This is a genomic window from Aggregicoccus sp. 17bor-14 (genome assembly GCF_009659535.1).
Taxonomy (GTDB): domain Bacteria; phylum Myxococcota; class Myxococcia; order Myxococcales; family Myxococcaceae; genus Aggregicoccus.
Map to the genome: position 1 here is coordinate 1 of NZ_VJZZ01000026.1, position 49,197 is coordinate 49,197.

The following is a 49,197-nucleotide window of genomic DNA, read 5'->3' on the forward strand; positions in this document are numbered from 1 at the left end:
GCCTCGTGTCCCGAGGCGCGGCGCGGCCCGCGGCTGGACGAGAGGCCCGAGGCGCGCGGCTCCTCGCCCTTCTTTCGCCGGGGCGAGGACGAGGAGGGCGCTCCTCGCGAGGAGGAGGAGGAGCCCACCTCCGAGAGAGAGCGGGAGCTGCTGGCCCTGCAGGCCCAGACGGCGGAGACGGAGGGGTTCGATTCCGGGAGGGAGGCACGCGAGCTCCTGGCACTGAGGGCCGGGATGCAGGGGGTGGCACCGGGGCGGTGGGCGGAAATTGCGGAGGGGAGAGAGGGCAGCGGCGACGCGGGGGCGGAGGATGCCGCGGCGCAAGAGGTGGAGGAGGGCGCGGCGTACTTCGAGCAGCTGCTCGGGGAGGACGGGCCGGCATCGCCTCCGCGCCCGCGGGAGGAGACGGACAGCGTCCCGCGCCCGTGGGAGGAGGGCGCTTCGGACGATGTGGACGAGGTCCCTTCGCTCCTCACGGAGATGGCGGAGGCACGCCGGCGTGAAGAGGAGGCCGAGCGGCTTGCAGCGGCGCGCCAGGGTGAAGTGGAGGCGCGGGCCACTCGCCACGCGCGTGCCCTGCATGTGGACACGGACGGCGCGCCCCATCCACGGCAGTGGATGCAGCAGCTGCTCGAGCGCGGCGTGAGGGACGGCGCGCTGCGCGAGGCGCCCCTCGGGGTGCTGGTGTCGGTGGCCTGGGGCGCGCTCGCCCTCTTCGCGCAGCGCGCGCTGCACGAGTCGGTGGATGCGGACGAAGCGGGTGTCGCTGCCGAGGCCGTGTGGGCGGCCATTCGCCGCGAGGTGCCCGCGCCGGCACCGTCCCCTGGCCCGGCACCGGGACGCCCGCAGGATGACTCCTCCGATGCACCGGACGCTCCGCCAGAGGAGGACGCGGCGCCCGGTGGCTCGGGTCGCTCAGGCGGGGCGACTGCGGCCGGCACTCGCGAGGAGCTCCCCGCGCACCCCGGGCCCCTGCTCCGAAAGCGGGCGGATGCGCCTGCGGGGCGGGAGGCGAGTGAGGCGGGCGGGGGAGCCGATGCTCCTGAATCGCGCAGCGCGGTGAACGCTGCCTTCGTCCCGCGGACCTCCGGCTGTCCGCGACCCGACCGCCCCACCACGCGCGCGTTGACCGGCGCAGCACCCCGGTGTGGCAATCCCCGCCATGCGCCCCTGCCCGCCGCTGCCGCTGCTGCCGCTCGCGAGGCGCAGGGGCGAGGTGCGCCCGTGCGGATGGCGGCTGCCGGCGCTCGCGCTCGCCGTCCTCCTGGCGGCCGCGACGGGCTGTCGGCGCGAGCCGCCCTCCGGCGGCGAGGCGGGGGCGCCCGGCCGGGTGCGGCTCGTCTTCAAGCACCAGCCGCTGTGGGGGGACCCCGCGCCCTTCCGTGCCCTGCTGGACTCCTTCCGCCGCGCACACCCCGAGGTGGAGCTGGTCACCGAGGCGCTGCCCAACGCCTCGGACCTCGCGCACCAGTACTTCCTCACCGCGCTGGAGGGGCGCGCGCAGGACTTCGACGTGCTCGTGGCAGACGTGGTCTGGGTGCCCGAGTTCGCGCGCGCCGGGTGGATCGCCGACCTCTCGGACGCCTTCCCACCCGAGCGCCTGCGCGCCGACTTCCTGCCCGGCCCCGCCGAGGCGGTGCTCGTGCAGGGGCGCACCTACGCGGTGCCCTGGTACCTGGACGTGGGGGTGCTCTACTACCGCACCGACCTGGTGCCGCGCGCGCCGCGCACCTACGCGGAGCTGGAGCGCTTCACCCGCGAGGCGCTCGCCCACGGCCCTCCCGGCTTGCAGGGCTACCTGTGGCAGGGCCGCCAGTACGAGGGCCTCAACTGCAACGTGTACGAGGCCCTCTGGGGCCACGGCGGCGAGGCGGTGGCGCCGGACGGCCGCGTCCTGCTCGACACCCCCGAGGCCCTCGCCGCGCTCGGCTACCTGCGCGGCCTCATCACCTCGGGTGTCTCGCCCGGCAGCGTGACGGCCGCGGGCGAGGAGGAGGCGCGCCGCGTCTTCCAGGACGGGCGCGCCGTCTTCATGCGCAACTGGCCCTACGCCTGGGCGGAAGCGCAGGCCCCCGGCAGCCCCATCCGCGGCCGCGTGGGACTCAGCACCCTGCCCACGGAGGACGGGCGCCCCGGCGCCGGTGCGCTCGGAGGCTGGCAGCTCGCGCTCAACGCCCACAGCCCCCCGGAGCGCCGCCGCGCCGCCGAGCAGCTCATCGCGCACCTCACCTCGCTCGAGGCCAACGTGCAGCTCGCCCTGCACTACGGACGCAACCCGCCGCGCCGCGCCGCCTACGACGACGCGCGCCTGCGCGCCCAGGTGCCCTTCATCGCCCAGCTGCGCACCATGGCGGAGGCCGCGCGCCCCCGCCCCGTCACCCCCTACTACGCGCTGCTCTCGGACGTGCTGCAGGGCGAGTTCAGCGCCGCCGTGTCCGGCCTGCGCCCGCCGGAGGAGGCCCTCTCGCGGGCCCAGGCGCGCGTGGACCACCTGATGGGGAGGGACCGGTGAGCGGCCGCCCCAGCGCCTTCGCGCGCGAGCGGCGCCAGGCGCTCGTGCTCGTGGCGCCCGCCGTGGCGGTGCTCGCGCTGGTGGCGCTCTACCCGCTCGCGGCCGCGCTGCTGCTCAGCCTGCAGCGCGTGGTGCTGGTGTTCGGCGAGCGCGAGTTCATCGGGCTGGGCAACTACCGCTTCCTCCTGCACGACGCGCGCTTCTGGAGCGCCCTGGGCAACACCGCCTACTTCACCTTCGTGGCGGTGGGGCTGGAGCTGCTGCTCGCGGTGCCGCTCGCGCTGCTGCTGCACGCGCGCTTTCGCGGCCGCGGGCTCCTGCGCGCCGGCGTCCTCATCCCCTGGGCCATCCCCACCGTGGTGAGCGCGCGGCTGTGGGCCTGGCTCTTCAACGCGGACTACGGCCTGGTCAACGCGCTGCTGCCGGGCCCCCCGCTCAACTGGCTCGGCAGCCCCCGGCTCGCGCTGCACGCGGCCATCCTCGTGGACGTGTGGAAGACCACCCCCTTCGTCGCGCTGCTGCTGCTCGCCGGCCTGCAGGGCATCCCCGAGGAGCTGTACCGGGCGGCGCGCGTGGACGGGGCGGGAGCCTGGCGCACCTTCCGCTCCATCACCCTGCCGCTGCTGCGCCCGGCGCTCGCGCTCGCGCTGCTCTTTCGCGCGCTCGATGCCTTCCGCGTCTTCGACGCCCTCTACGTCCTCACCGAGGGAGGCCCCGCCAACAGCACCGAGACCCTCAGCCTCTACGCGTACAAGACGCTGATGCGCTCGGGGGACTTCGGCTACGGCTCCACGCTCGCGGTGGCCACCTTCCTGTGCGTCGCGGCGCTCGCGCTGGTGCTGGTGCGGCTGGTGGGAAGGGAGCGCACCGCGTGAGGCGCCCGGCGCCAGCAGGCGAGGGCCCGGGGCTCGCGCGCGCGCTCGCGTGCGCGGCCTTCCTCGCCTTCTTCCTCGGCCCCTTCGCCTGGCAGCTGCTCACCAGCCTGCGCCCGGAGGACGAGCTCACCCGCGCAGGGCTCCCCACCCACCTCACGCTCGCGTCCTACGCGAGCGTGCTCGCGGGCGGCGCCTTCCTCAGGGCGGTGGCCAACTCGCTCCTGCTCGCGGCGGCCACCACCGCGTTCTGCCTCGCGGTGGGCGCGAGCGCGGCCTTCGCGCTGGCGAAGCTGCGCTTTCCGGGCAGCGGGCTGCTGCTCGCGCTCGCGCTGGGGGTGTCCATGTTCCCGCCCATCGCCACGGTGAGCCCGCTCTACCTGCTCCTGCGCGCGGTGGGGCTGCGCGACCGGCTGCTGGGCCTCGTGCTGCCCTACGCCACCTTCGCGCTGCCGCTCACGCTGTGGCTGCTCACGTCGTTCTTCCGCGAGCTGCCGGACGCGCTCTACCGCGCGGCGCGGGTGGACGGGTGCACGCCCTTCGGCGCCTTCTGGCGGGTGCTGCTGCCGCTCGCCGCGCCGGGGCTCGCCACCACCGGGCTGCTCGTCTTCATCTTCTGCTGGAACGAGTTCCTCTACGCCCTCACCTTCCTCAGCTCCCCGGAGCGGCGCACGGTGCCGGTGGCCCTGAGCCTCTTCGCCGGCGAGCACGTGGAGCCCTGGGGCGAGGTGGCGGCCGCGAGCCTCGTGGCCACGCTGCCGCTCGCGGTGCTCACCCTCCTCTTCCAAAGGCGCATCGTGTCCGGGCTCACCTCGGGCGCGGTGAAGGAGTAGCGGCACGTGGCGCGCGTGGAGCTCATCGGCGTGGGCAAGGTGTACGAGGGTGCGGGCTCGCGCGGTGGCGCCGCGGCCGTCTCGGACGTGAGCCTGGACGTGGCGCACGGGGAGTTCGTCTGCCTCGTGGGGCCCAGCGGCTGCGGCAAGAGCACCACGCTGAACCTGGTGGCGGGGCTCGAGCGCCCCAGCAGCGGCGAGCTGCGCATCGACGGGGAGCGCGTGAACGAGCAGAGCCCGCGCGAGCGCGACGTGGCGATGGTGTTCCAGAGCTACGCCCTCTACCCGCACCGCACGGTGGAGGGAAACCTCGCCTTCCCGCTCGAGGTGGCGGGGCTGCCGCGCGAGGAGATCCGCCGGCGCGTGGGAGAGGCCGCCGAGCGCCTCGGGCTCACGGCGCTGCTCGCGCGCAGGCCGAAGGAGCTCTCCGGCGGCCAGCGCCAGCGCGTGGCGCTGGGGCGCGCGCTGGTGCGAAGGCCCCGGGTGTTCCTCTTCGACGAGCCCCTGAGCAACCTGGACGCGGCCCTGCGCACCCAGGTGCGCGGCGAGCTCAAGGCCCTGCACCGCAGCCTCGGGGCCACCTTCCTCTACGTGACGCACGACCAGGCGGAGGCGATGACGCTCGCGGACCGGGTGGTGGTGATGAGCGCGGGGCGCGTGCAGCAGGTGGCCCCGCCGCGCGAGCTCTACGCCGCGCCCGCCAACACCTTCGTCGCGGGCTTCTTCGGCAGCCCCCGCATCAACCTGGTGCGCCCCGGGACGCTGGGGCAGGGGCCCGGAGCCTGGACCCTGGGCGTGCGCCCCGAGGCCCTGGAGGTGGGCGCGGGAGCGGCGCCGCCCGGGGGCGCGCTCGCGGCGCGCGTGTACCTGGTGGAGCCGCTGGGCGCGGAGGCCTGGGTGACGGTGGAGCGCACCGAGGGAGGGCACACCGAGCGGCTCACGGCGCGCGCCGCGTCCGACTTCGACGCCCCGCCGGGCGCGCCCGCGTGGGTGCGGCTGCGGCCCGGGGCGCTCCTGCACCGCTTCGACGCCGCGACGGGGGCCCGGGTCGACCGGGCTCCCGACCGGGCTCCCTGACGGCAGGCGGGGCGGCGAGCGGCGCGTGACCTCACCTGCTCGCGGAGCAGGCGGAGGGCGCGCGGCCTGCGCCGGGCAGGTCCATTGCGGCTCCGCCGCCCGCATGCCCACCATTCCCGGGCGGGCCAGACGCGGGGAGGCACACCCATGGCGAGGGCTGCAGGGCCGGCAGCTGCCCGGACAGAGCCGAGTGCGCCCCGGGGGCGGCGCCCCCCTCTCGCCTTGCTGCCGGCACTGCTGGTGCTGCTGCTCGCGGGCGGCGCCGCCTGCACCCAGCCCCCGCCCGCGCCCATGCGGCTGGGCACGGTGATGTGGCCGGGCCACGAGCCGCTCTTCCTCGCGCGCGAGAGCGGGCAGCTGCCGGACGCGCAGGTGCGCCTGGTGGAGTACAGCTCGCTCTCCGAGGTGAACCGCGCCTTTCGCAACGGGGCGCTGGATGCGGCCGGCCTCACCCTGGACATGGCGCTCGCGCTCGCGCAGCAGGGCTTCGAGCCGCGGGTGGTGCTGGTGATGGACATCTCGCAGGGCGCGGACGCGCTGCTCGCGCGCCCGGAGGTGGCGCAGGTGCGCGCGCTGCGCGGCCGGCGCGTGGGGGTGGAGGAGTCCGGGGTGAGCGGGTACGTGCTGGGGCGCGCGCTGGAGCGGGCGGGGCTCGCGGCGTCGGACGTGCAGGTGGTGTGGACGCCCGTGGAGCAGCAGGTGCGCGCCTACCGCGAGGGGGCGCTGGACGCGGTGGTGAGCTTCGAGCCGGTGGTGGGGCAGCTGATGGCGGCCGGCGCGCGCCGCCTCTTCGACAGCAGCGAGCTGCCGGGCGAGGTGCAGGACGTGCTGGTGGTGCGCCGCGCGTACCTGGACGCGCACCCGGCCGAGGTGGCGGCGCTGCTGGATGCCTGGTTCGCCGCGGCGGACACGGTGCAGGCGCGCCCCCAGGCGGCGAGCCTCGAGCTCAGCCCGCGGCTGGGGATGAGCGCGGAGGAGTTCCGCAGGGTGTGCACGCAGCTGCACTTCCCCTCGCGCGAGGAGAACCTCGCGCTGCTCGGCGGCGAGCGCCCGGGCATCGTGCCCATCGCGCGGCGCATGTACGAGGTGCTCCTGCGGCTGGGGCTGGTGCGCGGCGCCTGGCCCGAGGCCCCGCTCGCGGACGCGCGCGCGCTGCAGGGCGGCGCGCCGCGGCAGGTGGCGGCGGCGGGCCCGGGGGCGCCGTGGGGGCGCTGAGCCGAGGGGCCTCGGGCCCGGGGACGCCGGAGCGGGCGCTGGAGGGGGCTCGGGAGGGCCGGGCGCCGGCGCGCTCCGGCCGGCCGTGGCGCGGGCTGCTGCCGCCCCTGCGCTACGCGGTGCCGCTCGCGCTGCTCTTCTTCGGCGGGCTGGTGGGGCTCTACGACTACGTGCGCAGCGCGCGCACGGCCGAGCGCCAGGTGGAGCAGATGGCGCGCGAGGACCTCGGCCACCGGATGGCGGACCTGCAGAGCCACCTCGAGTTCCTGCTGCGCGCGGGCGAGACGGAGCGGGTGCGCGAGGAGGTGGCGCGGCTGGGGGCGGACGTGAACCTGGAGCGCGGCCTGCTGGTGGACGACGCGGGCCGGGTGGTGGCCGCCACGCGGCGCGAGCTGGTGGGGCGCGAGGCGGCGGGGCTCGAGCCGCCGCTGCCCGCCGCGGCGCGGGGGGTGACGGACGGGGTGCGCCAGCGGCTGGGCGGGCAGGTGCAGGAGGTGGAGGGGGGAGGCGCGCTGGTGGGCGCCTTCCCGGTGGTGTGGGGCGGGCGCGCGACGGAGCTGTGGCCGGACCGGGTGGGGCTCCTGGTGATGGAGCTGGACCTCACCCGGCAGCGGGCCGTGGCGCTGCGCTCCGTGCAGATGCGGGTGCTCGAGCGCATGGCGCTGCTCGCGCTGCTCGCCTTCGCGCTCTGGCTCATGTTCCACGTGTCGCTCGGGCGGCGGGTGCAGAGCCTGGTGGGGGCGGCGCGGCGGCTCGCGGCGGGGGAGGGCAGCGCGCGCGCGGACGTGGGCGGCAGCGACGAGCTGGCGCGGGTGGGCGAGGCCTTCGACGAGATGGCGGAGCAGGTGCAGGAGGCGCGCGAGCGGCTGGAGGCGAGCGAGGAGCGCACCCGGCTCTTGCTGGACGCGACGGCGGAGGGGCTGGTGGGGCTGGACCTGGAGGGCCGCTGCACCTTCTGCAACGCGGCGGCGGTGCGGCTGCTGGGCGCCGCGACCGAGGGGCCGGAGGCGCTCATCGGCCAGGACCTGGAGCACTTCCGCCCGCACTTCCGCCCGGACGGGAGCCTCTTGCCGCGCGAGGAGAGCGAGCTGGTGCAGGAGCTGCGCACGCGCCGCCCGGTGCACGTGGAGGGGCAGGCGCTGCGGCGCGCGGACGGCAGCGCGCTGCCGGTGGAGCTGTGGAGCCACCCGGTGCTGCGCGGCGGGGAGCTGGTGGGGCGGGTGGTGAGCTTCGTGGACATCAGCGAGCGCAAGCGGGCGGAGGACGCGCGCGCCTTCCTCCTGGAGGCGAGCGCGCAGCTGGCGGAGCTGACGGACGAGGCGCAGGCGTACGCGCGGGTGGCGCGGCTCGCGGTGCCGCAGCTCGCCGAGTGGTGCGTCGTGGACACGGTGGACGAGGAGGGGCGGCCGGTGCGCCGCGCGGCAGCGCACGCGGACGCGCGGCGCGAGGAGCTGCTGCGGACGCTGGGCGAGCGCTACCCGCCGGGCTGGGACAGCCCCAGCCCCACCGCGCACGTGCTGATGACGGGGCGCCCCCTGCGGGTGAACAGCGCGGAGCTCCTGCAGGCCTACAGCCCGGACGCGGGCCACGCCGAGCTGCTGCGCGGGCTGGGGGCGCGCGTGGCGCTCGCGCTGCCCCTGCAGGTGCGCGGGCAGACGCTGGGGGTGCTGATGCTCGTGCACGGGGGGCCGGGCTTTCGCTACGGGCCGCACGAGGTGGCGCTCGCCGAGGAGCTCGCGCGCCGCGCCGCGGTGGCGCTGGACAACGCGCGGCTCTACCGCCAGGCGCAGGAGGCGGTGCGGCTGCGCGAGGAGTTCCTCAGCGTGGCGAGCCACGAGCTGCACACGCCGCTCACCCCGCTGCAGCTGCAGCTGCAGGTGCTGCAGCGCGCGCTCGCGGCCCGCAGCGCGCCCGAGGCGCTCGCGCCCAAGATGCAGAAGGCGGTGGGGCAGGTGCGGCGGCTGAGCCGGCTGGTGGACGACCTGCTGGACGTCTCGCGCATCGTGGCGGGGAGGCTCCCGCTGCAGCCCGAGGAGGTGGACCTGCGGCAGCTCACGGACGAGGTGGTGGAGCGCTTCGCCGACCAGGCCGCGCAGGCGGGCTCGAGCGTGCGGGTGCGGGAGGAGGACGGCGCTCCGGGGGGGCCGGTCATCGGGCGCTGGGACCGGCTGCGGCTGGAGCAGGTGCTCACCAACCTGCTCACCAACGCGCTGAAGTACGGGGCGGGGCGGCCGGTGGAGATCGAGCTGGGGCGGGGGCCGGAGGGCGGGGCGCTGTGGCGCATCCGCGACCGGGGCATCGGCATTGCGCCCGAGGCGCTCTCGCGCATCTTCGGGCGCTTCGAGCGCGCGGTGAGCGCGCGCGCGTACGGGGGGCTGGGCCTGGGGCTGTACATCTCGCAGCAGATCGTGCGCGCACACGGCGGGCGCATCGAGGTGGAGAGCCGGCCCGGGGAGGGCTCCACCTTCACCGCGTACCTGCCGCTGGAGGGCGCACCCGCGCAGCCGGCCCTGGCGCCGGGGACCTCGGGCGCCTCAGGGGCGGCGCGCGGCGGGGGGGAGGAGGCGGCGGCGCTTCCCGGGGCGCCGGGCTGAGGGGTAGAACCGGGGGCGAGAGAGAGCAGGCGCGGCGGGGCAGGGCGTGTACCCGTCTTCCAACAGGGGTCTCCGCATGGAAGTGAAGGGCGTGGCGTTCCTCGCGCGGCAGGCGATGGCGGAGGCGACGTACGGGGTGGAGGCGTGGCGCCGCTTCCTCGCGGACTTCGCGAAGCAGGAGCCGCTGTTCCAGCAGCCGATCCTCCCGGTGACGCGGCTGCCGGTGCAGCCCTTCCTCGCGCTCAACGACGCGCTGGTGCGCACCTTCCACAGCGGCAACGTGGAGCAGGGCTACTGGCAGTTCGGCGAGACGAGCGGGCACTACGCGCTGCGCCAGGGGCAGCTGCGCGGGATGTTCGAGCCGGGCGAGTTCCGGCGCTTCCTGCAGTTCACCCCCTTCATCTGGAAGGGCTACTTCACCGAGGGCGAGCTGCAGGTGCTGCCCAGCCCCGAGGCGACGGAGCTGCGCATCGTGGGGGTGCCCTTCCACCACGTGTACTTCGAGTACTCGGTGATGGGCTTCGCGAAGGGCGGGCTCGAGGTGCTCGGGGCGCAGGTGGAGGTGCAGCCCCTGCAGGGCTACAGCCGCGGCGACGACGGCGTGGCGTACCGCTTCCGCGCCACCCCTGCGCCCGGGGCAAGAGGGCCGGGGTGACTTCGACCTCGCGCGCCCTTCAGGCGCGGATCGGACTGGCGTCGGCCTTCGCCGTCACGGTGTCGTTGATCTTGCTCGCGCTCTGGAGCTTCGGCCATCCGGACCCCTGCACGGCGCTGCAGCCGCACTGTGATTCCGAGTTCGCCGACGACCCCACGTTCCGCGCCTTGAGCCTGGGGATGTGCGTCGTCGCGGGGCTCGTCAGTGGCGCGGTCTCCTGGGCCGCCAGTGGCTTCGTGCTCGCGGCGCTCCGGATCGCGAGGCGCGGAGCGACAGACGGCCAGCGACGCTGACGCAGACTCAGAGCGTGAACGGGAAGCGGATCTGCGGCCCCTGCACGCGGTGCACGGGGAAGGTCCAGCCGGAGACCGCGCCCTCGATGCAGGTGGCGAGCGGGGTGCCCTGCAGCTCCTCGGTCTCGGTGGAGACGTCGGCGGTGGTGCCACTGGGGAGCACGCTGAAGCGCACCACGAGGCGGCCGGTGAGGTCGGGCTGCAGCTTGCGCTGGGCGTCCACGCAGGCCTTCACCTGGGCGCGGTGGGCGAGCACCGTCTCCATGATGTCCGCCTGGCCGAGCGTCTCGCGCAGCTCGGCGCCGCCGCCAGGGGGCGGGGGTACGTAGGCGGTGGGCACGGCGGCGGGAGCGGGGGCCGCCTCGGCGGCGGCCTTCGCGCTGGCGCCCGAGCGCGCGGCGGCGTCGTCGGCAGGGCCGGTGGACGTGCCCGAGGACGCGCCGGCAGCGGCTCCGGATGCAGTGGCAGCGGTGCGCGGCGGCACCTCGCCGTCGAGCTCGCGCTCGAACTCCTCGTCGGGGCCGGGGGTGGCGGCGGCGGCCTGCGGGGCGGCGCCGTCCGACTCGTCCTCGAAGGTCACCTCGCCGGAGTCGGTGGTGGCGCTGGAGCCCGCAGCGCGCGCTGCGGAGGCGCTGCCCGGGAGGGCGCGAGCACTGGCCGCCTGCGTCTCGCCTGCGGAGGCCGCACCGGCTTGCGCCTGGTGCGTGGAGCCCGCAGCTCCCTGGGCACTGCGCGCGGAGGCCGCGGCGCTGCGCGTGGCGGCGTCGGAGCCCTGCGCCTCGCGAGCCCCGGCTGCGCCCGCCGATGCATCGCGAACCCCTGCCGGGCCGCCCTGTGCGGCGCGAGCGTTGGCCGAGCCACTCTGCGGGTCGCGGGCACCTGCCGGAGCGAGCTTCGCGTCGCGGGAGCCTGCGGAGCCCGCCGGCGCATTGCGCGCGGACGGCGCGGCGCCCGGACCTGCGAGGGGGGCCTGCGGAGCCGACGCGCCCTTCGCGCCACCGGCGCGGGCGCCGCTGCCCTGCGCCTCGGCGCCCGGAGCCGCAGCGGCCTGCGCGCTGCGGGCGGACTGCGCACCCTCACCCTGCTGCGGCGGAGCGCTCGCCACCGCGGCGCCCTGTGCGGTGGGCACGGCGGCGGCCCGCGCGGGCGCCTCCGCGTGCTCGCGGCTGCGCAGCAGGGCGAAGCCGAGCAGGGCGCAGGTGATGACGAGCGCGGTCATCGCGGCGCCGAGCAGCGCGGCGCCCACCACGCCGGTGCCGCGGCGGGCGGCGGGCGCCTCCGGGGCGACGGGCGCGGGGGGCACGTAGGTATGGAGGGCCGCGGCGCGTGCCTCCTGCAGGCGGGCGAGGGCCTCGCTGCGGGCGAGCGCCTCGTCGCGGGCGTGCAGCTCCTCGTCCGCGAGCAGCGAGCGCAGGGCGCTGCTCGCCACCGGCTGGTAGGCGGGCTTCGCGGGGGCCGCGGGCGGCGCGCTGAGGCTGCTGGCCACCTGCGAGAGGCTGAGGCGCGGCACGGGCGGGGCGAGCGCGCCGGCGAGCCGCAGCACGCGCGCGAGCGGCACCCAGCGCGCCATCCCGCCGCTCCAGCACGGGGTGTCGGGGCCCACCTCGCCCGCCTCCCAGCGCTCGCGCAGGGTCTGCAGCGTGAGCGGGCCCTGGGGGCTGCCCGCGGGGGCGACGTACCAGGTGTCCAGCGGATCGAGGGCGTCAGCCTCGAGCGCCTCCTCGTCCCCGTCCAGAGGGCCCACGGGCCCCACGGGCCCTGAAGCCGCCTGGCGGATGGCGCCCGCGTGCAGGCGCTCGGGGCGCTGCGAGCCGCCGCGCGCCGCGTCCCACCCGGGCAGGGTGGCCGCCCACGCGGGCTCCGCGGACTCGAGCGCGCCGAGCGCCGCGTCCACCTCGGCGTCCTCGCCGAGCAGCGGCTCGAAGGCCGGAGCCCCGAGCTCGAGCTCGGGCAGCAGCGCGCCCGCGCTCTGGCGCAGCCGCGCGCCGGCGTCGTCGAGCGACTCGAAGTCCGCGCCCTCCGGCTCGGCGGAGGGCAGCTGCTGCACGCTCTCCTGCAGGAGGCTCGCGTAGGGGCGCGGGGCGCTCTGCAGCCCGGCCTCCACGGCGTCGAGCAGCGCGAGCGCGCCCTCCACGTCCTGCTCCGCCAGCAGCAGCTCGTGCCCAGCGTGCGGTGCGCCCGCGGCGTGGTGTCCGCTGCAGCCCGGGTACTCGCAGCAGGTGCCCTGCACGTCCGTCGTGTCCTCGCCCACGCTCGACCTCCCCCTCGCGACCTACGCCCCCAGCGGGCGCAGCGAGGGGAGAAGCTAGGGACGCGCGGCGTGGAAGAAAGGGGGCACGGGAGGGGAAGCGGAGTGCCCAGGGGTGTGCATCGACTTTCCCACGCACGGCATCCAGCGGCAGTGCGCGCGCTGCAGCCAAGGCGTGCGGCGCGGGCCGCCAGCGCCCGGTGCCGGACACTCGTCGCGCCCCGCGGACGCGGGTGCCCTGCGGTCCTACCCCGGCGCCTCCGGGCGGCCGTGTCCCGCCGGGGTGGACCTTTGCAGCGAGACACCCGCCGCGAGCCCGCTCCGCCCGGCGGGCAGCCGCGCGTCGGAGCCCCCGCCCGCTCCTGCGCGAGGCGCGGAGGGCAGGAGTGCGAGCGGCCGCGCCCGGCGGGTCCATTGCGCGGGTCTGGAGGCGCCTCCACCCTCGGGGGCGATGCCGCCGCTCTCTCCTGCCCAGCCCCTCCCCGAGCGCGAGGAGGAGGCCTCGCGCCTCGTGCGCCGCTGGCTCAAGGGGTACGCGGCGGGCATGGTGGCGCTCACCGCCTTCGACCTGCTGCGCGTCTTCGCGCTGGGCATCTCCACCGCGCAGCCGCTCGCGCTGGACGCGCTCGCGCTCGCGACCGGCGCGGCGGCGCTGCTGCTGCTGCGGCGCGGGGCGCTGAAGGCGGCGGTGGGCGTGTTCGGGGTGGGGCTGATGGTGGTGGTGGCGCTCTCGGCGGCGCTGTTCCCGGACCTGGACCTGGTGGCGCTGCTGCTCGTGCCGCCGGCGCTGGTGGCGGAGCTGCTGCCCTACTACCGGCGCGGCGCGCGCGTGGCCTTCACGCTCAGCGCCTTCGTGCTCCAGGTGTACGTGGCGCTGCAGCTCGTGCGACACGTGCCGCTGGGCGTCGTCCTGCCCGAGGAGCGCATCATCTTCGTGCTGCTGGTGGCGCTGGGCGCGGGGATGCTGCTCGCGGTGCTGCCGCAGTACAGCGAGCGGCTGCGGGTGCGGCTCGAGCGGCTGCACCGCAGCGAGGAGCGCTTCCGCTGCCTCGCGGAGGCGGGCAGCCTGCTGGTGTGGCGCGCGGATGCGCGCGGGCGCATCCGGGTGGAGCCTGCGCGCTGGAGCGCGCTCACGGGGCTCGCGGCGCAGCCGGGGCGGGTGCGCCAGGCCATCCACCCCGAGGACCTGCCCGAGCTGCGCCGCGCGTGGCTGCGCACGGTGAGCACGCGCGGCAGCGTGCCCTTCCGCCAGGAGTTCCGGCTGCGGCTGGCGGACGGCAGCTGGCGCTGGGTGCACAACCGCGCGCAGGCGGTGGGCGAGGCGGGCGGCGGGGTGCGCGAGTGGGTGGGCGTGATGATGGACATCGAGGACCGCAAGGCGGCGGAGGGCCGGCTGCGCTTCCTCGTGGCCGCGAGCGCGCGGCTCGCCGAGGCGAGCGACGGGGAGGACCTCGAAGGGCGCGCGGTGGAGCTCGCGGCGGAGGGGCTCGCGGAGGGGGCCTGCCTCGAGGTGTGGGCGGAGGACGGCGCCGCCCCGCCCCACGTGCGCTGCGCCGGGGCTCACCCGCAGGCGCTCGCGTCGGTGCTGCGCGAGCGCGCGGGCGGCCGCGGCGGGGGCGCTGGGCCACCCGGCGACGCGGGCGAGCCCGGCTACCTCGGGGACCTGCCCTACCTCGCGCTCCCGCTCGCGGTGGGCGGGCGCGGCCTGGGCGTGCTGCACCTGGTGCGGGGGCGGCCCGCGCAGGCCTTCACGCCGGACGCGCTGGAGCTCGCGCGCGAGTTCGCCTACCGCGTGGCGCTCGCGCTGGACGCGGCGCAGCTGCGCGAGCGCCTGGAGGCGAGCGTGCAGCTGCGCGACGAGTTCCTGCAGGTGGCGGCGCACGAGCTGCGCACGCCGCTCACGCCCCTGCGCCTGCACCTGGCGAGCTGGCGGCGCCACCACCCGGAGCTGAACGTGGAGCCCCTGGAGCGGCAGGTGCGCCACCTCAACGACCTGGTGGAGGCGATGCTGGACCTGAGCCGGGTGCGCGGCGGGCAGCTGGTGCCGCACCTGGAGCCGGTGGACCTGGCGGCGCTGGTGCGCGCCACCGCCGCGCGCTTCCTGCAGGCGGAGGTGGGCGGGCGGCGCAGCCCCTCGGAGGTGCGGCTGCAGCTGCCCGAGCGGCTGCAGGCGGTGTCCGACCCCGGGCGGCTCGGGCAGGTGCTGCGCCACCTGCTCTCCAACGCCATCAAGTACGGCGAGGCGCGCCCGGTGCACGTGCGGCTCGCCGCGGAGGGACCGGACGCGGTGCTGCAGGTGCAGGACGAGGGGATGGGCATCCCGCCCGAGCGCCAGGCGCGCATCTTCGAGGCCTTCGAGCGCGCGGTGCCGGTGGAGCACTTCGGCGGGCTGGGGCTGGGGCTGTACCTCGCGCGCGAGACGGTGGGGGCGCTGGGCGGCAGCATCGCGGTGCAGTCGGAGCCGGGCCGCGGCGCGCTCTTCACCGTGCGCCTGCCGCTCGCGGGCCCGCCGGGTGTCGAGGCCGGGACGGGCGCTGCGCCCCCCGCCGAGCAGCCTCCGGCCGGGCAGCCCGAGGTCGTGTAGCCTCGACGGGGCCCGTCTCTCTCCCGTCCCGGAGGCTCCCCCCCATGAAGCGTTTGGCGAAGACCCTGGCGTGCGGCGCTGCGGCGCTCGCGCTGCTGCTGGTGCACGGCTGCGCGTCGCACCCGAAGGCCTCGCAGGCCTCCACCTCGAGCTACTTCGACAACACGGGCCGCGCGGACGTGCTGGGCGGCGGCGCGCGGCTCATCGAGATCCAGACGCCGAAGGGGCCCTTCAAGGTCTGGACGAAGCGCGTGGGCAACAACCCCACGGTGAAGCTGCTGCTGCTGCACGGGGGCCCGGGCGCGACGCACGAGTACTTCGAGGCCTTCGACAGCTTCCTGCCGGCGGCGGGCGTCGAGTACTACTACTACGACCAGCTCGGCTCGCATTACAGCGACCAGCCCGACGACGCGGCGCTCGCGCAGCTCCTGCCGGTGGACCGCTTCGTCGAGGAGGTGGAGCAGGTGCGCCAGGCGCTGGGGCTCACCCACGACAACTTCTTCCTCCTGGGCCACTCGTGGGGCGGCATCCTCGCGCTCGAGTACGCCCTGAAGTACCCGCAGCACCTCAAGGGGCTCATCATCTCCAACATGATGTCCAGCGCGCCCGCCTACGACGCGTACGCGAAGCAGGTGCTGATGCCGCAGATGGACCCGGCGGCGCTGAAGGAGATCCAGGCGCTGGAGGCGAAGAAGGACTACGCGAACCCGCGCTACGAAGAGCTGCTCATCCCGAACTACTACGTGCAGCACATCCTGCGCATGCCGCCCGAGCAGTGGCCCGACCCGGTGAAGCGCGCCTTCGCGCACATCAACACCAAGGTCTACATCCCCATGCAGGGCCCGAGCGAGATGGGCCTGAGCGGGCTGCTGGAGAATTGGGACCGCAGCCAGGACCTGAAGCGGCTCGCCATGCCCACCCTGGTCATCGGCGCCGAGCACGACACCATGGACCCCAAGCACATGGAGTGGATGGCGGGGCAGGTGAAGCGCGGGCGCTACCTGTACTGCCCGGACGGCAGCCACATGGCGATGTACGACGACCAGGACCGCTACGTGAAGGGGCTCATCGCCTTCCTCAAGGACGTCGACGCGGGGCGCCTCTAGCGTGGACGCGGAGAGCAAGGCGCTGGTGCTCGCGAGCGGGGGCGGCCTGCTGCTGCTCGGTGTTCGCGCGCTGTTCCGGCGCCTCTTCGGCCCGCCGCCCCCCGAGGACCCCACGGTGGGCGACGGCCACTTCGGCAACACGCCGGACGAGTGAGGCCCACGCCCCCTAGCGCAGCAGCGCCGCCTCGGCGCCGAGCCGGGACACCGCGCGGTGCAGGATGCCCAGCTGGCGCGGCAGCCGCTCGAGCAGCGCCGCGTACGCGGGCTCCACCCGGTGCCCGCATCGCCCCTCGGGCACGGGCAGCCTCGGCAGCGGGGGCGGCGCCTGGCCGCGGCGCAGCGCCTCGGCGAGCGTCTCCAGCGCGCCGCCCGCCTCCTGCGCGAGCGGCTGCAGCGCGGCGGGCGCCTGGGGTGCGGCGTCCAGCGCGGTGACGGCGGAGGTGAGCCGGCGCGCGTAGGTGAGCAGCGCCATGCCCGGCTCCAGGCGCTTCGGGGAGCCGCGGTACTCGGCGAGCAGCCGCTGGAAGGAGGCCTCCGCGTCCTGCAGCGCGAGCCCGCAGCGCCGCCGCGCCGCGTGCAGCGCGGGGGAGGCGGGCGCGTGCGCCACCTCGCGCAGGTAGGCGCCGTGCGCGCGCAGGGCGCCGGCCGCCGCCTCCGGGAAACGGCGCCGCTCCGGGCTCGGCCAGAGGAACCAGGTGCCCGCGAGCGAGAGCGCGCCGGCGAGCAGCACCCCCACCACCCGCTGCTCGGCCAGCAGCCACTGGCCGTGGCCCAGGGTCGCGAGCAGCAGGTAGTCCGGGGTGAGCAGCACCTGGAAGGCGGCGAAGTTGAGCGGCAGCAGCGCCACCGACACGGTGGTGAGCAGCGCGATGACGGCGATGAGCGCCGTGGGCGAGTGCAGGTGCGTGGCGAGGAGGGCGGCGAGGCTCGCGCCCAGCACGATGCCGCCGAGCCGCTGCAGCGCGCGCTCCTCGGTGCTCGCCGCGTAGGGCTGCAGCACGCCCACCGCGGTGAGCGTGACCCAGTGCGCATCCCGCATCCCCAGCGCGCGCGAGAGCAGCAGCGTCGCGGTGGCCACGAGTCCCGTGCGCAGCGCGTGGCGCAGCACGAGTGACTCGGGGCGCAGGTTGTCGCGCAGCGGCTGCAGCAGCGCGCGGCGCCGGCGCTGGGGCACACCCACCGAGCGCCGCCCGCGCGCGGACACCGGGTCTCCGTGCAGCAGCCCCGCGGTCGTCTCGTGCGCGACCCCCGCGTACTCGCGCAGCCGCGCGAGCGCCTGCGTCACGTGCGGGGCGAGCGCCACCTCGGGCTCGCGGATGGGCGGCGCGCCGTAGCTCGCGGGCTGGGCGCGCCTGAGGGGGCGGGGCGCCTCGCGGGGCATGCCCTCGTTGCGCGCGCGCACCAGCGCGCTCGCCACCCAGCGCGCCATCGCCGCGTAGGCGTCCCCCAGTTGCTGCACGCGCGCGCGCCCCGCGGGCTGCGGCGGTGCGGCCTCCATCGCGCCGGCGAGCGCGAGCAGCGCCGCGAGCATGGGCTCGGCGAGCTCCAGCAGCACGAGGAGGTGGGCGCCGCGCCGCGACTCGCCCGCGCGCCCCAGCCGGGTGGCGGCGAGCGTGGCGCGCGCCGCCTCGAGCAGCGGCCGCAGGTGGCGGTGGCGCAGCTGGGCCTCCGCCCACGCCTCGGGGGCGGCCGCGTCCCGGGTGAGGCGGCCCAGGTCCTCGGCTGCCGCGGCGAGCGCGCGGTACACCGCGGCGACGGCCCGGCGCGCCGGCAGGTAGGGGCGCAGCGGCCAGAGCACCAGCGAGAGCGTCATCGCCCAGGTGCCGCCCAGCAGCAGCGCGAGCCCGCGCGTGGCGGCTGCCTCCAGGCCCGCGGCGGGACTGCCCAGCGACACCACGAAGATCACCGCCACCGCGCCGCCCACGCTGCCCGCCGTCTCGCCGTAGCTGCGCGCGAAGCCGGCGGCCGTCACCCCCAGGAGCAGTGCGGCCGCATCCAGCCACAGGGGCGTGCCCGCGGGCGCCGCGAGCGCTCCGGCCAGCGCACCCACCAGCGTGAGCGTGCCCTGGATCTCGGCGCGCGCGCGGTAGGAGCCGCCCTTGTCCGCGAGCGTGACGAGCAGCCCGCTGAGCGCCGCCCAGCTGGCGCCGGGCACGGCGAACACCTGCGCGAGCGCGAGCGGCAGCACCGTGGCGAGCGCCGCGCGCAGCCCCGCCCACAGCGCGGGCCGCCCCGGCTCCAGGCGCACGAGCGCGCGCAGGTGGCGCAGCAGGCGGTGGGAGGGGGTGCGGTGGAGCATCGGGACGATGTGCACACGTCGCCGCGCGCTCGCCACCCCGTGTCCGGGGGCGCAGCCGGGCAGGGGGGCGTCGGGGCGCCCGGTGGAGGACGCTGCTGCAACCGGGTTGCACCGGAGGCGACCGGCCGTGCGAGGCTGCGCCCATGCGCCGCCTCCTCTCCATCTCCCTCTCGCCGCTGCTGCTCGCCACCGCCTGTGCCACGGCGCACGCCCCGCCGTCTGCTCCCGAGGCAGCGCAGGCGACGGAGCCTGCCTCGCAGGCTGCATCGCAGACGGCGGGTGCTTCCGCCGCGTCCGTGGCTGGCTCGGCGGCGTCGGGAACCGCTGCACCGGCGGGTGGCGCTGCGCCCGCAGGCACCGCCGCGGCGCCCGAGCGCCCCTTCGGCACGCTGCGCGCGCAGGCGGAGCGCCAGCAGGCGTGGCTGCGCGAGCGGCTGGATTCGGCGCTGCCGAAGCTGATGCGCGAGCACGGCGTGGACATGTGGGTGGTGCCGATGCGCGAGTACAACGAGGACCCGGTGTTCCGCGCGCTCGCGGCGCCCACCACGCACGCGGCGCGCCGGCGCACCATCTACGTGTTCTTCGACCGCGGGGAGCAGGGCATCGAGCGGCTCGCGCTGGGCGGCGGCAGCCAGGGCGGCGTCTTCGAGGCGAAGCGCGCGCAGCGCCAGGTGGATGCGGGCGCGGCGAACCGCGCGGCGGAGCTGTGGGGCCCGGAGATGTGGAGCGTGCTGAAGCAGGTGGTGGAGGCGCGCAATCCGCGCGTCATCGCCATCGACGTGTCGCGCACCTTCGCGTTCGCGGACGGCCTGAGCCACGGCGAGTACCTGGGGATGAGCGAGGCGCTGGGCCCGAAGTGGGTGCAGCGCTTCCGGCCCGCGGAGGGGCTCGCGGTGGACCTGCTCGCGTGGCGGGTCCCGGACGAGGAGCGCTTCTTCGCGGAGGAGACGCGGCTCGCGTGGGACATCATCTCCACGGCCTTCAGCAACCAGGTCATCACGCCGGGCGTCACGCGCACGAAGGACGTGCAGTGGTACATGCGCCAGCGGCTCGCGGACCTGGGGCTCGACACCTGGTTCCACCCCAGCGTGGAGGTGCAGCGCAAGGGCGCGGACGCGGAGGCGCTGGGCGACGACCCGGTCATCCAGCGCGGCGACGTGCTGCACTGCGACTTCGGCATCACGGCGCTGGGGCTGAACACGGACACGCAGCACATGGGCTACGTGCTGCGCGAGGGCGAGACGGAGGTGCCCGCGGGGCTGCGGGCCGCGCTGCGCGCGAGCAACCGGCTGCAGGACATCGTGGTGGGGGAGCTGCGGCCCGGGCGCACGGGCAACGAGATCCTGAAGGCCTCGCTCGCGAAGATGCAGGCGGCGGGACTCGACGGCACGGTGTACAGCCACCCGGTGGGGCTGCACGGGCACGCGGCGGGGCCGATGATCGGCCTGTGGGATCACCAGGAGGGCGTGCCGGGCAACGGCGACCACCGCGTCATCCCGCGCCAGTGGTTCAGCATCGAGCTGCAGGCGACGAGCCCTGTGCCCGAGTGGGACGGGCAGCGGGTGAGCAGCGCGCAGGAGGAGGACGTCATCGTGGACGCGGTAGGCCGGGTGCGCTGGGCCTTCCAGCGCCAGGAGCAGTTCCACCTCGTGCGCTGAGTCCCCCCTCTCCCCCAAGGGGCGAAGCTGCGTGAAAGTCCCCTCTCCCCCTGGGAGAGGGACGGGGTGAGGGATTAGCGTGCGGTGCCTCCCCAACCTCTGGAACTCCCGACGCATGCGCCGCGCCCGCCGCTTCCTCACCGTCCTTGTCGTGTCCCTCGTGGTCCTGCTCGCGCTCGGCGCCGTGGTACTGCCGAGGCTTCCCTACCGCGAGAGCCCGCAGGACCAGCGCTTCTACTTCCCGGTGAAGCAGCTGGACCCCATCCCGGTGGCGCACGAGGACGTGTGGCTGCGCACGCCGGACGGCCTCAAGCTCGCGATGCTGCGCCTGCCTCCCGCCGGCGCTCCGAAGGCGACGCTGCTCTGCCTCCACGGCGCGGGCGGCAATGCGAGCCGCTACGTGAAGCTGGCGCGGCCGCTGGTGGACGCGGGCTACCAGGTGTTCATCCTCGACTGGCGCGGCTACGGCTCGAGCGAGGGGACGCCGGGGCACCGGCAGGTGCTGGAGGACTCGCAGCTGGCGCTGGACAGCGTGCTCGCGCGCGCAGACGTGAAGGGGCAGCCGGTGCTGCTGTGGGGGCTCTCGCTCGGCGGGCAGGTGGCGATCGAGCTGGCGCGCCGCAACGAGGGGCGGCTCGCGGGGCTGGTGACGGAAGGTGCGGTGAGCAGCTTCGCGGACGTGGCGGCGGACCACTCGCCCGCGTGGATGCGGCCAATGCTGGCCATGGTGGTGAAGGGGCCCTACGAGGCGAAGGAGGCGATCGCGCAGCTCGCCCACACGCCGAAGCTGCTCATCCAGAGCCACGACGACCGCGACGTGCGCTTCGCGCGCGGGCAGGAGCTGTACGCCCGTGCGCAGGAGCCCAAGAGCTTCTGGGAGATCGACGGCGAGCACCTGTACGGGACGCAGAGGCACGGCGCCGAGTACGTGCGCCGGCTCGACGCGCTGGTGGCCCAGGCGCGCGCGAGCCGCTAGCCCTCGCGCCTCACGCCACCTGCGCGAGCCCGCCGAGCACGAGCCGCTCCCCGTGCACCGGGATGCGCAGCACCCCCTCGAGCCCCTCCGCGCGGAACGCCGTGCGCAGCGCCTCGGCGCCCTCCTGATAGTGCGCCCAGCCCTCCATGTGCACGGGGACCACGGTGTGCGCGCCGAGCGTGCGCACCACCTGCAGGGCCTCCTTGGCATTCAGGGTGAGGCGCAGCGGGCCGGTGGCCTCGAAGTGCGCATCGCCCACGGAGAGCAGCGCGGTGCCCACGCGGAAGCGGCGGGCGAGCTCCTCGATGCCGGGAAAGAAGCGCGTGTCGCCGGAGACGTAGAGCGCGCCGTCCTGCTGGCCCTCCCACTCGAGCACGAAGCCGGTGACCTCGCCGAGGAAGGCCTCGGTGCCCTCGGGACCGTGGCGCGCGGGCACGCCGGTGACGCGCACGCGGGTGCCTCCCGCCTGCAGCTCCACGCTCTGCCACGGCGCGAGCCCCGTCGCGTTGCCGCCGAGCCTCCCGGCGCCCGACGGCGTGGTGAGCACGCGGCCTGCGCGCGGCAGCAGCGCGCGCCCCGCGGCGTCCAGGTTGTCCGCGTGCTCGTCGTGGCTGAGGAGCACGGCGTGCAGCGGCGGCAGGGCCTCGGGAGCGAGCGCGGGCCCGGCGAGCTTCTGCATCTGCACGGGGCCCTGCGCGTACGCGCTGCCCGCGGGGTCGAAGGTGGGGTCGGTGAGGAGGCGCAGCTCGCCCACCTCGAGGAGCGCGGTGGGACCGCCGATGAGGGTGAGGGCGAGGGAGGGGGTGTGCATGAGGCCTCGGGCCGCGGGGCCGGCAGCGCGGGTGCGCAGGAGTGCGCGCGGGCGTGTCGTGCGTGCGGTGCGAGGCAGAGGTAAGAGAGGCGTGCGCAGCCCACAAGAGCGCAACATTTCGTGACCCGGTCACAAAGAGTGGACCCTCTCTCCGAGAACCCGAGGTGCTGACGTGGTGAACGCCAAGCAGCTGCACTGCCCGCTCGAGGCCACGGTGGCGGTCATTGCCGGCAAGTGGAAGCCGCTCATCCTGCACCACCTCTTCTACGAGGGGACGCAGCGCTTCAACGAGCTGCTGCGCAAGACGGGCGCGCCGCGCCAAGCGCTCACGGTGCAGTTGCGCGAGCTGGAGCGCGACGGCATCCTCGCGCGCGAGGTGTTCGCCGAGGTGCCTCCGCGCGTGGAGTACTCGCTCACCGCGCTGGGGCGCTCGCTGGGCCCGGTGCTGCAGGGGATGCTCGCCTGGGGCGAGCGCTACCTGGCGCAGCGCCCCGCGGTGGGCGGCGAGCGCAAGGCGGCGGAGGGCTGAGCGCGCGCCTCGTCCCGCAGGGCAGGGGCGGTGCGCGCGCGGAGCGCCGGCGCTAGTTTCTTCCCATGCCCCACCAGACCTCTCCCCCCTGATCCTCGCGCTGGCGGCTGAGGGCCGCGCTGCTCGCGGTGGCCTTCACCGACGAGCTGGCCACCGGCGTGGTGCCCTCCGGAAGCCCGGAGCTGCTGCACGCCTTCGCGCTGACGCCCGCACGGGCGGCCGGCTGGACGCTCTTTGCCTTCGGCGTGCTGGGGGCGCTGCTCGAGCCGCCGCTGCTCGCGCTCGCGCACGGGCGGCGCGAGCGGGTGCTGCGCGTGGGTGGGCTCGCGCTGATGGCGGGAGCGACGCTGGCGGCCGCCCTCGCGCCCTCGTACGCGCTGCTGCTCGCGGCGCTCGCGCTCTACGGGCCGGCGAGCGGGGTGGGCACGAACCTCTCCGAGGCCGCCCTGGTGGCGCAGGCGCCGCAGCGCGCGGAGCAGGTACTCGCGCGCTGGGCGCTGCTGGGCGCGCTCGGAGACCTGGTCGCACCGGCGGCGCTCGCGGCGAGCGTGGCGCTGGGCTTCGGGTGGCGCGGCGCGCTGGTCGCGGTGGGGCTCCTTGCGGCGCTGCAGGCCGTGGAGGCAGCGCGGGCGCCGGCGGGCGAGGGGGTGGAGGAGGAGGGCGGGGCTTCGCTGCGCGAGGCGGTGCGCGTGGCGCTGCGCACCCCTGCGCTGCTCGGGTGGTCGCTCGCCGCGGTGCTGTGCGCGCTGATGGACGAGGTGATCGTCGCTTTCGGGGCGCTGTTCCTCGCGCAGCGCTTCGGTGGGGATGCCTCGCTGCGGGCCCTGGTGCTGAGCGCGGGCGTCGCGGGAGCGCTGCTCGGGGCGCTGGTGCTCGAGCGGGTGTCGGCGCACGTGCGGCCGCGGACTCTGCTCGGCGTAAGCGGCGTGGGGTGCGGGCTCGCGTACGGAGCGTGGCTGTGGGCGGACACGCTGCCGGGCAGTGCCGTGACGCTCGGTGCGGTGGGGCTGTTCGCGGCGATGCACCACCCGCTGCTGCGGGCGCGCGCGTTCGCGGTGCTCCCCGAGCGACCCAACGTGGTGCTCGCGGTGGGAGCGCTGGTGAGCGCGCTGGAGCTCGCGGTACCGCTCGCAGTGGGCGCAGTGGCGGACGGCGTGGGCGTCTTCGCCGCGATGCTCGTGCTCTTCCTGCAGCCGCTGGGCGTGGTGCTCGCTGCGCTCATGTCGAAGCAGGAGCGCAAGTCAGAGTGAGAGGAGAGGGCGAAGCTGTCCCCTCTCCCCCTGGGAGAAGGTCTCCACTGCGGACCTGTGCCAAGCTGAGCGCCATGGACGCGACCCCACACACTCGAGGCTGGCAGGCCCGCTGGGTGTGGGTCGGCGGGCTCGCGGCGCTCGCGCTGTCCTTCGCGCTCACCCCCTTCCTGAGCGGTGGTTGCGAAGTGAGCTTCCGCGAGGGGGAGAGCGGTGTTCTGCCCTTCAGCTTCCCGTGGAATCCCACGACGCATGAAGGGTGGGTCACCGCGCTGCGCATCGTCGCCGTAGCCGATGTCGTCGTACCCGTCATGGGTTGGCTCGGGGTGACGCTGCTGCTGGGCGCGCTCTGGTCTCGTGTCGTGCAGAGCCGGCGCATCTGCTGGGCCATCGCCCTCGTTCCGTCGGCGGGCGCGGTGCTGCACCTGATCAAGGCGGGCCTGTTCCACCTCTACGCCACGGGCCCGAACGGCCCCTCGGACCGGGTCTACGTCCTGGTGTGGCACTGGCTCCCGAGCGCCGGGGCGTTCCTGATCTCCAGCTCTCTGGTGCTCCTGCTGCTGGGCGCGCTCGTACTGCTCGCTCGGCGGCTCCGCACGCTGCGCCCACGAACCACGGCGTAGGCCGGCACGGGTACGCGGGCCTCAGCCCTCTTCCCTCTCCCTTTCCCTCTCCCAGAGGGAGAGGGAACAGTGAGGAAGAGAGCGCAACTGAGTTGCAATCACGCCGCCCGCTGCTCGTCCTGGATCGCGTAGAACGCTTTGCGCTGGCAGCCGCACTGGGTGCAGAACCACTTGAGGCTCAGCACCACCTGGTCGCCGAGGAACAGGGGCTCGGCCACCGAGGGCGGAGGCCCGCCGAGCGCGCCGCAGCCGCAGCGCAGCTTCGAGAGCGCCGCGGGCAGCGCCTGCACCGAGGCGATCGGCAGCGCGGTGGCGGCGCTGCTGCCCTTCACCTCCTCGAACTTCTGCGCGAACGCCTTGCGCCGGCGCCGCGAGCGCAGGCTGCGCCACAGGTTCACCGGCCCCACGTGCAGGATCCACAGGCCGCCCAGCGTGAACACGAGCACGCCGCCGAGCCACGCGTACGCCTCCCAGCCCAGGTCCTCCTCGGGCACCGCCGCCGCGCCTGCCGCGCCGGCGCCGCGCAGCGTGATGTTGAAGCCGAGGTTGTCGCGCACCTTGCGCACCGCATCCAGGTGCGCGGTGGTCTTCTCCGGGGGCACGGCGTCCGCGGTGCTGCGGTACTGGTAGTCGAGCAGCAGGTTGCTGCCCACCGCGCGCAGGTCGTAGTCCACGCGGAAGGCGGGGCCCTCCACGCTGTCCTTCTCGGCGCGCACGTCGAGCTTCTCGGGGGCCTCCAGGCGGATGGCCATCTTCACCGAGCGCGGGTAGCGCACGGCGAAGGGCATGGTGCGCTTGCTCGAGATCTTCGGTGTCGTGAGCTCCTGGCTGATGGCGTCCGCGTCGAAGTCGTGCTCGCGGGTGCGCCAGAAGTTCTCGATGCTGTAGCGTTCCACCATCGTGAGGACGTTCTTCGCCGGGTCGTCCTTCACCTCGAGCGGCTGGAGCGTGCGGATGTCCGGGTCGGTGCGCGCGTAGTAGTTGAGGAAGGTGCGGCTCATCTCCTCGAGGTCGCCGGTGGACAGGGCGTCGCGCTGGCGGTCCGCGTCCGGGCCGCTGTAGCGGGTGGTGACGGTGAGGGTGGCGGGCTTCGTGCGGTCGCGCGCGACGTAGTGCTCCTCCACCTCCACCGTGGGCGCTTTCACCACGGGGCGGGGAATCTCCTCGAGCGCGCGCGTGCCGGGGCGCACCACGAGCGCGCGGCGCAGGTGGGGCGGCTGCAGCTGCGCGAGCGCGCCGCGCTCGAAGGTGCGGGTCGCGTCCAGCCAGTACACGTGGCCGTCCAGCTCGGCGCGCACGATGGCGTGGTCGAAGGCCGCGTGGGTGGGCAGCAGGTCGTCCACCGCCTGGCGCGCGCGGGTGTTCACCAGCGCGGGGGCCGCCTCGATGCCGAGCCGCCGCAGCAGCGCGACGAGCAGCAGCGCCTTGTCCTTGCAGTCGCCGAAGCGGCGCGCGAGCACCTCGCCAGGCGGGTGCGGCTGGTGCGTGTTGGGGCCCAGCTCGAGGCCCACGTAGCGCACTTCGTCCTGGGCGAAGCGCAGCGCCGCGAGCAGGCGCGCCTCGGGAGTCGCGTTCGCCGCGCGCAGCCGCTCGGCCTCGGCGTCCAGCCCCGCCTCGTCGCCGGGCTTGGGGCTGAAGAGGGGCAGGGCCCACGTGGCCACCGCCTCCCAGTCCGCGTAGTCGCTCAGCTGCAGCTCGGTGAAGGGGGCGTACCAGCTGGGCAGCCCGTCATCCACCTGCAGCGCCTCCAGCTTGCGCTGCTCCCACACGTACTCGTCCTCGGCCCCGGTGCGCGTGACGCGAGGCTCCAGCTTCCCGCCGCCCTGCACCTGGCCGTGCACCTTGGTGAAGAGGGGGCGGGCGTGGGGCCAGAGCAGGCGGTAGCGCCAGTGGGCGACGGGCTCGCCGTAGCGCGCGTCTACGTAGCGGCTGAAGTGCCCGGCGAACACCGGGTTGTTGCCGCTCACGGTGAAGGCGTACTCCACGGTGTCGCCCACGCGGATGTCGCGCAGGAAGAGCAGCGCGCTGAGCGAGCCGTCGTACATCTGCGCCTCCAGCCCGCGCTCCGGCTGGATGACCTTCACCTCCGAGGGGTCGAAGATGCTGCGCCGCTCGCCCGCGCGCACCCGCCACACCCCGTGCAGCGTGAGGTGCTGGTAGCTGGGGTCGAACTCGAAGGAGAGCTGCGAGCCCTCCGCCACGCCGCCCTCGCTGGTGAAGCTGCGCGCGAAGTGCGCGTAGCTCTCCTGGGCTCCGTCCGCGCCCACCCGGGTCTGCAGGTCCACCAGGCTGAAGCGCAGGCCGGCGCTGCCCTTCTGGGGCGCGGCGCTGCCGGGGCTTGCGGCCGGGGCCTCGGGCAGGGGCAGGGGCTGCACCCAGGCGGGCGCGGGGGCCACGGCGAACTGGCGGGCCGGGGCGCGGGCGGCCTGTGCGGGGAGGGCGAGCGCGATCAGGACCAGGGCGGGAAGAGCGCGGAAAATCATGGGAAGACCGCGAAGATCCCCCTTCGGTGCGTGTGGGCGCAAGCAGGGGGGCGAACGCCTGGGGCGGGCGCCGGGTTGACAGGGCGCGCGCTCCCCGTTAGGTGCCGCCATGGCCTTCATCTACGACGAGCCCAGTCGGACGTTCGGCGAGTACCTCCTCATCCCGAACCTGACCACCAAGCAGTGCATCCCCAGCAACGTGGACCTCAGCGTGCCCCTGGTGCGCTACCGGGCCGAGCCCGGCAGCCGCCCGGATCCGCGCAAGAGCGCCCTGCGCCTCAACGTGCCCATCACCAGCGCGCTGATGCAGGCGGTGAGCGGGCCGGAGCTCGCCATCGCGCTCGCCCGCGTGGGCGGCCTCTCCTTCGTGCCCTGCTCGCAGAGCATCGAGTCCGAGGCCGCGATGGTGCGCCAGGTGAAGACGTACAAGGCCGGCTTCGTGGTGAGCGACTCCAATGTGCGCCCGGACGCGAGCCTCGCGGACGTGCTCGCGCTCACCGAGCGCACCGGGCACTCCACCGTTGCCGTCACCGAGGACGGCAGCCCCACGGGCCGCCTGCACGGCATCATCACCAGCCGTGACTACCGCCTGGGGCACACCCCCATGGACACCCGGGTGCGCGACCTGATGACCCCCTTCTCGAGCATCCACGGGGCGCGCGTGGGGGTGAGCCTGCAGGAGGCCAACGCGCTCATCTGGAAGCACAAGCTCAACTGCCTGCCCATCACGGATGACCGCCAGCACCTCGCGTACCTCGTGTTCCGCAAGGACCACGACTCGCACCAGGAGCACCGGCTGGAGATCGTGGACGCGGAGAAGCGCCTGCTGGTGGGCGCGGCCATCAACAGCCGCGACTTCGCCGAGCGCGTGCCCGCGCTCATCGACGCGGGCGCGGACGTGCTCTGCATCGACTCGTCGGACGGCTACAGCGAGTGGCAGCGGGACGTCATCCACTTCGTGAAGCAGAAGTACGGCGAGCGCGCGTACGTGGGCGCCGGCAACGTGGTGGACCGCGAGGGCTTCCTCTACCTGGTGGAGGCCGGCGCGGACTTCGTGAAGGTGGGCATCGGCGGCGGCTCCATCTGCATCACCCGCGAGCAGAAGGGCATCGGGCGCGGGCAGGCGAGCGCGGTCATCGAGGTGGCGCGCGCGCGCGACGAGTACTTCCAGAAGACGGGCATCTACGTGCCCATCTGCTCGGACGGTGGCATCAGCCAGGACCACCACATCACCCTGGCGCTCGCCATGGGCGCGGACTTCGTGATGATGGGCCGCTACTTCGCCCGCTTCGACGAGGCGCCCGGCCGCAAGGTGCGCATCAACAACCAGTTCATGAAGGAGTACTGGGGCGAGGGCAGCAACCGCGCCCGCAACTGGCAGCGCTACGACCACGGCCCGGACGCGAGCGGCGGCGCCGGCAAGAAGAAGAAGGGCCTGGAGTTCGAGGAGGGCGTGGACAGCTACGTGCCCTACGCGGGCAAGCTGGGCGACAACCTCGAGGTGACGCTCTCCAAGGTGCGCAGCACCATGTGCAACTGCGGGGCGATCAACCTGCCGGACTTCTACCGCGTCGCGCGCCTCACGCTCGCCAGCGCGGTGAGCATCCACGAGGGCGGCGCGCACGACGTGGTGGTGCGCGACATGCACAACACGCCGAGCGACACGTAGCCCGTGTCCTCCCTCTCCCCCTGGGAGAGGGTCGGGGTGAGGGAGCCGGACCCCTCACCCCGATACTCCGCGCGCGCTACTTCTTCCCGCGCGAGTACAGGTCGATGACCTCGCTGATGGCGCCCTGGCACACGCTGCAGAAGGGCACGCGGTCGCGGGTGAACATCACGCAGTCGAGCTGAGGCCTGTAGTACCCGCGGCTCTCGTACATCGCCCCCTCGAACGCCCCCACCTTGCCCGAGTACTGCTGGCTCGAGAGGAACTTCTCCTCCCAGCCGCGCTGCTCGAGGAAGAGCGCGTCCATCACCTTCTCGGGCTCGTTCTTCTGGCGAATGGCCCGGCGGCGGGTGAGCACGTCGCCGGCGTGCGCGTCGTACTCGTCCTTCTTCCACGGCGTGGGCACGGGCACGCCCTGCGTCATCAGCGCCTTCCACTTGAGGTTCTTCGGGTCCTTGAGCGCGGTGACGTTCTTCTCCCAGGGCTCGGGGCGCTCGGCGGAGGGCACGAAGGTGGGGTCCGAGGTGTAGTACTCGTCCGCGAGGCCCGCGAAGTGGTGGCCGAACTCGTGGACGAAGACGTAGGGGCTCCAGAGGCTGTCGGCGGCCACGGTGCTGAAGAGGTTGTGGATGCCGCCGCCGCCGTAGGTGTTGCTGTTGGTGAGGATCTCCACGAACTCGTAGGGCGCGTGGGACGCGATGTCGCGGAACGCGTGGTTGTCGAAGGTGAGCACGTAGCGCTCGCTGCCGAAGGCGTCGTAGGTGCTGCCCACGGGGTTGCGCTTGTGCACGCCGGTGGAGGGGCGGCTGATGCCGGGCTCCTTCGCGGCGGGCATCAGGCCCCACACGTTGAAGTCGCTCTTGCGCTCCTTGAAGGGGCTGAAGCTGAAGAGGATCTCCACGAGCCTGCGCGCGTCCTTCTCGAACTTGCCGCGCTGGGCCTCGGTGTAGCCGTCACCCAGGATGAGGAAGTCCACCTTCTGCGCGGGCGGGCCGTTGTAGACGAGCTTGAGCAGCGGGCCGGGAGCGGCCGGGACGCTGGGGTCCACGAACATGTCCTTCGGGTCCACGTCGAACTGCCACAGCTGCTTCCACTCGTTCTGGGGCCCGCGCTTCTTGAGCGTCACCTGCACGGGCGCGTCCGGGAGCGGGAAGCGGAAGGACTCGCCGAAGGTGCGCTTCATCTGCTGCGCCTCGGGGGTGCTCTCCCACTCGCCGTAGATGGAGGCGAAGCCGCGCGAGTAGAGGAGCTTGCCGCCCGCCTTGCTGCGCACCTCGAAGAAGTACTTCCCCAGCCCCGTGTCGTCCACGGTGCGCTCGGGGTGGCCCGGCCAGGGCAGGGGCTCCACCACGAGCCGGTCGAGGCTGAAGTGCTCCTCGGTGGCGTTGCCCGTGTGGAAGTAGTCCACGCGGAAGGTCTTCGGCGCCGAGGCGGGAGCGGCAGGGGACGCAGCGGGAGCAGCGGCGAGCGCTGCGAGCAGCAGGAGGGGCAGGTGCATGGCGGGCGGGGACTCTAGTCCGGCTCACGGCTCACGGCGCACGTCCCTCACCCCGACCCTCTCCCAGAGGGAGAGGGAGGACACATTGGCAGGGTGAAGAGCACGAGCGTGCCCTGGCCCGGGGTGCTCTGCGCCCAGATGCGCCCGCCGTGCCCCTCCACGATGCCGCGGCAGATGAAGAGCCCCAGCCCCGTGCCGCGGGTGGCCGAGCGCCCCGCCTTCCAGAAGCGGTCGAAGATGTGCGGCAGCTCGTCCGGCCCGATGCCCGGCCCCGCGTCCTGCACGCTGAAGCGCACGAAGGGGCCGTCAGGCTCCGCGCGCAGCAGCACCTCGCTGCCGGCGGGCGAGAACTTGAGCGCGTTGCCCACGATGTTGCCCAGCACCTGCAGCACCCGCTCGCGGTCCGCCCGCGCGGGGGCCGCGGGGACGCCGCCGCCCGGGGCTCCGTCCACCTGCAGCGCGATGCCCTTGTCCGCGGCGAGCGGCGCGAGCGCCTCCACGGCCTCGTGCAGGAGCGCCCGCGGGTCCTCGGCGCGCGGGGCGAGCGCGAGCGTGCCGCTCTCGATGGAGGCCAGGTCCAGCAGGTCGCTGATGAGCCGGCTCATCCGGTTCGTCGAGCGCTGGATGGTCTGCGCGTAGCGCGCCGTGCGCCTTCCCGCCTCGTCCGTGCCGGCGTGGCGCAGCAGCTGTCCCGCCGTCATCCCCACCACGCCCAGCGGGTTCTTCAGGTCGTGGCTCACGATGGCCAGCACGTCCTCGCGCGTGCGCACCGCCTCCTGCGCCTCGCGGTAGAGGCGCGCGTTGGCCAGCGCCACCGCGGCGCGGTCCGCCACCCCCTGCACCAGCTCCAGCTCGCGGGGGCCGAAGTGGCGGTTCGGGTCGCGGGTGGCCAGGTTGATGACCCCCAGCGTGCGGCCCTGCGCCACCAGCGGGGCGACCACGGCGGCGCGCGGGGCGAGCGCCTGCAGCGCGGCGCGGTGCTCCGCGTCGGCGGCGCTCGCGTCCAGCCAGTCGGGCGTGATGGGGCTGGCCACCAGCGGCGTGCCGGTCTCCACCACGCGCGCCACCGGGTGGCCGCTGCCCATGCGCGGCGGGTAGGGGCGCGTGCGCTCCATCAGCTCCGCGAGCGCCGGGTCGCGGCTGGCCACCTCCAGCCGGTGCAGCTGTCCGTCCTCCCCCAGCAGGTCCAGCATGCAGAAGTCCGCGAGCCGGCTCACCGCCAGCTGCGCGATGGTCTTGAGCGTGGCCTCGTAGTCGATGGAGTCCGCGAGCGCGCGCCCCACCAGCACGAAGAAGTCCTGCGTGTCCTCGGCGCGCTTGCGCTCGGTGAGGTCCGTGCTGATGCCGCACACCGCGGTGGGCAGCGCGGGCGGACCGGGCAGGGGGAACTTGAGCGAGAGGTACGTGTGCGGCCCGTCCTCCGAGCCCACCAGCTCCTCGCGCTCCAGCGGCGCGTTGCGCGCGAGCACCTCCAGGTCGTTGCCCCGCACGGCGTCCGCCTGCGCGCGCGCGACCAGCTCGTGGTCGGTGTGTCCCAGCGCCTGCTCGCGGGTGAGCCCCAGCCGCTGGAGGAAGTGCGCGTTCACCAGCGTGTAGCGCCCCGCCAGGTCCTTCACGTAGATGGCCGCGGGCGCCCGGTCCAGGATGCCCTCCAGCAGCGTGCTGCTCTCGCGCAGCGCCTCGTCGCTCGCGGCCACGTACGCGGCCACCGCGTCCGTCACCGCGTTGGACACGCACTCGTCCAGGATGCGCAGCTCGCGCACCGCGGGTGCGAGCCCCTCGGCCTCGAGCAGCTCGAAGAGGCAGTCGCGCAGGATGCCGTACTCGCGCACCAGGGCCGTGAGCTCCACGCCGCTCGCGCGCCGGTACGCGCCGTGCGCCTGGGCGTGCGCGTGGCGGGTGTGGCGGGCGGCCGGGGGCAGGGCTCCCTCGCGCAGCGCCGCGAGCAGGTCGTCGAGGAACTCCGGCAGCGCGTCCTCGCGCGCCGCGCCCCCCAGCCCCTGGGCGCCCAGCTCCGCGGCCGAGCGCGCGAGGAAGCGCGCCTCCAGCGTGTCGCGGTGCTGGGCGAGGAAGTCTGCGAGCGGCGCGGCGGGCACGCCCTTGCAGTAGTGCGCGGGGCGCGCCGTGGCGAGCGGACCGCGAGGGCAGGTGTGCGCTGCGCTACGCCTGCCCGGACGCCGGGCGGGCGGCGCGCGCGGCCCGGAGGCGGGCCCGCTCCTCGGCGAGCTCGCGCAGCGCGGCCGGGTCCAGCGGCTTGGAGAGCACGCGCACCGGCACCCGCTCCAGGAAGGCGCGCGCCTCGGGGGTGAAGGCGCCGCCGGTGACGAACACCACCTGGGCCTGCTGCTCGGGGAAGCTCTTCCCCAGCGCCTCCCACAGCTGCTGGCCGCTCATCTCCGGCATCATCACGTCGCACAGCAGCAGGTCGAAGCGCTCGCCCGCCTCCAGCCGCGCGAGCGCCTCGCGCGCGCTGGTGGCGGTCTCCACCGCGTGAGCGCCCTGCAGCACGCGGCGCACCGCGCGCGCCACCAGCGGCTCGTCGTCCACGATGAGCACGCGCGCGCCCTGCACGGCGGCGGCGGCCGGCGCGGGCGAGGCGGCGGCGGGGGCCTGCGCGGGGCGGGCGGGGGCGGCCGGCGGCAGCTCCACGCGGAAGGTGGTGCCCACCCCCACCTCGCTCTGCACCGCGATGTCCCCGCCGGCCGCGCGCACGATGCTGTGGCAGATGGAGAGCCCCAGCCCCGTGCCCACGCCCACCGGCTTGGTGGTGAAGAAGGGGTCGAAGATGCTGGGCAGGTCCTGCGGCGCGATGCCCGCGCCCGTGTCCTGCACCTCCACCACCGCCCAGCCGCGCGCGTCCGTGCGGGTGCGCACCCGCACCTCGTTCTCCTCCACACTGCCCTTCTGGATGGCCTGCGCCGCGTTCACCAGCAGGTTCACGAACACCTGCCCGAGGCGCGCCGCGTTGCCCACCACCTGCGGCACCGCCTCCAATTCCTTGCTCAGGCGCGCGCGGTGGCGCAGCTCGTTGCGGCACAGGCTCAGCGCGCTCTCCACCAGGGGGCGCACGTCCAGCGGCCCCGAGCGCTCCTCCTCGCTGCGCCCGAAGGTCTTCAGGTCCTGCACGATGTGCTGCACGCGGCCCGCGCCCTCCTGCGCGTCGTGCAGCGCGTCCAGCAGCTCGCGCAGGCCGAGCGCGTGGGCGGCCGGCAGCGCCGGGTCCTGCAGCAGCCGCTCCAGCTCCTCGGCCACGTAGCGCTGGTTCGCCAGCACGTAGGCGAGCGGGTTGTTGATCTCGTGCGCGACGCCGGCCGCGAGCGTGCCCACGCTGGCGAGCCGGTCGCTCAGCCGCAGCCGGCTCTCCAGCGCGCGCGACTCGGTGATGTCGCGCGCCACGCTCACCACCGCGGGCCGGCCGCCGAAGTGCAGCCGCACCGCCGTCAGCTCCGCGGTGGCCTGCGTGCCGTCCGCGCGCGCCACCCGCCCCTCGCGCACCGGCAGGCTCTCGCCCACCTGCAGCCGGGCGAGCCGCGCCTCGGACAGCGCGCGCTCCTCGGGCGCCGCGTGGGTGAACATGGAGCGGCCCTGCAGGTCCTCGAAGCGCTCGTAGCCCATCAGCCGCAGCGCCGCGTCGTTCGCGTACACCGCGCGGTCGTCCACGTACACCGTCACCGCCGAGGGGAGCCGATCGATGAGCTGGCGCATGCTCTGCTCGCTCTCGGCCATGGTCGCGAGCGCCGCCTGCAGCGCGCGCGTGCGCTCCTCCACCCGCGCCTGCAGCTCCTGCTCGCGCGCGCGCTGCTGCTCGCGGCCCAGCAGGTAGAGCGCCACACTCAGGCCTCCCGCCACCAGCGCGAGCGCTGCCCAGAAGGCCGGCTGTGCGTACACCGGCGCCGCCAGAGCGAGCGGGCTCACGAGCGCACCCGTGCCCGCCCGCGTCGCGGAGAGCAGCAGCAGGGGTGGGAGCGCGGGGTACATGGGCGGTGGATGCCCCAGTCTAGGGGCAGGGGGAGGGGTGGGCGCGAGGTGGGAGCATGCAGGCAAGCAGGCGCTGCGCCTCCCCCGCTCAGCGCCTGCCCCGGGCGAGCCACAGCCCGCTGCCCGCGAGCAGCAGCATCCCCGGCACCGCGAGCGCGAGCAGCAGCAGGTTGAGCGGGCGCCACGGCGTCCACTGCAGGTAATGCACGCGGTAGCTCGCGTCGATGAAGTCGTTGAGCGCGCCCGTCTGCGCCACCTCGCCGGTGACGCGGTCCACCGTCACGCGCTTGCCGCCGCTGAACTCGAAGGCGTACGCGGGCAGCTCCCGGCCCAGCAGCGCGCTCGCGTGCTGCGTCTCCTCGGGGAGCGCGGCCGCGAGCGTCCCGTAGCGCGCGGCGTGTGCGCTCGCCGCGACCGCCGCGAGCGCCCAGGCGCGCGCCGTGGCCGCGTCCGCGAGCGGCAGCACCGCCCCCGTGCCCGCGTCCACCGCGCGCCCCGCCCCCGCGTGCAGCCCGAGGAGCACGGGCCGCCCCGAGGGGTGGCGCTGCAGCACCAGGGGCCCTGCCGCATCCAGCAGCCCCGCGGCCAGCAGCTCCGCCGGCGCGCGCCGCGCCTCCGTCCACGCGCTGGGCGTGCCGGGCGGAAGGGGCACCGCGAGCGGCTCGTAGGCCTCCGCGTAGCGGTGCTTCACATGGAAGAGGACGCCGGTGCCCATCCAAAGCAGCACGGGCAGGGTGAGCAGCAGGCCACAGAGGCGGTGCAGGGAGCGGTGCAGGGGGCGGGGGCTGCGGGCAGGCATGGCCCGAGCGCTTTAGCCGAAGTGCGGGGCGACTGCTGGGCGGGCAGGCAGCGGGGCCCCGCTGCACGGGGGGCGGGCGCGTCGCCATCTTCGCCCGGCCAGGGGAGTGGGGCGCCCCCGGGCCTTCGCCTGTGCGAACGCGGACACGCGCGCCCCGAGGGCGAGGGAGCGCACATGGCACGGGGCTGGCGGCAGCGGGTGGTGGTCATCACCGGCGCCTCGAGCGGCATCGGCCGCGCGAGCGCGCTGCGGCTCGCGCGCCGCGGGGCGAACCTGGTGCTCGCGGCGCGGCGCGAGGAGCCGCTGGAGACGCTCGCGGCCGAGTGCGAGCGGCTCGGGGCGCGCTGCCGCGTGGTGCCCACGGACGTGAGCATCCCCGCGGACATGGAGGCGCTCGCGCGCGAGGCGGTGGCCGCCTTCGGCCACTTCGACGCGTGGGTGAACAACGCGGGCGTCTACCTGGTCGGCCGGCTCGAGGACACGCCCGAGGAGGCCTTCCGCCAGGTGATGGAGACGAACTTCTTCGGCACCGTGACGGGCGCGCGCGTGGCGCTCGCCCACTTCCGCCGCCAGGGCACGGGCACCCTGGTCAACGTGGCCTCCGTCTTCGGCCGGGTGGCCGGGCCCTATTCCTCCGCCTACGTCGCGAGCAAGCACGCGGTGCGCGGGCTCACCTCGTCGCTGCGCCAGGAGCTGCAGGGCACGGGCATCCACGTGTGCACGCTGCTGCCCGCGGCCATCGACACGCCGCTGTGGCACCACGCGGCCAACTACACCGGCCACGCGCTGCGGCCGCTCGAGCCGGTGTACCCGGTGGAGCGCGTGGCGCGCGCCCTGGTGCGGCTGCTCGAGCGACCGCGCGCGGAGGTGATGGTGGGCCCCGCCGGGCGCAGCTTCGCCGCGCTGCACGGCGTCGCCCCCGCGCTCTTCGAGCGCACCATGCGCCCGCTCACGGACGCGGGCGAGCTCGCGGACGCGCCCCACCCGCACGCGCCGGGCAACGTGTTCACGCCCATGCGCGAGGGCACGGAGGCCTCGGGCGGCTACCACGGGGGCCTCAAGCAGTGGCTGCGGCGCGGGCTGCTCGCCGGCGGCGCGCTCGCGCTGGTGGCCGCGCGCGCGCAGCGCCGCCCGCGCACGCTGCGCGCCCGGCTCCAGCGGGCACTCGCATGAGCCCGCGCCGGCGCCAGAGACAGCAGGCGGAGCCGGTGCTAAGCGCCCCGGCCGCGGCACGCGCGCGCGGCAGGGGACGCGCGGCGGCGCCCGCGAAACCCGCGCCTTCCGACCGGAGTGAGATGAAGCTCGCCGTCCTCGTGAACCTGCGTGCGCGCCGCGGCTCGGAGCGCGTGGCGGAGCTGGTGCACCGCTTCTTTCCGCGCGCCCGCCTCGCCCTCACCCGCTCGCTCGAGGAACTGCGCACCTGGATTGCGCAGCACCTGCACACGGACCCCCCTGCGCTGCTGCTCGCGGGCGGCGGGGACGGCACCATCACCGGGCTGCTCAACGAGCTGAAGGACCAGGGGCTCGCGCTGCCGGCGCTCGGGGTGCTCCCCCTGGGCACGGGCAACGCGTGGGCGCGCGTCACCGGGGCGCCCTCGCCGGCGCGCGCGCTCGCGCAGCTCGCGGCCCTCGGCGATCGGCCCCTGCCCCTGCGCGCCTTCGGCCTGGTGGAGGTGGAGGGGCGGGTGGCGCCCTTCGCCGGCACGGGCTGGGACGCGGAGATGGTGAAGGACTTCAAGGACCGGCTCGCGGGCTTTCCCGCGGGCCCCGTGCGCGAGGCCCACGCGGGGCTGCGCGGCTACCTCGCGGCGATGCTCACCCGCACGGTGCCGCGCCACCTCATGGGCGAGGGCTCGCCGCAGGTGAGCGTGTACAACCTGGGCGGCGAGGCGCTCACCCTGGATGCGCAGGGCTCGCTGCGCCCGGTGCCCCACGGCGGGAAGGGGGCGCTCTTGTACCAGGGCAGCGCCGGAGTGGCCGGGGCGGCGACGACGCCGGAGTGGGGCTTCGGCTTCAAGGCCTACCCCTTCGCCGAGGCGGTGCCCGGGCGGCTCAGCGTGCGCGTGTACTCGGCGAGCGTGCTCGAGGCGGTGCGCCACGCGGTGCCCCTGTGGCGCGGCGCGCATCCGCTGCCCAACATGCACGACTTCCTCGTGGAGGGGGTGCGCATGGAGTTCGACCGCGACGTGCCCCTGCAGCTGGCCGGTGACCTGGCCGGGATGCGCCGCACGGTGGAGCTGAGGCTGTACCCCGAGCGCGTGCAGCTGGTGGACTGGAGACGGGTGGCGCAGCTCGTGGCGTGACGGAGGGTGACGGCTCCCCCCGCCGTGTGCATGGTGAGGGCAGGATGGACTCCAGCGCCTCGCACCGCCTGCTCACCGGCAACGCCCGCATCCTGCGGCTGTGGACGGAGCGCGTGCGCGCGGAGGTGGCAGCGGCCGCGCAGCAGCCGCACCCCATCCTGGCGAACACGATGCCGCGCTTCCTGCACTACCTGGCGGAGGCGCTCTCGCCGAACCACCCGCGGCAGGAGGCGAGCGAGGGCAGCAACATCGCGCAGGAGCACGGCGGGGAGCGGGTGCGGCTGACGGGCTACCGGCTCGAGGACCTCATCCGAGAGTACCAGCTGCTGCGCGACGTGCTGCTCGAGCAGCTCGCGCCGCTCACCGAGGCCGAGCAGCTCACGGTGCAGCGCTCCATCGACCGCGCGGTGCACGAGGCCTGCGGCGCCTACGCGCTGGTGGCGGAGGGCTTGCGCGAGCGGCTCATGCTCTCGCTCGCGCACGACCTGCGCGGTCCGCTCACGGCCGCGCGCACGGGGGCGCAGATGATCCTGCGCCGCCCGGATGCGCCCGAGGTGGCGCGCTGGGCGCAGCGCACGCTGGAGGGCCTGGAGCGGCTGGACGGCATGGTGCGCGACCTGCTGGACCTGGGGCGCGTGGGGGCAGGGCGGCGGCTGACGCTGACGCTCGGGCCCTGCGAGCTGGGCGCCATCGCGCGCAGCGTGGTGGAGGCGCTGGAGCCCACGCACGGGGCGCGCTTCGTGCTCACTGCGCCGGAGCCGGTGCCGGGCCACTGGTCCGCGGACGCGCTGCGCCGGGGCGTGGAGAACCTGGTGACCAACGCGCTGAAGTACGGCGCGAGCGAGCGCCCCATCACCCTGCGCGTGGTCGCGGTGCAGGGGCGCGCGCAGCTCACGGTGCACAACGAGGGCTCGTACATCCCGCCCGGGGAGCGCGAGAGCCTGTTCCAGGCCTTCCGCCGCAGCGCCTCCGCGGAGCAGGGCGCGCAGCGCGGCTGGGGGCTGGGGCTGCCCCTGGTGCGCGCGGTGGCCGAGGCCCACGGCGGCAGCGTGGAGGTGGACAGCGACCCCGAGCGCGGCACCACCTTCACGCTCGACGTCCCGCTCGACGCGCGCCCCTTCCAGGACGCGCCGACGAGCCTGTAGGAATTCACTCGAAGCGCAGGGGCGCCGCCGTCCCGTACGATGCCGCGTCCATGGCTCGCGCCAAGTCCTCTGCCGCAGTGCTCACGCCCCGCGCCCTCAACCGCGCCCTGCTCGCGCGCCAGCACCTGCTGCAGCGCGCGCAGCTCACCGTGCCGCAGCTGCTCGAGCACCTCGTGGGCCTGCAGGCGCAGGCGCCGAACCCGCCCTACTACGGCCTCTGGTCGCGCCTCGAGGGCTTCCGCCACGAGGCGCTGAGCGGGCTCGTGCAGAAGCGCAAGGTGGTGAGGCTCGCTCTGATGCGCTCCACCATCCACCTGGTCACGGCGCGAGACGCGCTGCGCCTGCGCCCGCTCGTGCAGCCGGTGCTGGAGCGCGGGCTGAAGGGCAACCACGGCCGCAGGCTCGTGGGGGTGGACCTGGAGGCCGTGGCGCAGGCAGGCCGCGCGCTGCTGGAGGAGCGGCCGCGCACGCTGAGCGAGCTGGGCGAGGCGCTCGCGCCGCAGTTCCCCCGGGGCGCGCCGGAGTCGCTCGCGATGGCGGTGCGCTGCCTCGCGCCGCTGGTGCAGGTGCCGCCGCGCGGGCTGTGGGGCGTGAGCGGCGGGGCGGTGCACACCACGGCCGAGGCCTGGCTGGGGCGTGCGCCCGAGGCCACGCTCACCCTGGACGCGCTGGTGCTGCGCTACCTGGGCGCCTTCGGGCCGGCGAGCGTGAAGGACGTGCAGACCTGGTGCGGCCTCACCCGGCTGGACGCGGTGCTGGAGCGGCTGCGTCCGCGGCTCGCCGTCTTCCACGACGCGCAGGGCCGCGAGCTCTTCGACCTGCCCGAGGCGCCGCGCCCCCCGGAGGACGCGCCCGCGCCGCCGCGCCTGCTCGCGGAGTGGGACAACGTGCTGCTCTCGCACGCGGAGCGCAGCCGCATCGCGCGGGCCGAGGATCTCAAGGTGAAGGTCTTCACGCAGAACGGCATCGTGCCCGGCACGGTGCTGCTGGACGGCTTCGTCGCGGGGACGTGGCGGCTCGTGCGCGAGCGCGCCGGGACCACGCTGCGCATCGAGACCTTCGGGCCGCTCTCGCGCAGGGACCGCGGGCCGCTGGGCGAGGAGGCAGAGCGCCTGCTCGCCTTCGCCGCGGGAGACGCGCCGCGCACGCAGGTGCAGTTCGTCAGACACGCGGGCGAAGCCGTCCCCTCCGGGAGGGGGGTTGCGTTACGCTAGCCCCATGTCCCGCGCCGCCCTGCTCCTGCTGCTGCTCACCGCCTGCGCGGGCGCTCGCCCCCAGACGCGCACCGAGGACGCGAAGCCGCAGCCGCCCGTGCCGTCGGCCACCGTCGCCACGCCCGAGCCGCCCCGTCCCCCCTTCCGCTCGGCGGAGGGAGGCTTCTCGGTGCAGCTGCCGTCCGCGCCCCGGGTGGAGCAGGCCGAGCAGGCCACGGGCACGGGCGACGTGCTGACGCACACCTTCACCTCGAGCGACCCGACGGAGACGACCGCGTACTTCGTCTCGTACACGGACTTTCCCGACGAGGCGCTCGCGCAGACCACGCCCGAGCGGCTGCTGGAAAGCGCGGCGCGCGCGGGCGCGGAGAGCCTGGGGACGGAGGAGGTGAGCGTCTCGCCGCTCACGCTCGCGGGCTTCCCCGGCCAGGAGGTGCACGCGCGCGCCGAGGGCCGCGAGCTGCGCGGGCGCGTGTACCTGGTGGGCCACCGCCTCTACCAGCAGCTGCTCCTGCACCCGGTGGGCGCGCCGCCCTCGGATGCGGAGCGCTACTTCAGCTCCTTCACGCTGGACCCGCAGGTGACGCGCACCCTGGTGCCGCCCGGAACCTGAGTGTCCCCTCTCGCCCTGAGAGAGGGTCAGGGTGAGGGAAGAGGCCTCCTGCCGTGAACCCGCGATGACGCCCCCTGCCGAGCCCACGCCCTCCCTCGAGGAGCTGCGCGCCCACCCTGCCTGGCGCGCACTGCCCTGGCTCGCGCTCGCGCTGCTGCTGGGCGCGCAGCTGTGGCTCTTGCCCTATCCGCGCGTGTACCTGCTCTTCGGACGGGTGCGGCTCGGCGCGCTGCTCTTCGTGGCGGCGCTGACGCTGCTCTCGTTCCTCGTGCGCTCGCGCAGCGTGCGCATCGTGGCGCTGCTGCTCGCGGCGTTGCTCTTCGCGCGCTTCGTGCAGCTGCACCAGCACCTCGCGCAGCTGTACGCGCTGCGGGACGTGGCGGCGGAGGCCTGCCGCGGCGTGCCGGACTCCGAAGCCCCCAGTCCCGAGGCGCTGGAGCGCGCGCTCGTCGCAGCGGGGCGGCCGCCCGGAGATCCGATGGCCGCGAACATCACCTGTGGGCCGGAGGGCACACGCGTGTTCGTGCAGGCCGGATACTTCGGTGGCTTCGAGACCTATCCGGCCTTCGACGCACAGGGACGGCTCATCGGCTTCTAGGTCGAGTAGCTTCGGCGCCCATGAGCTTCTCCCGTCTGTTGATGACCCTCAGCGCCGGCGTGCTCGCGGCGCTCGGGCTCGCTGCCACCTTCCTCCCGCAAGAGCTGCTCGCGCGGCTCGGTCTTTCTCCTGAGGCGCCGCTCGTGTTGCTCGTGCAGGTGCTGGGCGCACTGTGGCTCGGCTTCGCGATGCTCGACTGGATGGCGCGCGGCACCACCATCGGCGGCATCTACGGGCGCCCGCTCGTGGTGGGCAACCTGCTGCACTTCGCCGCGGCCTCGCTCGCCTTCGGCAAGCTGCTCTCGCGCGCGCCCGAGCTGCGCGCGCTGTGGCCGCTGGGGCTCGTGTACGCACTGCTCGCGCTCGGGTTCGCGGTGGCGATGTTCCGGGCGCCCGCGCCGGTGAGCTCGGGCGCGCAGTAGCGGCCTACTTCCGTCTCCCCGGAGGCGCTTCGTCCTCGGACCGCAGGTCGCGCAGCGGCACGAGCCGCCCGAGCAGTGGCCCGCCGTGCTTCAGCCGCGCGATGCGCTGCGCCGGGTAGATGCCTCGCTGGCCGGTGAGCAGGTACGCGACCACCGTGACGATGACCACGTGCGGGAGCACCGCGCCGCCCAGCAGCTCCACTGCCATGATCGAGAGGGCGAGGGGCGTGTTGGCCGCCGCGCCGAACACCGCCGCCATTCCCACGCCGGCCGCGAGCCCGAGCGGCAGCCCCAACGGCCCCGCGAGCGCGTTGCCCAGGCAGGCGCCCACGAAGAACAGCGGCGTGACCTCACCGCCGAGGAAGCCCACCGACAGCGTCACCGCCGTGAAGAGCAGCTTCAGCGCGAAGGCCCAGGGCACCAGCCCCGGGTCAACGAAGGCGCGCACGATGACCGGCACGCCCAGGCCCAGGTAGTCCCCCGTGCCCACGCCGCGCCACAGCAGCACCAGCACCGCGCCGCCCAGCGCCATGCGCAGCGGCTGGCGCGGCACGTGGCGCTCGGCGAGCCGCTTCAGCCCGTGCGTCAGCCCCACGAAGGCGACCGTCACGGCCGCCACCGCCACCCCGAACACCAGCCACTTGGCGAGCAGCAGCGGGGCTAGCGGCAGCGGCGCGGGGGTGGGGTAGGCCGTGTGCACGATGCCCACCCCGCGCGTGACGAGGTCTCCCACCACCGCCGCCACCAGCGCGGGCAGCAGCGCGTGGTAGCTCACCTGGCCCACGCTCACCACCTCGAGCCCGAACACCACCCCGGCGATGGGCGTGCCGAACACGCTGCCGAAGCCTCCGGCGATGCCCGCGGCGAGCAGCTCGCGGCGCGTGGGCACCGAGACGCGGAAGCGGTGCGCGATGGCGTCCGCGAGGCTCGCGCCCATCTGCACCGCGGTGCCCTCGCGCCCCGCGCTGCCGCCGAACAGGTGCGTGAGCACCGTGCCCACCAGCGCGATGGGCGCCATGCGCAGGGGCAGCTGCGCGCTGTCCTCGTGCACGGTGTCGATGACCAGGTTGTTGCCGCCGCGCACCGGGCGCCCGAAGCGCTCCTGCAGCAGCCCCAGCACCAGGCCCCCGAGCGGCAGCGCCCACACCAGCGCCTCGTGCTGAAGGCGCACCTGCGTCGCGCGCTCCAGCAGGAAGAGGAACAGCGCCGAGGCGAGCCCCGCCGCCACGCCCACCAGCGCGCCCAGCAGCAGCCACTGCGCGAAGGCCCTCCCCGCGCGGCCGATGGGCGGCAGCGGCATCAGGTGTTTCCCCCACCCGCGCGCGCGAGGAGCCGGCGGGGGAAGCGCCGGCCCAGGGGCTCGCCGCACGCCCGGGCGCGTGCCCTCGGCGCATGGGGGCCCTGGACGGACAAGGGCGACTCAGCGGCACTGCGCCTACCCTCAACCCAGGGTGCGAGTGCGGGCGGAGCAGGAGTGGAAGTGTCCGCGTGCATGAGGAGCAGGCAGGGTAGACCACGAATGCGCGTGGCGCGATTGCACCATTGCACTTGAGTTGCAGAAAGGCGCTGGCCGTTCGCTCGCTGGGCAACGCGGATGCACACGGCGGCTGCCTTTGCAGTGGCACTGCGTTAGGGAAGACCCATGACTCTCAAGAAGCGCACCACCTCCACCGCAGCCCGCGTCGCCCGTAGCCGTGTCCCCGACCTGCAGGAGCGCCTGCGGTCGGCGGGGCTGCGCAGCACGGCGCCCCGGGTGGCGGTGCTGCGGCAGCTGCAGCGCGCCGCGCGCCCCGTGAGCCACGCGGAGCTGGTGGAGCGGCTGGACGGGGAGGGGCTCGACCGGGTGACCCTCTACCGCAACCTCAATGACCTCGCGGACGCAGGGCTGCTCGCGCGCACGGACCTGGGCGACCACACCTGGCGCTTCGAGCTGCGCCCCGAGGGCACCGGCGCGCACGCCACCCTGCACCCGCACTTCACCTGCACCCGCTGCGGCACGGTGTCCTGCCTCCCCGAGGACGCGGTGACGCTGGCGCGCGGCCGGGGCCTGCCGGGCGCCGTCTCGCGCAAGGCCGTGGAGGTCACCCTGCGGGGCCGCTGCGATCGCTGCGGCGACCGCTCGTGAGCGCACCCGTCTCGCGCTACGACGCGATCGGCCAGGGCTACGCACTCACCCGCCGCGAGGACCCGCGCTTCCGCGAGCGCCTGCACGCGGCGCTCGGCGACGCGCGCACGGTGGTGAACGTGGGCGCTGGCACCGGCAGCTACGAGCCGCGCGACCGCTACGTCGTCGCCGTGGAGCCGAGCGACGTGATGGCCGCACAGCGCCCGCCCGAGCTCGCACCCGCGGTGCGCGCCTTCGCGGACAAGCTGCCCTTGCGCGACGGGAGCGTGGACGCGGCGCTCGCGGTGCTCACCGTGCACCACTGGGACGAGGGCCAGGAGAAGGGCGTGCGCGAGCTGCGGCGCGTCGCACGCGGGCCGGTGGTCATCCTCACCTACGACGCGCAGGTGAGCGAGCAGATGTGGCTGATGAAGGACTACCTGCCGGAGCTGGCCACGCTGGACCGGCGCATCTTCCCCTCGATGGAGCGGCTGGCGCACTGGCTCGGAGGCGAGGTGCGGGTGGAGCCCGTGCCCGTCCCGCGCGACACGCCGGACTGGATGCTGGGCTCCTTCTGGGCGCACCCGGAGCGCGTGCTGGATGCGCAGGCGCGCGCCGCGACCTCGGGCTTCGCGCGCATGGCGCCGGCCGTGGTGGAGCGCGTGGTGAAGCGGCTCACGCGCGACCTGCAGGACGGCAGCTGGGACGCGCGCCACGGGAGCCTGCGCACGCTGGAGGAGCTCGACGTGGGGCTGCGCCTGGTGGTCGCCACGCCGTCGTCTGCTTCATCGTCTTCGGCGAAGTGAGCGCAGCCGTCCCCTCTCACTCTGGGAGAGGGTCGGGGTGAGGGAAGGGGGCCTTCCCCCGCGTCCCCCGCTCCCGATGTCGAAACCGGTGCCTCTCGCGCGTCGTCTGGTCGAAGACGGCCGCCCGAGAGGGCCACACCGGAGAACGACATGCCGCAGAAGAAGCCCGCCGCGAAGGCAGTCCCCGTCAAGGGTCCCGCCTCCTACTTCCCCTCCATCGAGAAGACCTACGGGCGCCCCATCGCCGAGTGGAAGGCGCTCATCCGCAAGCGCGGCGGCGGCAAGCACATGGAGCTGGTCAGCTGGCTGAAGTCCGAGCACGGGCTCGGACACGGCCACGCCAACGCGCTCGTCGCGCACACCCTGCAGGAGGACGCGGGCGGCGCCAAGGGGTGACGGACCGCGCCGCGCGGGCGAGCGCGACCGACCCTGCCGCTCCTCGACCTGCTGGAAGCGAAGCGGCTGAGCGCTGTGCACGTGGCGGCGCCGCGATGAGCGGCACAGCTACTGAGCGGCGCGCGGGTATTCGGTGAGACGAACCGCGAACCAGGGCACGGGCTCGGCGCGGCATTCGTCACTGTCTGTATACGTTGCGCAGCGCCGCGCGAGTGCATGGTCGTCGAAGAGGCCCTGGGCGTTGAGCCGCGCTCCGAAGCGCTCGAAATAGTCCCGCGCGAGGCCGTTGCAGTGGAACGAATGCAGGCTGCACCCGTGCTCGCATCCGAGGACCTCGGAGCCCAGCCGGATGCCTCCCTGCGGGGGCGCGGTGCGGCGCTCGAAGCTGGCCGAAGCTTCCGGAGTGGGAATGATCTGCTCGAGGAAGCGGCCCACGTCCTCTGCTGCAAGCGCAAGACCGATGATCCTTGCGCCTGCCTTCGGCGGGACGAAGCGCGCGCAGAAGTCCTGGGCCACCTCCAATGCCTCGAAGAAGCACGGCCAGCGAAAGCCCTGCTCAAAGTGGCGGTCGGCCCACGCATGCACCTCAGGCAAGCGCTCTGTCGCAATGCCGAAGCGAGCAGCGATCTCCGCGCGCTTCGCGTCCTCCATCCGCACCCACGAGAGGATCCAGCTGTCGACGACATCCGCAAGACACGCGGACGCCGTGCACAGCACAGGCGGCAGCAGCGCTGCGTCCATCTGCGCCGGGCGCGGGAAGGGGAGCGCCACCACATAGCCTGCGCTCACCCAGCGCTGGGGTTCGGGCTTCGTCACGCGCGCGGCGCTACCGCCCCGCGCCCACCGGCTCCGCGGAGGTCTGCCCCTCGCGCCAGTCGCCCGTGAGGCACGCGAGGAAGAAGATGGGGCCCACCAGCGCCTGCAGCAGGTTGGTGAGGAAGGCGGGGGACTTCTTCTCCCACACCGAGTGCCCCGCGAGCTGCACCAGCCAGCCGCCCACGGCGATCGCCACCACCACCGGCCACGGCGTCATGCGGCCGAGCGGGAAGCACAGCGCGAGGAACACCGCCATCATCAGGCCCAGCTTCACGCTCATCCGCAGGTACCAGACGAGCGCCGCCGCCACCGCCACCATCGCCAGCGTCACCGTGAAGCCGCCCACCTGGAACAGCCGCACCCAGTCCAGCATCGCCACGATGTGGAACACGATGAGCGGGATGGCGAGCTTGTGCGTCAGGCGGTTCGTCGGATGACGGTGGCTCTCGGCGTAGTCCACGAAGAGGGCGCGAAGGGCAGGGCTCATGGGGCGGAGTGTGGCCCGCAGCCGCGCGGTGGGCAACCCGACACCCTCACCCTGGCCCTCTCCCAGGGGGAGAGGGGACACTCAGTCGTCCACGGACATGTACTGCGCCCTCGCCGGCACGCTCACCAGGCGGCCCTCCGGGAGGATCCACGCGTTGAGCCGCCCGCCGTACACGCACCCCGAGTCCAGCCCCAGCGCGTGCGGGTAGCGCTGCAGGCCGCGCATCGCGTCGTGCCCGAAGACGACCGTCTCCGGCCCCTTCCACTGGCTCGCCCACGGCACCCCGTTGTCGATGCGCTTGCTCGGTGCGCCCTCGGGGGTGATGGAGCGCAGGTTGAGCAGGAGGTTCGAGTCCTGCGCCTCCAGCGCCACGCCCGGCACCAGGCCGCCGTGTACGGCGATGACGTTGAGCTCGGGGAAGCGCCGGTAGAGCGGCTGCGCTTCCAGGTACGCCCAGTCCTCGGGCGCGAGCGTGTCCAGCACGCGCTGGTGCTCGCGCTTGAGCTTGCGCCCGTCCGCGCGCACCCCGCCGCGCGCACGCGCCCCGAGCACGTGCGCGTCGTGGTTGCCGCGCACCGCGAGCAGCCCCCGCTCGCGCGCGAGCCGCACCACGCCGGCCGAGTCCGGCCCCTTGGCCACCAGGTCTCCCACCAGCACCACCCGGTCGGACTGCGAGTACGCGCAGGCCTGCAGCAGCTCCTCTAGTTCCAGGAGGCAGCCGTGCACGTCTCCGATGAACACTGTGCGCGGGGGCGGAGGGGAGCTCACCGCGACGTAGTACCGCGCGCCCCCGGCCTGCGCTACACCCGTGAGCCACATGCCCGCACTCCGCTCGACGCTGCTCCCGCTCGCCCTACTCCTCGGTGCCGCTGGCCTCGGCTGCACGGGTTCCCAGGCCACCTCGGGCCCCCCGGGGGGCGCTCCGCCGCCGCCCGTGCAGGCCTCGCGTCCGCCGATGCCCCGGCCCGTCGCCCCCAAGCTGCGCCTGCCGGAGGGCGTCAAGCCCACCGCCTACTCCGCCATGCTGGTCATCCACCCGGACGAGCCGCGCTTCGCGGGCCGGGTGGAGATCGAGGTCGACCTCGAGCAGCCCACGGACACCATCTGGCTGCACGCGCACGAGCTGTGGGTGGAGCAGGCGCACGTGCAGGTGGGCGATGCGCGCTTCCCGCTCGAGGCGCGGCGCGGCGACGACGACTTCCTCGGCCTGCACGCGATGCAGCCGCTGCCCAAGGGGCACGCGAAGGTGAGCGTGGCGTACACCGGCCGGCTCTCCACCCGCGAGGTGGACGGCGTGTTCCGCGTGCAGGAGGGCAACGACTGGTACGTCTTCACCCAGTTCGAGCCGCTCGCCGCGCGCACCGCCTTCCCCTGCTTCGACGAGCCGGGCTTCAAGACGCCCTGGACGCTGACGCTGGTGGTGCCGCAGGGGCAGACGGCGGTGACGAACACGCCGCAGGTGTCCGCGCAGAACCGCCCGGACGGGATGCAGGTGGTGAAGTTCGCCCCGAGCGAGCCGCTGCCCAGCTACCTCGTGGCCTTCGGCGTGGGCCCCTTCGACGTGAAGGAGGCGAAGCCCTCCGGCTCCCGGAAGGTGCCCACGCGCATCCTCACCCCGCGAGGGCGCGCCGTGGAGGCGACCTACGCGGCCGAGGTCACCCCGGCCATCATCGACCAGCTGGAGAAGTACTTCGGCATCCCCTACCCGTACGCGAAGTTGGACCTGCTCGCGGTGCCGCTGCTGGACGGCGCGATGGAGAACGCCGGCCTCGTCACCTTCAACTCGGGCAGCATCCTCAGCCGCCCGGACGAGGACACGCTCTCGCGCCAGCGCCGCTTCGCCTCGGTGGACGCGCACGAGCTCGCGCACCAGTGGTTCGGTGACCTGGTCACCATGGCCTGGTGGGACGACCTCTGGCTCAACGAGGCCTTCGCCACCTGGATGTCCAGTCACGTGCTGGTGGACTGGCAGCCCACGTGGGGCGAGTCGCTCGAGCGCGTGTCCGGGCGCAGCGAGGCGCTGCAGGACGACAGCCTGGTGAGCGCGCGGCGCATCCGCCAGCCCATCGAGAGCGAGAACGACGTGTACAACGCCTTCGACGGCATCACCTACGGCAAGGGCGCCGCGGTGCTGCGCATGACCGAGGCGTGGCTGGGCGCGGACGTGTTCCAGAAGGGCGTGCAGCGCCACCTGAAGGGCCACGCCTACGGCAGCGCCACGGTGGACGACTTCGTGCACGCGCTCGCCGCCGAGGCCGGCAAGGACCTGGGCCCGGTGCTCTCCACCTTCCTCGAGCAGACGGGTGCGCCGCTGGTGAGCGCGAAGCTCGAGTGCCAGAAGGGGCAGGGCACGGCCACGCTGCGCCTCGCGCAGGAGCGCTACCGCCCGGTGGGCAGCAAGGCGGACGCGGCGCAGACGTGGAAGGTGCCGCTCTGTGTCCGCTACGCCGCGGGCGCGGGCAGCCAGCGCGCGTGCACGCTGCTGGACGGCAAGGAGGGAGCGCTGCAGCTGGAGGCGCCCAAGGGCTGCCCCGCGTGGGTGATGCCGAACGCGGACGGCGCGGGCTACTACCGCAGCGCGCTGGAGCCTGCGGCCCTGCAGGCGCTGCTGAGCACCCACGCGCGCCAGCTCACGGCGGAGGAGCGGGTGGCGCTGCTGGGGGACGCGGGTGCGCTGGTGCGGGCGAACCGGCTGCCGGTGGCGGACGCGATGGCGCTGGTGCGCAGCTACGCGGGTGCGCCCGAGCGCGAGGTGGTGCTCGCGGCGGTGGACCTGCTGGGCGTGCTGCGCGAGGAGCTGCTGCCTGCGGAGCTGCTGCCCGAGCGCGAGCGCTTCGTGCGCGAGGTGTTCGCGGGCCGCGCGCGCGTGCTCGGCCTCACCCCGAAGGAGGGCGAGAGCGAGGACGCGCGGCTCTTGCGCCCGAAGCTGGTGGCGCTGGTGGCGCAGCACGGCCACGACGAGACGCTCATCAACCAGGCGCAGGTGCTCGCGCAGCGCTGGCTCGCGAACCACGGCGTGCTCGAGCCGGAGCGGGTGGACCCGGTGCTCGCGGTGGCGGCGGCGGGCAACGACCCGCAGCTGCACGCGGCGCTGCTCGCCGAGGTGAAGCGCGCGCCGGATCGCAAGCTGCGCCAGCAGCTCTTGCGCGCGCTCTCGAACTTCCAGGACCCGGCGCTGGTGCGCGCGAACCTCGCGCTGGTGCTGCAGGGGAACCTGGACCCGCGCGAGGCGGGCGACCTGCTCTTCGGCGCCGCGAACGACGTGCGCACGCGCCAGACCACGTACGACTGGGTGAAGCAGAACTACGACACGCTCGCGGGGCGGCTGCCGGAGTCGGTCACCGGGCGCATCGCGCTGCTCGCGCAGGGCTTCTGCTCGCCGGAGGCCCGCGCGGACGTGGCCAGCTTCTTCGGCCCGCGCAACGAGAAGGCGCAGGGCGGCCCGCGCACGCTCGCCAACGTGCTCGAGGAAATCGACCTCTGCGTCGCGCTGAAGGAGGCTCAGGGCGCGAGCGCTGCGGCCTTCCTCAAGCCGGCTGCCGCGAACGGCAAGACTGCCCCGTAGAAGGCAAGACGGGAAGCAAGAGGGCGAAGGCGTCCCCTCTCCCAGAGGGCAGGGCAAACGCATCTCAGGTCGAGGGAAGTCCGCCCTTTAGCAGGTGCAGGAGGTAGGCGTCGTTGCGGGCCGCGTGCGCGCGTTTGAGGGCGACGCCGAGGCGCACGCTCTTGTCCTG

At 74.8% G+C, this 49,197-nt stretch carries 40 protein-coding genes; 28 read left to right on the plus strand and 12 right to left on the minus strand.

The features are described 5' to 3' along the window. Positions 1-1,147 precede the first annotated feature (1,147 nt). From FGE12_RS29585 to FGE12_RS29620, 8 genes are all read left to right on the plus strand, one after another. The gene (locus tag FGE12_RS29585; RefSeq protein ID WP_370459206.1) at positions 1,148-2,512 is read left to right on the plus strand and encodes an ABC transporter substrate-binding protein; all 1,365 of its coding nucleotides are present in this window, start codon (positions 1,148-1,150) and stop codon (positions 2,510-2,512) included. Continuing rightward, positions 2,509-3,387: a carbohydrate ABC transporter permease gene (locus tag FGE12_RS29590; RefSeq protein WP_194798411.1), complete on the plus strand. Its 879-nt coding sequence runs from the start codon at positions 2,509-2,511 to the stop codon at positions 3,385-3,387. Before FGE12_RS29585 ends, FGE12_RS29590 begins: the two co-directional genes overlap by 4 nt. Then, the gene (locus tag FGE12_RS29595) at positions 3,384-4,217 is read left to right on the plus strand and encodes a carbohydrate ABC transporter permease (RefSeq protein ID WP_194798412.1); all 834 of its coding nucleotides are present in this window, start codon (positions 3,384-3,386) and stop codon (positions 4,215-4,217) included. Before FGE12_RS29590 ends, FGE12_RS29595 begins: the two co-directional genes overlap by 4 nt. A gap of 6 nt (positions 4,218-4,223) precedes the next feature. Then, positions 4,224-5,294, plus strand: coding sequence for an ABC transporter ATP-binding protein (locus FGE12_RS29600; RefSeq protein WP_370459207.1), 1,071 nt, complete (start codon positions 4,224-4,226; stop codon positions 5,292-5,294). Positions 5,295-5,516: 222 nt separating this feature from the next. After that, positions 5,517-6,509, plus strand: a complete 993-nt coding sequence (locus FGE12_RS29605) for an ABC transporter substrate-binding protein (protein WP_194798413.1) — start codon at positions 5,517-5,519, stop codon at positions 6,507-6,509. Continuing rightward, complete coding sequence (locus FGE12_RS29610) at positions 6,497-9,103, plus strand: ATP-binding protein (RefSeq protein ID WP_153870015.1); 2,607 nt, start codon at positions 6,497-6,499, stop codon at positions 9,101-9,103. Before FGE12_RS29605 ends, FGE12_RS29610 begins: the two co-directional genes overlap by 13 nt. Before the next feature lie 76 nt (positions 9,104-9,179). Continuing rightward, the gene (locus FGE12_RS29615) at positions 9,180-9,758 is read left to right on the plus strand and encodes a hypothetical protein (protein ID WP_153870016.1); all 579 of its coding nucleotides are present in this window, start codon (positions 9,180-9,182) and stop codon (positions 9,756-9,758) included. Continuing rightward, positions 9,755-10,051: a hypothetical protein gene (locus FGE12_RS29620; RefSeq protein ID WP_153870017.1), complete on the plus strand. Its 297-nt coding sequence runs from the start codon at positions 9,755-9,757 to the stop codon at positions 10,049-10,051. The genes FGE12_RS29615 and FGE12_RS29620 overlap by 4 nt, the downstream gene beginning before the upstream one ends. A gap of 7 nt (positions 10,052-10,058) precedes the next feature. Here the strand turns inward: FGE12_RS29620 and FGE12_RS29625 are convergent, their stop codons facing one another. Then, positions 10,059-12,302 (minus strand): AgmX/PglI C-terminal domain-containing protein, encoded by a 2,244-nt coding sequence (locus FGE12_RS29625; RefSeq protein ID WP_153870018.1) that lies wholly within the window; start codon positions 12,300-12,302, stop codon positions 10,059-10,061. Between the two features lie 448 nt (positions 12,303-12,750). On the opposite strand from FGE12_RS29625, the gene FGE12_RS29630 reads away from it, so the two are divergent. From FGE12_RS29630 to FGE12_RS29640, 3 genes are read left to right on the plus strand one after another with little or no spacing between them, the layout of a single operon-like run. Beyond that, positions 12,751-14,883, plus strand: coding sequence for a PAS domain-containing sensor histidine kinase (locus tag FGE12_RS29630; RefSeq protein WP_153870019.1), 2,133 nt, complete (start codon positions 12,751-12,753; stop codon positions 14,881-14,883). 44 nt (positions 14,884-14,927) lie between these two features. Then, positions 14,928-15,989: a proline iminopeptidase-family hydrolase gene (locus FGE12_RS29635; RefSeq protein ID WP_153870020.1), complete on the plus strand. Its 1,062-nt coding sequence runs from the start codon at positions 14,928-14,930 to the stop codon at positions 15,987-15,989. 1 nt (position 15,990) lies between these two features. Continuing rightward, a complete protein-coding gene (locus FGE12_RS29640; protein ID WP_153870021.1) occupies positions 15,991-16,143 on the plus strand; it encodes a hypothetical protein in 153 nt (50 codons plus the stop codon). 12 nt (positions 16,144-16,155) lie between these two features. On the opposite strand, the gene FGE12_RS29645 is transcribed toward FGE12_RS29640, so the two are convergent. Then, the gene (locus FGE12_RS29645) at positions 16,156-18,288 is read right to left on the minus strand and encodes an FUSC family protein (protein ID WP_153870022.1); all 2,133 of its coding nucleotides are present in this window, start codon (positions 18,286-18,288) and stop codon (positions 16,156-16,158) included. 143 nt (positions 18,289-18,431) lie between these two features. Here FGE12_RS29645 and FGE12_RS29650 point away from each other — a divergent pair, with 143 nt between their 5' ends. Beyond that, positions 18,432-19,946, plus strand: coding sequence for a M24 family metallopeptidase (locus FGE12_RS29650; protein ID WP_153870023.1), 1,515 nt, complete (start codon positions 18,432-18,434; stop codon positions 19,944-19,946). A gap of 115 nt (positions 19,947-20,061) precedes the next feature. After that, positions 20,062-20,922: an alpha/beta hydrolase gene (locus FGE12_RS29655; RefSeq protein ID WP_153870024.1), complete on the plus strand. Its 861-nt coding sequence runs from the start codon at positions 20,062-20,064 to the stop codon at positions 20,920-20,922. A gap of 10 nt (positions 20,923-20,932) precedes the next feature. Here FGE12_RS29655 and FGE12_RS29660 read toward each other — a convergent pair whose 3' ends face one another. After that, positions 20,933-21,733: an MBL fold metallo-hydrolase gene (locus tag FGE12_RS29660; protein ID WP_153870025.1), complete on the minus strand. Its 801-nt coding sequence runs from the start codon at positions 21,731-21,733 to the stop codon at positions 20,933-20,935. Between the two features lie 172 nt (positions 21,734-21,905). Between FGE12_RS29660 and FGE12_RS29665 the strand changes: the two genes are divergently transcribed. From FGE12_RS29665 to FGE12_RS29675, 3 genes are all read left to right on the plus strand, one after another. Then, entirely contained in the window at positions 21,906-22,262 is a 357-nt protein-coding gene (locus tag FGE12_RS29665) for a helix-turn-helix domain-containing protein (protein WP_194798414.1), read from the plus strand. Positions 22,263-22,390: 128 nt separating this feature from the next. Next, positions 22,391-23,512, plus strand: coding sequence for an MFS transporter (locus FGE12_RS29670; RefSeq protein ID WP_194798415.1), 1,122 nt, complete (start codon positions 22,391-22,393; stop codon positions 23,510-23,512). Between the two features lie 74 nt (positions 23,513-23,586). Next, on the plus strand, positions 23,587-24,135 hold the full coding sequence (locus tag FGE12_RS29675; protein WP_153870027.1) for a hypothetical protein: 549 nt from the start codon (positions 23,587-23,589) through the stop codon (positions 24,133-24,135). A 98-nt stretch (positions 24,136-24,233) separates the two neighbouring features. Here the strand turns inward: FGE12_RS29675 and FGE12_RS29680 are convergent, their stop codons facing one another. Beyond that, the gene (locus FGE12_RS29680) at positions 24,234-26,618 is read right to left on the minus strand and encodes a DUF3857 domain-containing protein (protein WP_153870028.1); all 2,385 of its coding nucleotides are present in this window, start codon (positions 26,616-26,618) and stop codon (positions 24,234-24,236) included. Between the two features lie 109 nt (positions 26,619-26,727). Between FGE12_RS29680 and FGE12_RS29685 the strand changes: the two genes are divergently transcribed. After that, positions 26,728-28,287 carry an IMP dehydrogenase gene (locus FGE12_RS29685; protein WP_153870029.1) on the plus strand — a complete coding sequence of 520 codons (1,560 nt, stop codon included), beginning with the start codon at positions 26,728-26,730 and terminating at the stop codon, positions 28,285-28,287. 76 nt (positions 28,288-28,363) lie between these two features. On the opposite strand, the gene FGE12_RS29690 is transcribed toward FGE12_RS29685, so the two are convergent. The 4 genes from FGE12_RS29690 to FGE12_RS29705 form a co-directional block, all read right to left on the minus strand. Further along, positions 28,364-29,782 carry an IgA Peptidase M64 gene (locus FGE12_RS29690; RefSeq protein WP_153870030.1) on the minus strand — a complete coding sequence of 473 codons (1,419 nt, stop codon included), beginning with the start codon at positions 29,780-29,782 and terminating at the stop codon, positions 28,364-28,366. Between the two features lie 47 nt (positions 29,783-29,829). After that, a complete protein-coding gene (locus FGE12_RS29695) occupies positions 29,830-31,878 on the minus strand; it encodes an ATP-binding protein (RefSeq protein ID WP_153870031.1) in 2,049 nt (682 codons plus the stop codon). A 64-nt stretch (positions 31,879-31,942) separates the two neighbouring features. Next, complete coding sequence (locus FGE12_RS29700) at positions 31,943-33,760, minus strand: ATP-binding protein (protein ID WP_153870032.1); 1,818 nt, start codon at positions 33,758-33,760, stop codon at positions 31,943-31,945. Between the two features lie 88 nt (positions 33,761-33,848). Further along, positions 33,849-34,559, minus strand: a complete 711-nt coding sequence (locus FGE12_RS29705) for a PepSY domain-containing protein (RefSeq protein ID WP_153870033.1) — start codon at positions 34,557-34,559, stop codon at positions 33,849-33,851. A gap of 174 nt (positions 34,560-34,733) precedes the next feature. Here FGE12_RS29705 and FGE12_RS29710 point away from each other — a divergent pair, with 174 nt between their 5' ends. The 7 genes from FGE12_RS29710 to FGE12_RS29740 all read left to right on the plus strand — a co-directional run bounded on the left by FGE12_RS29710 (position 34,734) and on the right by FGE12_RS29740 (position 40,854). Continuing rightward, entirely contained in the window at positions 34,734-35,732 is a 999-nt protein-coding gene (locus FGE12_RS29710; RefSeq protein WP_153870034.1) for an SDR family oxidoreductase, read from the plus strand. A 122-nt stretch (positions 35,733-35,854) separates the two neighbouring features. Further along, positions 35,855-36,862 (plus strand): diacylglycerol kinase family protein, encoded by a 1,008-nt coding sequence (locus tag FGE12_RS29715; protein WP_153870035.1) that lies wholly within the window; start codon positions 35,855-35,857, stop codon positions 36,860-36,862. Positions 36,863-36,906: 44 nt separating this feature from the next. Continuing rightward, complete coding sequence (locus FGE12_RS29720; RefSeq protein WP_153870036.1) at positions 36,907-38,007, plus strand: sensor histidine kinase KdpD; 1,101 nt, start codon at positions 36,907-36,909, stop codon at positions 38,005-38,007. Positions 38,008-38,057: 50 nt separating this feature from the next. Then, positions 38,058-39,221, plus strand: coding sequence for a winged helix DNA-binding domain-containing protein (locus FGE12_RS29725; protein ID WP_153870037.1), 1,164 nt, complete (start codon positions 38,058-38,060; stop codon positions 39,219-39,221). A gap of 4 nt (positions 39,222-39,225) precedes the next feature. Further along, positions 39,226-39,834 carry a hypothetical protein gene (locus FGE12_RS29730; protein ID WP_153870038.1) on the plus strand — a complete coding sequence of 203 codons (609 nt, stop codon included), beginning with the start codon at positions 39,226-39,228 and terminating at the stop codon, positions 39,832-39,834. A 64-nt stretch (positions 39,835-39,898) separates the two neighbouring features. Next, on the plus strand, positions 39,899-40,432 hold the full coding sequence (locus FGE12_RS29735) for a hypothetical protein (RefSeq protein WP_153870039.1): 534 nt from the start codon (positions 39,899-39,901) through the stop codon (positions 40,430-40,432). A 20-nt stretch (positions 40,433-40,452) separates the two neighbouring features. After that, positions 40,453-40,854, plus strand: coding sequence for a hypothetical protein (locus FGE12_RS29740; protein WP_153870040.1), 402 nt, complete (start codon positions 40,453-40,455; stop codon positions 40,852-40,854). 4 nt (positions 40,855-40,858) lie between these two features. Here FGE12_RS29740 and FGE12_RS29745 read toward each other — a convergent pair whose 3' ends face one another. Beyond that, positions 40,859-42,154 carry a chloride channel protein gene (locus FGE12_RS29745; RefSeq protein WP_153870041.1) on the minus strand — a complete coding sequence of 432 codons (1,296 nt, stop codon included), beginning with the start codon at positions 42,152-42,154 and terminating at the stop codon, positions 40,859-40,861. A 342-nt stretch (positions 42,155-42,496) separates the two neighbouring features. Between FGE12_RS29745 and FGE12_RS29750 the strand changes: the two genes are divergently transcribed. The 3 genes from FGE12_RS29750 to FGE12_RS29760 all read left to right on the plus strand — a co-directional run bounded on the left by FGE12_RS29750 (position 42,497) and on the right by FGE12_RS29760 (position 44,160). After that, positions 42,497-42,979, plus strand: a complete 483-nt coding sequence (locus tag FGE12_RS29750; protein ID WP_153870042.1) for a Fur family transcriptional regulator — start codon at positions 42,497-42,499, stop codon at positions 42,977-42,979. After that, the gene (locus FGE12_RS29755; RefSeq protein WP_194798416.1) at positions 42,976-43,764 is read left to right on the plus strand and encodes a methyltransferase domain-containing protein; all 789 of its coding nucleotides are present in this window, start codon (positions 42,976-42,978) and stop codon (positions 43,762-43,764) included. Before FGE12_RS29750 ends, FGE12_RS29755 begins: the two co-directional genes overlap by 4 nt. A 150-nt stretch (positions 43,765-43,914) precedes the next feature. Next, positions 43,915-44,160: a DUF4287 domain-containing protein gene (locus tag FGE12_RS29760; RefSeq protein WP_153870044.1), complete on the plus strand. Its 246-nt coding sequence runs from the start codon at positions 43,915-43,917 to the stop codon at positions 44,158-44,160. Between the two features lie 108 nt (positions 44,161-44,268). Here the strand turns inward: FGE12_RS29760 and FGE12_RS29765 are convergent, their stop codons facing one another. The 3 genes from FGE12_RS29765 to FGE12_RS29775 form a co-directional block, all read right to left on the minus strand. After that, a complete protein-coding gene (locus tag FGE12_RS29765; protein ID WP_153870045.1) occupies positions 44,269-44,976 on the minus strand; it encodes a hypothetical protein in 708 nt (235 codons plus the stop codon). 10 nt (positions 44,977-44,986) lie between these two features. Beyond that, positions 44,987-45,463, minus strand: a complete 477-nt coding sequence (locus FGE12_RS29770) for a DUF962 domain-containing protein (protein ID WP_153870046.1) — start codon at positions 45,461-45,463, stop codon at positions 44,987-44,989. Between the two features lie 81 nt (positions 45,464-45,544). Continuing rightward, the gene (locus FGE12_RS29775) at positions 45,545-46,282 is read right to left on the minus strand and encodes a metallophosphoesterase (RefSeq protein WP_153870047.1); all 738 of its coding nucleotides are present in this window, start codon (positions 46,280-46,282) and stop codon (positions 45,545-45,547) included. Between the two features lie 136 nt (positions 46,283-46,418). On the opposite strand from FGE12_RS29775, the gene FGE12_RS29780 reads away from it, so the two are divergent. Then, positions 46,419-49,028: a M1 family metallopeptidase gene (locus FGE12_RS29780; RefSeq protein WP_228531215.1), complete on the plus strand. Its 2,610-nt coding sequence runs from the start codon at positions 46,419-46,421 to the stop codon at positions 49,026-49,028. Positions 49,029-49,197: the final 169 nt, after the last annotated feature.

Bases quoted from the DNA above. Each gene is read 5' to 3' on its own strand.
- FGE12_RS29615 (WP_153870016.1), top strand. From the start codon at position 9,180: ATGGAAGTGAAGGGCGTGGCGTTCCTCGCGCGGCAGGCGATGGCGGAG.
- FGE12_RS29630 (WP_153870019.1), top strand. From the start codon at position 12,751: ATGCCGCCGCTCTCTCCTGCCCAGCCCCTCCCCGAGCGCGAGGAGGAG.
- FGE12_RS29635 (WP_153870020.1), top strand. From the start codon at position 14,928: ATGAAGCGTTTGGCGAAGACCCTGGCGTGCGGCGCTGCGGCGCTCGCG.
- FGE12_RS29645 (WP_153870022.1), bottom strand. From the start codon at position 18,288: ATGCTCCACCGCACCCCCTCCCACCGCCTGCTGCGCCACCTGCGCGCG.
- FGE12_RS29650 (WP_153870023.1), top strand. From the start codon at position 18,432: ATGCGCCGCCTCCTCTCCATCTCCCTCTCGCCGCTGCTGCTCGCCACC.
- FGE12_RS29655 (WP_153870024.1), top strand. From the start codon at position 20,062: ATGCGCCGCGCCCGCCGCTTCCTCACCGTCCTTGTCGTGTCCCTCGTG.
- FGE12_RS29660 (WP_153870025.1), bottom strand. From the start codon at position 21,733: ATGCACACCCCCTCCCTCGCCCTCACCCTCATCGGCGGTCCCACCGCG.
- FGE12_RS29675 (WP_153870027.1), top strand. From the start codon at position 23,587: ATGGACGCGACCCCACACACTCGAGGCTGGCAGGCCCGCTGGGTGTGG.
- FGE12_RS29680 (WP_153870028.1), bottom strand. From the start codon at position 26,618: ATGATTTTCCGCGCTCTTCCCGCCCTGGTCCTGATCGCGCTCGCCCTC.
- FGE12_RS29685 (WP_153870029.1), top strand. From the start codon at position 26,728: ATGGCCTTCATCTACGACGAGCCCAGTCGGACGTTCGGCGAGTACCTC.
- FGE12_RS29690 (WP_153870030.1), bottom strand. From the start codon at position 29,782: ATGCACCTGCCCCTCCTGCTGCTCGCAGCGCTCGCCGCTGCTCCCGCT.
- FGE12_RS29700 (WP_153870032.1), bottom strand. From the start codon at position 33,760: ATGTACCCCGCGCTCCCACCCCTGCTGCTGCTCTCCGCGACGCGGGCG.
- FGE12_RS29705 (WP_153870033.1), bottom strand. From the start codon at position 34,559: ATGCCTGCCCGCAGCCCCCGCCCCCTGCACCGCTCCCTGCACCGCCTC.
- FGE12_RS29710 (WP_153870034.1), top strand. From the start codon at position 34,734: ATGGCACGGGGCTGGCGGCAGCGGGTGGTGGTCATCACCGGCGCCTCG.
- FGE12_RS29715 (WP_153870035.1), top strand. From the start codon at position 35,855: ATGAAGCTCGCCGTCCTCGTGAACCTGCGTGCGCGCCGCGGCTCGGAG.
- FGE12_RS29720 (WP_153870036.1), top strand. From the start codon at position 36,907: ATGGACTCCAGCGCCTCGCACCGCCTGCTCACCGGCAACGCCCGCATC.
- FGE12_RS29725 (WP_153870037.1), top strand. From the start codon at position 38,058: ATGGCTCGCGCCAAGTCCTCTGCCGCAGTGCTCACGCCCCGCGCCCTC.
- FGE12_RS29730 (WP_153870038.1), top strand. From the start codon at position 39,226: ATGTCCCGCGCCGCCCTGCTCCTGCTGCTGCTCACCGCCTGCGCGGGC.
- FGE12_RS29735 (WP_153870039.1), top strand. From the start codon at position 39,899: ATGACGCCCCCTGCCGAGCCCACGCCCTCCCTCGAGGAGCTGCGCGCC.
- FGE12_RS29740 (WP_153870040.1), top strand. From the start codon at position 40,453: ATGAGCTTCTCCCGTCTGTTGATGACCCTCAGCGCCGGCGTGCTCGCG.
- FGE12_RS29745 (WP_153870041.1), bottom strand. From the start codon at position 42,154: ATGCCGCTGCCGCCCATCGGCCGCGCGGGGAGGGCCTTCGCGCAGTGG.
- FGE12_RS29750 (WP_153870042.1), top strand. From the start codon at position 42,497: ATGACTCTCAAGAAGCGCACCACCTCCACCGCAGCCCGCGTCGCCCGT.
- FGE12_RS29760 (WP_153870044.1), top strand. From the start codon at position 43,915: ATGCCGCAGAAGAAGCCCGCCGCGAAGGCAGTCCCCGTCAAGGGTCCC.
- FGE12_RS29770 (WP_153870046.1), bottom strand. From the start codon at position 45,463: ATGAGCCCTGCCCTTCGCGCCCTCTTCGTGGACTACGCCGAGAGCCAC.
- FGE12_RS29775 (WP_153870047.1), bottom strand. From the start codon at position 46,282: ATGTGGCTCACGGGTGTAGCGCAGGCCGGGGGCGCGCGGTACTACGTC.
- FGE12_RS29780 (WP_228531215.1), top strand. From the start codon at position 46,419: ATGCCCCGGCCCGTCGCCCCCAAGCTGCGCCTGCCGGAGGGCGTCAAG.